The 57,671-nt window shown below is 41.9% G+C and carries 52 protein-coding genes, 2 pseudogenes and 1 riboswitch (1 of these 55 running past the window's edge); of the genes and pseudogenes, 12 read left to right on the top strand and 42 right to left on the bottom strand.

Features of this window, described 5'->3' with window-relative positions; genetic code table 11:
- Together H5114_RS18825 and H5114_RS18820 are read left to right on the top strand one after the other, a co-directional pair.
- Positions 1 to 454 carry the 3' end of a diguanylate cyclase gene (locus tag H5114_RS18825; protein ID WP_182723755.1) on the top strand. 755 nt of this gene lie to the left of the window's left edge, so the window shows 454 of its 1,209 coding nt (coding positions 756–1,209); the start codon falls outside the window, past its left edge; the stop codon is at positions 452 to 454.
- A gap of 45 nt (positions 455 to 499) precedes the next feature.
- A pseudogene (locus tag H5114_RS18820) lies at positions 500 to 700 on the top strand (diguanylate cyclase domain-containing protein); the annotation flags it as partial.
- 58 nt (positions 701 to 758) lie between these two features.
- Here H5114_RS18820 and H5114_RS18815 read toward each other — a convergent pair.
- The 11 genes from H5114_RS18815 to moaA form a co-directional block, all read right to left on the bottom strand.
- Positions 759 to 1,433 carry a TIGR01621 family pseudouridine synthase gene (locus H5114_RS18815; protein WP_182723753.1) on the bottom strand — a complete coding sequence of 225 codons (675 nt, stop codon included), beginning with the start codon at positions 1,431 to 1,433 and terminating at the stop codon, positions 759 to 761.
- Positions 1,434 to 1,469: 36 nt separating this feature from the next.
- On the bottom strand, positions 1,470 to 2,711 hold the full coding sequence (locus H5114_RS18810) for a HAMP domain-containing sensor histidine kinase (protein WP_182698724.1): 1,242 nt from the start codon (positions 2,709 to 2,711) through the stop codon (positions 1,470 to 1,472).
- 67 nt (positions 2,712 to 2,778) lie between these two features.
- Positions 2,779 to 3,456 carry a response regulator transcription factor gene (locus H5114_RS18805; RefSeq protein ID WP_182698745.1) on the bottom strand — a complete coding sequence of 226 codons (678 nt, stop codon included), beginning with the start codon at positions 3,454 to 3,456 and terminating at the stop codon, positions 2,779 to 2,781.
- A gap of 13 nt (positions 3,457 to 3,469) precedes the next feature.
- Positions 3,470 to 3,946, bottom strand: coding sequence for a hypothetical protein (locus H5114_RS18800; protein WP_235781676.1), 477 nt, complete (start codon positions 3,944 to 3,946; stop codon positions 3,470 to 3,472).
- A gap of 490 nt (positions 3,947 to 4,436) precedes the next feature.
- The gene (locus tag H5114_RS18795; RefSeq protein WP_182723752.1) at positions 4,437 to 5,549 is read right to left on the bottom strand and encodes an ABC transporter ATP-binding protein; all 1,113 of its coding nucleotides are present in this window, start codon (positions 5,547 to 5,549) and stop codon (positions 4,437 to 4,439) included.
- Complete coding sequence (gene modB / locus H5114_RS18790; RefSeq protein ID WP_182723751.1) at positions 5,533 to 6,213, bottom strand: molybdate ABC transporter permease subunit; 681 nt, start codon at positions 6,211 to 6,213, stop codon at positions 5,533 to 5,535. The genes H5114_RS18795 and modB overlap by 17 nt, the downstream gene beginning before the upstream one ends.
- Entirely contained in the window at positions 6,213 to 6,995 is a 783-nt protein-coding gene (modA, locus tag H5114_RS18785) for a molybdate ABC transporter substrate-binding protein (protein WP_404948326.1), read from the bottom strand. The genes modB and modA overlap by 1 nt, the downstream gene beginning before the upstream one ends.
- A 108-nt stretch (positions 6,996 to 7,103) precedes the next feature.
- Positions 7,104 to 7,571, bottom strand: a complete 468-nt coding sequence (gene moaE / locus H5114_RS18780) for a molybdopterin synthase catalytic subunit MoaE (RefSeq protein WP_124017745.1) — start codon at positions 7,569 to 7,571, stop codon at positions 7,104 to 7,106.
- A 1-nt stretch (position 7,572) separates the two neighbouring features.
- The gene (moaD, locus tag H5114_RS18775) at positions 7,573 to 7,821 is read right to left on the bottom strand and encodes a molybdopterin synthase sulfur carrier subunit (protein ID WP_124017746.1); all 249 of its coding nucleotides are present in this window, start codon (positions 7,819 to 7,821) and stop codon (positions 7,573 to 7,575) included.
- Positions 7,822 to 7,885: 64 nt separating this feature from the next.
- A complete protein-coding gene (gene moaC, locus H5114_RS18770; protein WP_124017747.1) occupies positions 7,886 to 8,362 on the bottom strand; it encodes a cyclic pyranopterin monophosphate synthase MoaC in 477 nt (158 codons plus the stop codon).
- Positions 8,363 to 8,448: 86 nt separating this feature from the next.
- Complete coding sequence (gene moaA, locus H5114_RS18765) at positions 8,449 to 9,429, bottom strand: GTP 3',8-cyclase MoaA (protein WP_124017748.1); 981 nt, start codon at positions 9,427 to 9,429, stop codon at positions 8,449 to 8,451.
- A riboswitch (molybdenum cofactor riboswitch) is annotated at positions 9,417 to 9,549 on the bottom strand. Its footprint overlaps the gene before it by 13 nt.
- 231 nt (positions 9,550 to 9,780) lie before the next feature.
- Between moaA and H5114_RS18760 the strand changes: the two genes are divergently transcribed.
- Together H5114_RS18760 and H5114_RS18755 are read left to right on the top strand one after the other, a co-directional pair.
- On the top strand, positions 9,781 to 11,430 hold the full coding sequence (locus H5114_RS18760) for an electron transfer flavoprotein-ubiquinone oxidoreductase (RefSeq protein WP_124017749.1): 1,650 nt from the start codon (positions 9,781 to 9,783) through the stop codon (positions 11,428 to 11,430).
- Between the two features lie 216 nt (positions 11,431 to 11,646).
- A complete protein-coding gene (locus tag H5114_RS18755) occupies positions 11,647 to 13,566 on the top strand; it encodes a methyl-accepting chemotaxis protein (RefSeq protein WP_182698719.1) in 1,920 nt (639 codons plus the stop codon).
- Positions 13,567 to 13,659: 93 nt separating this feature from the next.
- On the opposite strand, the gene H5114_RS18750 is transcribed toward H5114_RS18755, so the two are convergent.
- The 6 genes from H5114_RS18750 to H5114_RS18725 form a co-directional block, all read right to left on the bottom strand.
- Positions 13,660 to 14,019, bottom strand: a complete 360-nt coding sequence (locus tag H5114_RS18750) for a DUF4870 domain-containing protein (RefSeq protein ID WP_124017751.1) — start codon at positions 14,017 to 14,019, stop codon at positions 13,660 to 13,662.
- A 41-nt stretch (positions 14,020 to 14,060) separates the two neighbouring features.
- Positions 14,061 to 14,753, bottom strand: coding sequence for an MOSC domain-containing protein (locus tag H5114_RS18745; RefSeq protein WP_124017752.1), 693 nt, complete (start codon positions 14,751 to 14,753; stop codon positions 14,061 to 14,063).
- A 277-nt stretch (positions 14,754 to 15,030) separates the two neighbouring features.
- Positions 15,031 to 15,876, bottom strand: coding sequence for a PfkB family carbohydrate kinase (locus tag H5114_RS18740; protein ID WP_182698718.1), 846 nt, complete (start codon positions 15,874 to 15,876; stop codon positions 15,031 to 15,033).
- 90 nt (positions 15,877 to 15,966) lie between these two features.
- Complete coding sequence (locus H5114_RS18735; RefSeq protein ID WP_124017754.1) at positions 15,967 to 17,304, bottom strand: coproporphyrinogen III oxidase family protein; 1,338 nt, start codon at positions 17,302 to 17,304, stop codon at positions 15,967 to 15,969.
- 355 nt (positions 17,305 to 17,659) lie between these two features.
- The gene (gene yqfB / locus H5114_RS18730; protein ID WP_182723749.1) at positions 17,660 to 17,983 is read right to left on the bottom strand and encodes a N(4)-acetylcytidine aminohydrolase; all 324 of its coding nucleotides are present in this window, start codon (positions 17,981 to 17,983) and stop codon (positions 17,660 to 17,662) included.
- A 58-nt stretch (positions 17,984 to 18,041) separates the two neighbouring features.
- Positions 18,042 to 18,911 (bottom strand): AraC family transcriptional regulator, encoded by an 870-nt coding sequence (locus H5114_RS18725; RefSeq protein WP_124017756.1) that lies wholly within the window; start codon positions 18,909 to 18,911, stop codon positions 18,042 to 18,044.
- Positions 18,912 to 19,164: 253 nt separating this feature from the next.
- Here H5114_RS18725 and H5114_RS18720 point away from each other — a divergent pair, with 253 nt between their 5' ends.
- On the top strand, positions 19,165 to 20,328 hold the full coding sequence (locus H5114_RS18720; protein WP_182723748.1) for an iron-containing alcohol dehydrogenase: 1,164 nt from the start codon (positions 19,165 to 19,167) through the stop codon (positions 20,326 to 20,328).
- A gap of 207 nt (positions 20,329 to 20,535) precedes the next feature.
- Here H5114_RS18720 and H5114_RS18715 read toward each other — a convergent pair whose 3' ends face one another.
- The 18 genes and pseudogenes from H5114_RS18715 to H5114_RS18625 form a co-directional block, all read right to left on the bottom strand.
- Positions 20,536 to 20,868 carry a multidrug efflux SMR transporter gene (locus H5114_RS18715; RefSeq protein ID WP_124017758.1) on the bottom strand — a complete coding sequence of 111 codons (333 nt, stop codon included), beginning with the start codon at positions 20,866 to 20,868 and terminating at the stop codon, positions 20,536 to 20,538.
- A gap of 428 nt (positions 20,869 to 21,296) precedes the next feature.
- A complete protein-coding gene (locus H5114_RS18710) occupies positions 21,297 to 22,166 on the bottom strand; it encodes a DMT family transporter (RefSeq protein WP_182723747.1) in 870 nt (289 codons plus the stop codon).
- 313 nt (positions 22,167 to 22,479) lie between these two features.
- On the bottom strand, positions 22,480 to 23,193 hold the full coding sequence (locus H5114_RS18705; RefSeq protein WP_124017760.1) for a ZIP family metal transporter: 714 nt from the start codon (positions 23,191 to 23,193) through the stop codon (positions 22,480 to 22,482).
- Positions 23,194 to 23,408: 215 nt separating this feature from the next.
- Positions 23,409 to 24,332: a formate/nitrite transporter family protein gene (locus H5114_RS18700; protein WP_124017761.1), complete on the bottom strand. Its 924-nt coding sequence runs from the start codon at positions 24,330 to 24,332 to the stop codon at positions 23,409 to 23,411.
- 328 nt (positions 24,333 to 24,660) lie between these two features.
- Positions 24,661 to 25,458 carry an EcsC family protein gene (locus tag H5114_RS18695; RefSeq protein WP_124017762.1) on the bottom strand — a complete coding sequence of 266 codons (798 nt, stop codon included), beginning with the start codon at positions 25,456 to 25,458 and terminating at the stop codon, positions 24,661 to 24,663.
- 323 nt (positions 25,459 to 25,781) lie between these two features.
- Complete coding sequence (locus H5114_RS18690; protein WP_182698712.1) at positions 25,782 to 26,480, bottom strand: polymorphic toxin-type HINT domain-containing protein; 699 nt, start codon at positions 26,478 to 26,480, stop codon at positions 25,782 to 25,784.
- 95 nt (positions 26,481 to 26,575) lie between these two features.
- The gene (locus H5114_RS18685) at positions 26,576 to 27,508 is read right to left on the bottom strand and encodes a hypothetical protein (protein WP_182723746.1); all 933 of its coding nucleotides are present in this window, start codon (positions 27,506 to 27,508) and stop codon (positions 26,576 to 26,578) included.
- A 119-nt stretch (positions 27,509 to 27,627) separates the two neighbouring features.
- Positions 27,628 to 28,065 (bottom strand): GTP pyrophosphokinase, encoded by a 438-nt coding sequence (locus H5114_RS18680; protein WP_124017765.1) that lies wholly within the window; start codon positions 28,063 to 28,065, stop codon positions 27,628 to 27,630.
- Between the two features lie 223 nt (positions 28,066 to 28,288).
- Positions 28,289 to 28,513 (bottom strand): annotated as a pseudogene (locus H5114_RS20755) (DUF1287 domain-containing protein).
- A 416-nt stretch (positions 28,514 to 28,929) separates the two neighbouring features.
- Positions 28,930 to 29,319 carry a septal ring lytic transglycosylase RlpA family protein gene (locus H5114_RS18665; protein ID WP_124017790.1) on the bottom strand — a complete coding sequence of 130 codons (390 nt, stop codon included), beginning with the start codon at positions 29,317 to 29,319 and terminating at the stop codon, positions 28,930 to 28,932.
- Positions 29,320 to 29,661: 342 nt separating this feature from the next.
- On the bottom strand, positions 29,662 to 30,678 hold the full coding sequence (locus H5114_RS18660) for a formate dehydrogenase subunit gamma (RefSeq protein WP_124017766.1): 1,017 nt from the start codon (positions 30,676 to 30,678) through the stop codon (positions 29,662 to 29,664).
- 48 nt (positions 30,679 to 30,726) lie between these two features.
- Entirely contained in the window at positions 30,727 to 31,323 is a 597-nt protein-coding gene (fdh3B, locus tag H5114_RS18655; protein WP_124017767.1) for a formate dehydrogenase FDH3 subunit beta, read from the bottom strand.
- Between the two features lie 25 nt (positions 31,324 to 31,348).
- Positions 31,349 to 34,198 (bottom strand): formate dehydrogenase subunit alpha, encoded by a 2,850-nt coding sequence (locus H5114_RS18650; protein ID WP_182723771.1) that lies wholly within the window; start codon positions 34,196 to 34,198, stop codon positions 31,349 to 31,351.
- Between the two features lie 16 nt (positions 34,199 to 34,214).
- A complete protein-coding gene (locus H5114_RS18645) occupies positions 34,215 to 34,412 on the bottom strand; it encodes a formate dehydrogenase (RefSeq protein WP_124017768.1) in 198 nt (65 codons plus the stop codon).
- Between the two features lie 50 nt (positions 34,413 to 34,462).
- The gene (locus H5114_RS18640) at positions 34,463 to 35,128 is read right to left on the bottom strand and encodes a molecular chaperone (protein WP_182723744.1); all 666 of its coding nucleotides are present in this window, start codon (positions 35,126 to 35,128) and stop codon (positions 34,463 to 34,465) included.
- 10 nt (positions 35,129 to 35,138) lie between these two features.
- The gene (locus tag H5114_RS18635) at positions 35,139 to 36,818 is read right to left on the bottom strand and encodes a 4Fe-4S binding protein (RefSeq protein ID WP_124017770.1); all 1,680 of its coding nucleotides are present in this window, start codon (positions 36,816 to 36,818) and stop codon (positions 35,139 to 35,141) included.
- 142 nt (positions 36,819 to 36,960) lie between these two features.
- Positions 36,961 to 37,656 carry a DUF3306 domain-containing protein gene (locus H5114_RS18630; protein ID WP_182723743.1) on the bottom strand — a complete coding sequence of 232 codons (696 nt, stop codon included), beginning with the start codon at positions 37,654 to 37,656 and terminating at the stop codon, positions 36,961 to 36,963.
- On the bottom strand, positions 37,653 to 38,120 hold the full coding sequence (locus H5114_RS18625) for a DUF3305 domain-containing protein (RefSeq protein WP_124017772.1): 468 nt from the start codon (positions 38,118 to 38,120) through the stop codon (positions 37,653 to 37,655). Before H5114_RS18625 ends, H5114_RS18630 begins: the two co-directional genes overlap by 4 nt.
- A 341-nt stretch (positions 38,121 to 38,461) precedes the next feature.
- On the opposite strand from H5114_RS18625, the gene H5114_RS18620 reads away from it, so the two are divergent.
- Positions 38,462 to 39,316 carry a formate dehydrogenase accessory sulfurtransferase FdhD gene (locus H5114_RS18620; RefSeq protein WP_182723742.1) on the top strand — a complete coding sequence of 285 codons (855 nt, stop codon included), beginning with the start codon at positions 38,462 to 38,464 and terminating at the stop codon, positions 39,314 to 39,316.
- Here the strand turns inward: H5114_RS18620 and rlmF are convergent.
- Both rlmF and H5114_RS18610 read right to left on the bottom strand, forming a co-directional pair.
- On the bottom strand, positions 39,313 to 40,395 hold the full coding sequence (gene rlmF / locus H5114_RS18615) for a 23S rRNA (adenine(1618)-N(6))-methyltransferase RlmF (protein WP_182723741.1): 1,083 nt from the start codon (positions 40,393 to 40,395) through the stop codon (positions 39,313 to 39,315). The two genes, H5114_RS18620 and rlmF, sit on opposite strands and share 4 nt — an antisense overlap.
- A complete protein-coding gene (locus H5114_RS18610; RefSeq protein WP_124017775.1) occupies positions 40,395 to 40,796 on the bottom strand; it encodes a flagellar basal body-associated protein FliL in 402 nt (133 codons plus the stop codon). Before H5114_RS18610 ends, rlmF begins: the two co-directional genes overlap by 1 nt.
- 128 nt (positions 40,797 to 40,924) lie before the next feature.
- Here H5114_RS18610 and H5114_RS18605 point away from each other — a divergent pair, with 128 nt between their 5' ends.
- Positions 40,925 to 41,512: a chorismate lyase gene (locus H5114_RS18605; protein ID WP_182723740.1), complete on the top strand. Its 588-nt coding sequence runs from the start codon at positions 40,925 to 40,927 to the stop codon at positions 41,510 to 41,512.
- An 81-nt stretch (positions 41,513 to 41,593) separates the two neighbouring features.
- Here the strand turns inward: H5114_RS18605 and H5114_RS18600 are convergent, their stop codons facing one another.
- The 3 genes from H5114_RS18600 to H5114_RS18590 form a co-directional block, all read right to left on the bottom strand.
- The gene (locus H5114_RS18600) at positions 41,594 to 44,437 is read right to left on the bottom strand and encodes an immune inhibitor A domain-containing protein (protein ID WP_182723739.1); all 2,844 of its coding nucleotides are present in this window, start codon (positions 44,435 to 44,437) and stop codon (positions 41,594 to 41,596) included.
- Positions 44,434 to 44,745 carry a hypothetical protein gene (locus H5114_RS18595; protein WP_182723738.1) on the bottom strand — a complete coding sequence of 104 codons (312 nt, stop codon included), beginning with the start codon at positions 44,743 to 44,745 and terminating at the stop codon, positions 44,434 to 44,436. Before H5114_RS18595 ends, H5114_RS18600 begins: the two co-directional genes overlap by 4 nt.
- Before the next feature lie 262 nt (positions 44,746 to 45,007).
- The gene (locus H5114_RS18590) at positions 45,008 to 45,604 is read right to left on the bottom strand and encodes a YhgN family NAAT transporter (RefSeq protein ID WP_182723737.1); all 597 of its coding nucleotides are present in this window, start codon (positions 45,602 to 45,604) and stop codon (positions 45,008 to 45,010) included.
- Between the two features lie 317 nt (positions 45,605 to 45,921).
- Between H5114_RS18590 and H5114_RS18585 the strand changes: the two genes are divergently transcribed.
- From H5114_RS18585 to hemN, 3 genes are all read left to right on the top strand, one after another.
- Positions 45,922 to 47,508: a metal transporter gene (locus H5114_RS18585; RefSeq protein WP_182723736.1), complete on the top strand. Its 1,587-nt coding sequence runs from the start codon at positions 45,922 to 45,924 to the stop codon at positions 47,506 to 47,508.
- Positions 47,509 to 47,552: 44 nt separating this feature from the next.
- Positions 47,553 to 48,302: an NRDE family protein gene (locus tag H5114_RS18580; protein ID WP_182723735.1), complete on the top strand. Its 750-nt coding sequence runs from the start codon at positions 47,553 to 47,555 to the stop codon at positions 48,300 to 48,302.
- 295 nt (positions 48,303 to 48,597) lie between these two features.
- Positions 48,598 to 49,974: an oxygen-independent coproporphyrinogen III oxidase gene (hemN, locus tag H5114_RS18575; protein ID WP_124017782.1), complete on the top strand. Its 1,377-nt coding sequence runs from the start codon at positions 48,598 to 48,600 to the stop codon at positions 49,972 to 49,974.
- 70 nt (positions 49,975 to 50,044) lie between these two features.
- Here the strand turns inward: hemN and add are convergent, their stop codons facing one another.
- Positions 50,045 to 51,043, bottom strand: coding sequence for an adenosine deaminase (add, locus tag H5114_RS18570; protein ID WP_124017783.1), 999 nt, complete (start codon positions 51,041 to 51,043; stop codon positions 50,045 to 50,047).
- A 215-nt stretch (positions 51,044 to 51,258) separates the two neighbouring features.
- Here add and H5114_RS18565 point away from each other — a divergent pair, with 215 nt between their 5' ends.
- A complete protein-coding gene (locus tag H5114_RS18565; protein WP_182723770.1) occupies positions 51,259 to 53,067 on the top strand; it encodes a DUF885 family protein in 1,809 nt (602 codons plus the stop codon).
- Positions 53,068 to 53,127: 60 nt separating this feature from the next.
- On the top strand, positions 53,128 to 54,102 hold the full coding sequence (locus tag H5114_RS18560) for an alpha/beta fold hydrolase (protein ID WP_182723734.1): 975 nt from the start codon (positions 53,128 to 53,130) through the stop codon (positions 54,100 to 54,102).
- Here the strand turns inward: H5114_RS18560 and H5114_RS18555 are convergent.
- Positions 54,068 to 56,551 carry a bifunctional diguanylate cyclase/phosphodiesterase gene (locus H5114_RS18555; RefSeq protein WP_182723733.1) on the bottom strand — a complete coding sequence of 828 codons (2,484 nt, stop codon included), beginning with the start codon at positions 56,549 to 56,551 and terminating at the stop codon, positions 54,068 to 54,070. The genes H5114_RS18560 and H5114_RS18555 overlap by 35 nt on opposite strands.
- Positions 56,552 to 57,671 lie beyond the last annotated feature (1,120 nt).

Raw genomic sequence — 57,671 nt, 5'->3', positions numbered from 1 at the left:
GTTACGAAATGATTTAGCTTATAGCTTAATGGTACTCGACTTAGACCATTTCAAACGTATCAATGATACATATGGACATTTAGCCGGTGATAAAGTGCTCAAACACACAGCTGAAACGTTACAAAACACACTGCGTAAAATCGATTTTATTTGTCGTTATGGTGGTGAGGAGTTTCTCATTATACTGCCGTTAACCAATAAAAAAGAGGCTCAAATTGTGGCCGAAAAGATACAACAAAAAATCAAAGAAAGCGTCATTGTGTGGCAAAAAAAACACATCAGCACCACCCTCAGTATTGGTTATGCGACCTGTAAAACTCACCTCAGTATTGAACAACTATTACAGCTAGCTGATGATGCTATGTATCTCGCAAAAAGTAGGGGGCGTAATACGATTTGTTCGCTTGACTCGATAGAGCAAGCCAGTGAAATAATCTCCACAACCCGGCAATAGTCAGTACGAGCCCTTTTGCAGATTTAGTTCACACTAGCGCAGGCGCATGAAATGGCTTTACGATGTCAGCAAGAACTTGCAGAACAGGGAATTGATACTGGTGAAGAGAGGCTTAGTATAACGGCAAGCATTGGTTGCGCTATTGTCACTCCCAAAAACCCCATTAAGCACATTTTAGCCCAAGCCGACAAAGCCATGTATGATGCAAAAAAAGCCGGCCGCAACTGTATTGCAACAGCAGGTTAGATAAACCTCAACTTGGGTAATAGAAATGCACCGATATTCTTATTAATAGAAAAAACTATCACTTACTTGGCCAAGACAAATCACTCGGCGATTGCCACTGATTACCAATAAGTTGTTGGCATTGAGGCAATAGAAAGTGTACACCGAATGATGGCACATGTTGGAAAACATAAGTCTTATCTAGATAACTAAAATGCAAACTGTACGCATGTAAATAGCATCTATCACTGAGCTCATTACCATAAAGTTGATCGCCTAAAATAGGCACGCCAATACTGGCTAAAGCCACTCGTAATTGATGAGTTTTACCACTGAGCGGTTTGAGCAAGTACAGCCGTATTCCTTGGGCAATGCTCTGACTAAAAAACTGTGTAACTGCGGGGTTATCAGTGGTTCGCAGTAATTTATACATGCTGCGACGCGACTTAGCCATATCGCCAATAATCCAACCTTGCTTCTTTTTAGGCTTACCACAGGCAATGGCTAAATAATATTTTTGTACTTGATGCTGAGTAAACATCTGAGTGAATACATTGGCCGCTTGTGGCGATTTAGCCACAATCAATAAACCAGATGTAGGCGTATCGAGGCGATGAACCGGATAAAGCTTATAACCTAAATCAGCCTCAGCCTGAGCAATCACTCCAGCAGTGCCATCTTGGCTGTGAAAATGGACATTGGCAGACTTACTGATAATAATAAAATCTGTTTGATCACTGAGCAGTTGATACATAAATTATCCAACCAGGATTAAATGCCGAGTGCACTATTATTTAAAGTGAATACTCACCAGCAAACCCGGATTATTATCGTGTAGTGAAATGGTCGCTTTATGGCGCGATAGAATGGCCTTCACCATAGACAAACCTAACCCAGTGCCTTTGTAATGACGACTAGGGTCTAAACGGACTAAGCGATCAAATACTCGCTCTTTATCTTCGTCAATAATACCCGGGCCATTGTCGCTAATTTGAATATGCTTCCCCTGTTGGATAATGCTAATTGTTGCACCGTCTGGGGAATACTTGATCGCGTTATCAACCAGATTAAACAAGGCTTGGAACAGCAAATACTTGTCGCCATTAACCTGAATATCATCTTCTAAGCTGATTTTCAGCACTTGGTCGCGACTCTCGGCAATCACTTCCGCCATTTCGAATAAATCTTGACAGATTTGCTGCAAACTCACTGGCTGTAAATCAAGCATTTGCTGGCCTTCTTCAATGCGAGTTAACGATAACATGGCATCAAATGTTCCCAGGCAGTGGTCTAACTCTTCGAGTAACTCAGCGGTGGCATCGGCAAGTTCAGCGGTAGGTTTTTGCGATAATAGCTCAATCCCGATACGTAAGTGTGACAACGGGGTTCGTAAATCATGGGCAATATTATCGGTTACACCCCGAACCGCACGCAAGTTTTGCTCTAATGTGTCGAGCACCAAATTAAATTGCCGCGCAAGCATATCAAACTCATCTTGGCTTTCACTTACCGGCAAGCGCGTCTCATAGTGTCCAGCTTCAATTTGTTCACTTAAGCGGTTGTATTCGACCAGTCGTCTAAGAATGGCTTTTGAGAAAATATACCCTAATGCCAGTGTCAGTCCTAAGGTAAATGCCACCGCCCAGAAAGCAGCATTAATGAATTTCTCAATTAGTGCCGCTAACTGATCAGTTCGCGTCGCAATAAGGACTGGACCATAACGGGTAATAACTAGGCCACCGGTGAGAATATGCAGCTTATCTGGACCGCCAGTAAAAATAGGGAAATCTCTGGTTTCAGGCAGTTGCGGCATGTTTTCAGGTAAAAAAGTCAGTGCGCCGACCATATCAACGCTGTTGCGCCAGGCAATCAAGGCTGTTTTGGGATCGGCAGCACGAATTTGAGCAGCAAAACTACGGCGATTGACTGTTAAAGCCAACTGCTGATAACGTTGCATTTCTGCAGCAAGATGTTTATCTACCTGATTTTGTTGCTCAATCACTAGCTGTCGATAGAGACTAAGCACCAACATAACAATCAATATTGTTACTAATGTAGAGAAGATCAGCGTGATCCGCCACGCACTACTCTGGTAAGGCTTAATGCCTTTTGCAAAGGCGATATCCAGCCCCTCTTACGGTTTCAATTAGCTCACCATGCCCAAGCTCTTCAAACTTGCGACGTAACTTGGCAATGTGCACATCAATCACGTTAGTACGAGGATCAAAATGGTAATCCCATACTGCTTCAAATAGTAATGTGCGGCTAATGACTTGATTAGGATGCTCCATTAGATATTTAAGTAATTGGAATTCTTTGGGTTGAAGCATTAACTCGCTGTCATCAAGGGTAACTTTACGGGTTAATAACTCCATTTTTAGACTACCCACTTCAATATCAGTGGCAGCAGGTTCAACCACATTACGTTGAGCAAGTTTTTCCGCACGCACTAATAGCTCTGCAAACGCAAATGGCTTAGTCATGTAGTCATCACCACCGGCACGTAAACCTTTTACGCGTTCATCAACATGGCTCAAGGCCGATAGAATAAGTACCGGTGTCTTGTTGCCACTGGTACGCAGAGCTGATAATAACGTTAAGCCATCTAACTTAGGCAACATACGGTCGAGGATCAATAAATCATATTGATTATGTTTGGCTAACGTCAGACCTTCCTGGCCATCCGTCGCACTGTCGACTTGATATTTCTGAGCAGTAAATCCATCAGCTACATACTTTAATGTAGTAGCATCATCTTCAACCAGTAAAATACGCATAGTCATAGAGTCTTTAATCCCATTTGAGCAGAGGTAGAGGACGTAGAGTTTCAATATCGAAAGCAATGGTACTTCTACTATCTTGATTGAGTAATTTTAATTCGAGATAACTAATTGATAAATCGTGGTCCAATTCTGCCTTTGTTAAATATCCTTGCTGATTTTCTATCGCAAGAGTCACTAATTCTGAAAACTTCATATGTTTAGCTTCGAGCATTTTAGCAGCATTAACTTGACCAGTATCATCACTTGCGTAGGCAGACGATTTTTCAGTTAATAATATACCGTCTAAGGCACGATATTCGTATTTATTGATTCGGTGGGTTTCTACGTTAACCATAGAAATTTTATATACCAGCAAGCCTTCCTCGACGTCAACATCAAAGTCACAAATTGTACCTTGATCTTGTTGCTCTAATTGCTCCATGACAGAAATGGGCTTTAAAAAGTTACCATTTATCAATAAGGAATGCATAGATGGGGTGGCCATCACGACACAAGGAAGAAAGCATATTGCTAGCAGCAACCGAACCATCACGAGCCTCTATATAATTGAAAATTTTATTACCTGCCCACTTTACCTAAGAGCAGCCAAAGTCCCAAGAAATCTAAGATTAATAATTGATCATAAATACCATTTTAAATGATGCTGAAGCGCCATTTTATGACATAAAATCAGTATAAAGTATCGAATAGAGTGATCAAACTCGCGCCAATAGTAGGCTATGTTATCTTATTTGGCACTGATGCGTCTCACACGCTAATCGGCGCAGCAAACTGAGCGAAAAAGTTATTTAAAATAAATTAACGATCCAAGTTAAGACAAAGGGCTGTTGAACATTGATGGCTAAATTGGGTTCGAGATAAACAGTTTCTAATACGGCATAAGTTGTGGCACTTAGCCATTGTAAGAAAATACCTTATAACTAAAGGGAAAAATCGTTTAGCCGTCCCCTTCTGGCTGCATTCATCTTAAAAGATCAACTGTCTCTGATATTTAAAATATGAATTTGGTCTGACTTGAGCGCTATGGTCGTTTGCACTCCTGCCGCGATTGATAACTTTTGCACTAAATGAGTTGGTACATCAGCATTAATGATTGATCCTATGCCAACAACTGATGCGATCACCCGAGAGGATTCGCCCATTATCAATACAGATTCGATGAATACCTCTAACTTATTTATGCTCTTGCACAGACGACCACTGCTAATGGCATTAAAGCGAATCCCTTGATTGGGAATAACCCAACGAATAGCTTGACCAATCTCTAATGTGGGGGCGCTATCACAGACGATGAGTTCATCACCCAGTGTAAACTGAGTGATGTTGCGTTCAATATCTTGTGACACAACTTGGCCATCAAAAATATTTCTCAAGCCCATCTGTCTCGCAACCGCCTCATCATTAGGATGAGATAACACCTCAAAGGGCTTGCCTTGTTGCAGCATCCTACCCTGACTAATTAATATCATTTTATCGGCCAGTAACAAGGCCTCGTGAATATCATGGGTTACCATAATTACCGGTATGGATAGTTGTTGCTTCAAACGCGCTAACTCTATGTATAAGCGCTCACGAGTTTCTTTATCTACCGCAGAAAAGGGCTCATCTAATAACAAAATAGCCGGCTCACGTGCCAACGCTCGCGCAAGCGCAACTCGTTGGCGCTGTCCACCCGATAATTGTGCGGGTAAACGATCAGGTAATCCATGCAAATTGACACGTTCCAACCAATCTAGTGCACGTTGCTTTCTTAAGGCTTTGGGCACATGATCAAGCCCAGAAATGACATTATCTAACGCCGATAAATGCGGAAACAAACCAAAATTCTGCGGCATATAACCAATATGTCGTTGCTGTGGTGTGAGTGAAATCGACTGTTGTGCATCAAACCACAACTGTTCACCACAATGAATCTGCCCCTGTTGCGGTAATGTCAAACCAGCAATCATTCTCAGTAGTGTTGTTTTACCACCACCCGATGGGCCAACAACCGCTAAGACCTCACCCGCTTGGCAACTAAAATGCGCTTTCAATGGAATAGGTAGTGTTTGTGAAATATCACAAGTAAGATCAGCGTGGCGAGGCATTATAATGCCCTCCTAAACGCCTCGACATACTGGTAGTGAGTGCTAATGCGCTTACCGCAAACAACAATAAGACTAAAGACATCATCCCTGCCGAATCAAAATCGAATGCCTGCACACTATCATAAATGGCTATTGAGATAGTTTTAGTTTCACCCGCAATGTTACCGCCCAGCATTAACACCACACCAAATTCACCCAGCACATGGGAGAAACACAGTACCAGGGCGGTTAATACACCAGGCCAAATCATGGGTAACTCAACTCGAAAAAAAATCCGTAATCGGCTCATACCGCAACAAGCCGCAGCGTCGCGAATATCAATAGGAATAGTTTCAAACGCACGTTGAATAGGCTGAACAGCAAAGGGAATATTAACAATAATAGAGGCTATGACTAACCCTGAGAAATGAAACACCAGTTGTTGACCTGTTAATTGTTCAACCCACTGGCCAATCATGCTCTGATTGCCTAAACCGACCAATAAGTAATAGCCAATAACAGTCGGGGGCAATACTAATGGTGCCATGATCAGAGCCTCAAGCAATGACTTGCCCTTAAACTGACGGTACGCTAACCATCGCCCAATCACTATGGCCAGCGGAATTAACACTACAACGGTAAAACAACTTAATCTTACCGACAGCCACAGCGCTTGCCAATCCATTAGTCACCCTGCTTAACGACAGGCTTAGGTAAGTTAAATCCAAATTGCGTTAACACTTGCCGCGCCTCATTAGATTGCATGTATTGATAGAATAGCTCGGCCGTTTCAGATGCCTGTGGCATCAATGCCATCCGTTGATTAAGAGGTTGAAATAACACGTCTGGAATAATCACGTAGTTACCGCGCTTAGCAAACTCAGGTGTCAACACCAAGGATAACGGCACTATACCGCCTTGAGTGGAACCACTAATGGTAAATTGGGTCGCTTGTCCGGCATTCTCACCTAAGATCAGCATCGGCTGGAGTGCATCCCATAAACCTTTTGCTTTGAGAACTTCACGGGCACTCACTCCATAAGGTGCATGATCTGGATTGGCAATGGCGAAACGAGATAGCTTTCCATCATCGATTAACTGCCTTAAGCCCACTAGCTCTGGGTCTAAAATCAATGGCGAAGCCTTAGGAGCAGCAAGAGCTAAACGTCCGATGGCATAAACAATGCCCTCGTCTTGAGTGAAGCCCGCTTGATGTAACTTATCAATATAACCTTCATCAGCACTGAGCATCATCTCAAATGGAGCACCATGCTGAATTTGGGTGATAAAATTACCCGATGAACCATAACTAATCCGCAGTTCCAAGCCTGTTTGCTGTTGAAAACGCATCGCGATTTCATCTACTGCAAACTTAATATTAGCCGCTGCAGCAATGGCCGGAGCATCGCTGGCCAAGCTTGCAGAACTGAACCCAATCACACCAACCGTCGCCAGTAACGCCGCCATACCACTTGCGTTAATATACTGTACCAGCCGATAAAAAATTGGAGTAATGCTATTAATGAAAGGCATTGAGAGATTATCCTTACTGTATACCAGTAATACGGAACAATATTACTTTTTCCACATTTGAGCCGCTTGTTGATCGCTATCACGCGCTTCAACCCACTTACTGCCAGTATCGCCCGCTTCCAGTTTCCAAAAAGGGGCTTTGGTTTTTAAGAAGTCGATTAAAAACTCACACGCTGCAAAAGCGGCTTTACGATGGGCACTGGTGACACCGATAAAGACTATTTGCTCACCAAGTGTTAGCGTACCCACTCGATGAATAATGGTCACTTTGTTTAACGGCCACCGCTCACAAGCCTGCTGGCTAATCTGTAATAAAACCGACTCTGTCATTCCAGGATAATGCTCTAGGGTTAGATCGGTTACGGCGCAGCCATCATTAAAGTCACGAACTTTGCCAACAAAATTGACTACTGCACCATCCTGATTATCGCAAGCCAAGAGCGCATACTCATCGGCAACGCTAAAATCTTCAGCATGCACACGGACAATAATTTGATTGCTCTGTTTCATATTACCCCCCTGTGACCGGAGGGAAAAAGGCCACTTCATCACCGTCATTTACAGGCGAATCCCATTGGCTCATGGTTTGATTAATCGCCACCAGCAATTTGTCTGATGCCAACACTTTAGCCCACTTATCATCAGTGGCAGCAAGCGCAGCGCGTAATGCTTCGGCGGTGTCTATATTGTCGGCACTGTGTTCGACTTTAGCGGTATCGAGTAATTCGCGAATTTGCGCAAAAAATAACACTTGGATCATAGTGGTCTCTCAATGCATTTATTCATAAAACATATTGGATGAACGTTAGCTCATATAAGGCAGCTTAAGCTTGAAAATGGCCAGATTTACCGCCGCGTTTTTCAAGCAAACGAACTTGAGAAATAATCATGTCTTTTTGTACTGCCTTACACATATCGTAAATGGTTAAGGCGGCGACAGAAGCAGCCGTTAGCGCTTCCATTTCTACACCGGTTTTACCCGATAGCTTACATAAACTGGTAATGCGCACACGATTGTGCTCAGGCTGAGCTTCAAGCTCAACTTCCACTTTAGTCAGCATTAACGGATGACATAAAGGTATTAAATCAGCAGTTTTTTTAGCCGCTTGAATACCAGCAATACGTGCGGTAGCAAACACATCACCTTTGTGATGGCTGCCATTCATAATCATCGCTAAGGTAGTGGGAGCCATATCAATAAAGGCTTCTGCGCGGGCTTCGCGCTCAGTGACGGCTTTTTCAGTGACATCAACCATATGGGCATTACCATCGGCGTTAATATGGGTAAAACGATTGCTCATGCTGCTACTGCCTTAATAAAAATTCAATGTCTATCGACTGAGCGTCACAAAAATGTCCGCATCAGTCGGTTTAGCTCAATAACCGCTTAACCACCAATAGAGGCAAGATGCTGAGTCACACCGGTAATACCTTGATGTAGATAATGGGTTTCTTTTTTCTGCGCTAATTGACCGTGTAACCGAGTGATTAACTCATCTTGCTGTGAAGTGTCTTGCAATAAATCGCGCAAATCTAGGCCATTTTCAGTAAATAAGCATAAATGTAATTTACCTTTGGCAGATACGCGCAAGCGATTGCAGCTGGCACAGAAGTTTTTAGCATAGGGCATAATTAGCCCAATACGACCTTGGTAGTCGGCATGACTAAAGTTCTGTGCAGGACCATCATCAACGCTCGGTAAATCGTATAACCAGCCTTGCTGCTCAAGTTGTTTTTTGATATCAACGCCAGCTAAATGATGCGCATTAAAGTAGTCGCGACCCAAGCCCGTTTCCATTAACTCAATAAAGCGTAAATCGATAGGTATATGTTTAATCCACTGTAAAAACCGTGGTAAATCTTTATCGTTTAAGCCTTTAAGTAATACGGCGTTGACTTTAACCCGCTCAAAACCCGCTTCCAATGCAGCATCAATACCGCGCATAACAAGATCAAACTTATTTTCGCCGGTAATTTGATAAAACATTTTAGGATCTAAGCTATCAACGGAAACATTAATACGCCGTAAACCAGCTTCATACCATTCTTTAGCATTCTGCTGTAAACGATAACCATTGGTGGTCATTGCTACGGTATTAATATTGGGATTCGCCGCAACAATCCGCACAATATCAGTGAAATCTTTGCGCAGAGTGGGCTCACCACCAGTGATACGAACTTTTTGAGTGCCAACGGCGCCAAAGCCTGCAACAAGATTTTCAATCTCATTGAGGGTTAAAAAGCTCGGTTTGCCATCGGGTTTATACCCATCTGGCAAACAATAGGAACATTTGAAGTTACAAACGTCAGTGACTGACATTCGTAAATAGTGAAACCTTCGACCAAAACTATCTTGTAATTGGGACATGTTAACCTTTCCAAGTGTGGGAGGTGAATGCATTTCTTTACTCACCCCGGTGGCAAAATTACCACGGCTAACTGCCCATATCATTGACTTAGGACACAAAGCTCGGAGAACCGTCAGATCCAATTATAGGCCTAATTGCCTTTTAACAAATACCCCTTTAGTGAATATCTTAATGAAAAAGATTATATCGTTAACTATTTGTGACTCGTCTCACCCTGACAAGATTATGTTTGCTACTGTGACAAAAGTGAATTTTGCGGTAAGGTAACTAAAAAGATAAACGATCGTTTAGTTATCGTTGTAGAAAAACAATAAACCCGCGATGAACGGGAAACTTTGAAAGGTGACAACATGGAACGCGAGTCAATGGAGTTCGACGTAGTAATAGTCGGTGCTGGCCCTGCAGGTTTAGCAACAGCTTGTCGTTTAATGCAAATATCTAAAGATGCCGACAAGGAAATCACCGTTTGCGTGGTAGAAAAAGGCTCTGAGGTTGGCGCACATATTTTATCGGGAGCGGTATTTGAAGCGGATGTATTGGACGAATTATTTAATGATTGGCGTGAATCTGATATCCCGCTAACGACTAAAGTCACTCATGACGAAATTTATCTGCTTAACTCAGAGAATAAATCGCGCTTAATACCAAACAGCTTTGTGCCTAAAACCATGCACAACGATGGTAATTACATTATTAGTGTCGGTAACTTAGCCCGTTGGTTAGCTAATAGAGCTGAAGCACTTGGCGTAGAGATTTTCCCCGGGTTTGCCGCCAGTGAATTACTGTTTAATGAAGACAATAGTGTCAAAGGTATTTTAATTGGTGACATGGGCGTTGGCGAAAATGGTCAACACAAAGACAGCTACATGCCAGGCATGGAATTACATGCTAAATACACCGTTTTTTCAGAAGGTTGTCGGGGTCACTTAGGTAAACAGCTGATCCAAAAATACCATTTAGACAATGGCAAAACACCGCAGCATTATGGCTTAGGGTTTAAAGAAATTTGGAAAATCCCTGCTGAACAACACCAACAAGGTAAAGTCGTTCACACCGGCGGTTGGCCTCTAGTGAATGGTTCATCTGGAGGGGGATTCCTATATCATATGGAAGACAACCAAGTTGCAGTGGGGTTAATTATTGATTTAAATTACCAAAACCCTCACCTCAGCCCATTTGATGAATTTCAACGTTATAAAACTCACCCAGTGATTGCCAAAACATTAACTGGCGGTGAGCGCTTAACTTATGGCGCACGTGCCATTGCTAAAGGTGGTTTAAATTCACTGCCTAAAATGAGCTTCCCTGGTGGGTTAATTATTGGCTGTAATGCAGGCACACTTAACTTTGCTAAAATTAAGGGCACCCATACCGCGATCAAGAGTGGGATCATCGCAGCCAAAGTGTTAGGCGAAGGCTTGATGGCTGGTATCGAAGGTGGTAAAGATCTCGATTGCTTCCAACAACGTTTTGAAGAAAGCTGGCTGCACGATGAACTGTATCAATCACGTAATTTTGGTCCTGCATTACATAAGTTTGGCACCATAGTCGGTGGCGCTTTTAATTACATCGACCAAAATTGGTTTGGTGGTAAATTTCCGCTGACCTTTAGGGATACCACCCCTGATTACGCAACTTTAGGCCTAGCCAGTGATTACAATAAGATTGATTATCCTAAACCTGACGGTAAATTAAGTTTCGATAAGCTGTCTTCAGTATATCTGTCGAATACTTATCACGAAGAAGATCAACTGTGCCATTTACACCTTAAAGACCAAAGTATTCCGATTTCGGTCAACTTAGTTAAATTTGATGAACCCGCGCAACGATACTGCCCTGCAGGCGTATATGAAGTGATTGAAGAAGCCGGCGACAAAAAATTTGTGATAAATGCTCAGAATTGTATTCATTGCAAAACATGTGACATCAAAGATCCGAGCCAAAATATTACCTGGGTCACTCCAGAAGGCGGCGGTGGGCCAAACTACCCAAATATGTAAGCTAACCAATAGTTAAAATATTAGCTCCGCCGAAAAACGCACTTAAATATAGGTGCGTTTTTTTTGTTTTATAGACTATTATTACTCACATAAAATCAGAACAACCTACGCAAAAAGACTATTTTGTTTACTTAATTAACTTAAGAGCAAAATAACTATCAATTTATTGGCATTGTGTCCGATATATCATAGATATACCCCAAGAGGCTGTTGTAGATGAGCACATTTAATACCCTTACCATTAAACAAAAAATATTGCTGACAGTGACAGTTGCTGTACTGCTATCAACAATATTAGTCGGATTACTGAGTCAACGCAGTGCGAAGCAAATCGTCGAGCAGCGTATGCTTAATTCAGAAATGCCAAGCATAGTCATGCAAATCCGCAATGACGTAGACCTGCAAATTAGCAGTTTAATGAATGCCGCGGAGCAACTAGCCAATAGCAGAATGTTGCTTGGCTGGCTCCAAAATGGTCGCCCAGCGGACCAAGAAAGCCTCGTCATCGCACAATTAAATGACCTAAAAAATCAGTACGGCTTAGCTCAAGCGTCTTACGCCGATCGCGAAACCGCAGCTTACTATACACAAGACGGCTTTTTACGGGTATTAACCCCTGAGCAAGACGGTTGGTTTTTTGATTACCGCGACAGTAAACAAGAGCGCATGCTCAATGTTTTTACCGAAGCCAATGGTGAAGTCAAACTGTTTATTAACTATCAGCAGCCAAATGGTCGTGGGCTTGTTGGCTTAGCTAAATCACTAGATGATATGGTTAACTTATTAGATTCATTCAAAATTGAAGACACTGGATTTGTCTTTTTAGTGGATGCTAAAGGTGACGTAAAACTATATCGAGATACCAATAAAGTAGGTAAGGCTAAGCTCAGCACTTTATACCCTAATGCCAATACTAACCAACTGCTAAATAAAAGTGACTTTAACTTAGTTAAAGCAGAAGTTGATGGCCAACACATGTTGATTGCCAGTAGCTATATTGAATCGATGGATTGGTATTTAGTGGCTCAAGTGCCTGAAGCTGAAGTCTTTGCCTTACTACAAGAGTCCGCTTATCAGATCTTAATATGGACCATTCTTATTGCAGTGGTATTTATAGCTATCTCGATTGCGGTTGCAGGTTCCGTCAGCCGCCCTATTGCTCATATTGCCGAGCTATTTCGCAACATTGGTGAAGGCGAAGGCGATTTACGTCAAAGACTACCCGTTAATGGTGATGATGAAATTGCTCAGCTTGCTCGTGGTTTTAATAGCTTTATCAGTAAGATCCAAGATACGGTCCTGGAAGTGGCCAGCACAAGCCAACAACTAGGTTTATCTGCTATTGATGTATCAAATCAGTCACACCAGACGTTAGATGACAGCCAATTACAAAAAGACCGTACGATTATGGTGGTCACCGCAATTAACGAAATGGGCGCTACGGTTAATGAAATTGCAACTAACGCAGCTCAAGCCGCAGTCACGGCCCGCGATGCAGATGCGGAATCAATTGAAGGTCAGAAAGTCGTAACACGGGCACGTGAAACCATTAATCAACTATCTAAAGACGTCAAACAAGTCGGTGACGTGATTGAATCATTAGCGACGCACACTAAATCGATTGGCAGTATTTTAGATGTTATTCGTGCAATTTCAGAGCAAACTAACTTATTGGCACTGAACGCGGCAATTGAAGCGGCTCGAGCCGGTGAAGCAGGACGAGGCTTTGCTGTTGTTGCAGACGAAGTCCGTAACTTAGCTTCTCGTACGGCAGCTTCGACTAACGAAGTACAAACTATGATTGATAAACTTCAATCAGAAACGACGCGAGCAGTCAGTGCTATGGAACAATCGCGCAGCCGATCGCATGAGGGTGTTACAGCTGTTGATGAAGCGAGCCAGTCATTAAGCGGCATTAGTGAACGTATTGCACTGATTAGCGATATGAACATACAAGTTGCAGCCGCGACGGAAGAGCAATCAACTGTGGTTGAAGACATTAATCGTAATGTGACTGAAATCAACGATATTACTCAACGTACCGCAGAAACAGCTCATGCCGCTGCACACGCAAGTGAATCATTGAACCAATTAGCCACTCGACTAGATACCCTAGTTGCTCGTTTTAAAGTGTAAATGCGATAAATCGTTTTAACAAAACGCCACTCATTTGAGTGGCGTTTTTTATGCTCATGGCTGTTGCCGATCACGATATATTTATCATGCTAGTTATTTCAGAAACCGAATAGTCAGTGGATACTGATAAGCTTTGCCATCGCTGGCTTTCACCATTGCGATAATGGTACAAACAATGTCGAGTAATGCTAACGCTGCCAGTAGTAATACGCCCACACCAATAAAAATCAATATCCCAGACACTAAGGCATAAATCATTAAACTTAGTTTGAAATTAATGCAATTCTTTCCGCATTGGTTTACAAACTCAAACTCGTCTCGCTTCATTAACCAGATAATTAACGGCCCAAGAACACTGCCCAGAGGGAAAATATAACCGACAAAACTGGCGGCATGTACTAATAATCCCATATTTTTAGCGTCTTTGGATAATGTGTCTGTTAGTTCGGTCATGTGATATTCCTTATCAAGATTTCTTATAATATTATGGTTAACTAACTGGCATTGCCATACAAGCGCATCGCCCAATCTTCTATACTTTGTTGATCAAGTCGGCGCTGTAATGAGTTAACCCAAGTTTGCGCTAAACCTTCACATTCAAGCAGTATCTGATATTGCGCAGCATCAAATTCTGCTAAAAAATATATCTGCATCGCTTTAGCTACACTGATATCCGTTTTTCTTTCTAACAAAACAATACTGTCATTCGGATTAATATCGCCTTCCGATAGCACTCGGTAAAACCAGCCACACATGCGACTTTCTTGCATTGCTAAAGCAAATTTAGGGTGACCAAATTGCAAGTTGAGTTTAAAACAAGGTGATCGCGGCTGGGTAACTTGTAATGTCACATCGCCAATTTGGACTATATCACCAATATAAACTTGCGCCTCATTAAGGCCGACAGTACTGATATTCTCACCCATTGAAGGTGCATCAAAAAAGGTCGACATTAAATCCCAGCGGCGGTACTGACCATAATGCTCTCGCGGGAAATGATGCAGCACTCTATCTAGCCCGCCATGATGCTTAGGATCAGCCTCGCTATTACCGATAACTCGATCAAATTGCACGGTCAACTGCTTAGCGATATGTTTTTGGTTAATGCAACTGGCAACACCATTATGCATTTGCACTTGATCACCTAAATATAACCCAGAAATACCTTTCACCCATAGCTTACTCATCCAGCGGGTCCTTGCTTAAACATGATTACAGAGTGCCAATATACCCAATTTTCAGACAAAAAAAAGCCTTACTGGGGAAGAGTAAGGCCATAAATATAATGGGAGATAATACTTAAAAACATAGTGAAAAATGATCTTAACCATCCGACACTATAAAAGTTGTTTAGACGGGCTTATCATAAGCGCTAACAATGACACTAAAATGACAATCGAAGACTATTTTAGTCATGTGCATAGACATGTATTCATCCTCAAAGTTAATCATTACTCATAGCCGTTAACTTAAGTACTGTTTTAAGGCCTCGCCAGGAATTGAGCTTTGGGTGGCAACGGCAAATGAGGCCCACAAAGCGCCTTCATGCATCGCATCGGTAATTGACATCTGCTGACATAAACCATGAATAACCCCAGCAGCATAAGCATCGCCGGCCCCAGTGGTGTCAATAACGTCAGCAGTAACCGCGGGCACATGTTGTTCACCGTCGGCACTGTACACCATAGCTCCCTGGTCACCATCGGTGACAATAAAGTACTCCAATGCATCACCCGCAATCGCGTAAGCAAATAGCCATGGGTCTTGATTACAGCGTCCTTGCATGTCGGTAATCGACGCGATGAGTACATGACAAGGACGGTTACGTTCATCTTTCGCCAGTTGAGATATCACTTTGCAGTTAGGATTGGATGCAATAGCATTTGCCGCCCAAACACCAGCACCTTTTGCCGAAGAGTTAATATAAAAGGCATCCCAATGATGCCATTTAGGCGGCACTGGCAGTTCAAAAATAGGTCGCTGAGGGCGAATAATGGTGCGCTCACCATCTGGGGTCATCACCAATAGCATCTCACACGTATTGCCATTAAAACGATGCACTAAGCGACAATCAAGCCCTAAAGTGCTGGCCTTAGCTAAAATCCAATCGCCAATATCATCACTGCCAACCTCACTCACCAATGACACATTGTGCTGGGCCCATACTAAACCTAAGCCAGTGTTCGCGCCGCCACCGCCTAAACGTAACCCACCGTCTTGATAATGAAATCGACCACCGGTTTGTAAGGGTTTATCAAGCATTAGAATGCGATCACAATTAATATTGGCAAGCAAAAGAATATTAGCCATGCAACTCACCTAAAAAAGTGTAGTTAAAAAGAACCTTGAGTATAACAAAAAGGCCGTGATTAACACGGCCTTTGGTGGTTGATCACAGGATCACATATCCGCTTCAGCAAGTGGTTGACGTAATTGGGCGCGCACATTGTCCATACCCGAGTAAAACTCCTTCATCATCAATAATCCGAGCATTTTGCCATTATCGGTCACAATCAGTTTGTCAGGATTAATAGGATCATTTTTCAGTGCCCCCATCGCTTTCATTGATGCCATTTCTTTAAACAAGGCGGTATCTAGATTAACGTTAAAAGTATCGCGAAAATATTGACGCGATAAACGCCCAGAAAACATCCCCAGTAAAAAACGATACTGCATGACTTCTTTTAGCTGATATTTTTTCTGTTGCTCAACAGCCATTCGACCTTCAGCAATACGTTGTTGATATTTTTTTAGCGAAAAAGTATTTACATATAAGGTGTCATTTAAAAAACTAAATGAGCCTGAACCGACACCAAGATATTCATCATAGTCGATCACATACTCATCAAAACCTTCATCATTGGTTTTACCAAACGCCCATGCAGACAATTGAGTATATTGCCCAGTTAAGCGATTTAAAATTTGGCGGTACTGATTAACCATTTCACCATGAGGTGCTGCCAGATCTGCTTTGACACTTTTACGCGTTTGATGGGTGATCATCAATGGATAAGTGGTAATTTGGCGCGGATCGAGTTTAGACGCCATTTCAAGGTCAGACCGAATAATCTCTTCTGTTTGCCCACGAAAGCCAAAAATCAAATCAACGTTAATGATCGGAAATAGCTCTTTAGCTGCCATAATGCGGTCAAAGGTTTGCTGGCCTGAACCAAACTTATCTAATCGATCAGTCATTTTTAAAATGCCGTCGTCAAAGCTTTGTACCCCAATCGACATTCTGTCGACCAAACCTTTTAACTGCTTAAACTCAGGGCTGGCTAAATGTTGTGGATCCGACTCACAAGAGACTTCTTTAATGCCAGGAAACAGATTTTTTGCGTGTTCAATTGTGCGGGCTAATTCATCTTCAAGTACGGTAGTCGTTCCGCCACCAATGTACATAGATTCAAACTCATAGCCTAAATCTTTGGCCATTTGCATTTCTTTGCGCAGCGCCACAAAATATTCGCGCGCTTTGTCTTCACGGAATAAAAATCGGTGAAAAGTACAAAATGAACACAAGGTATGGCAAAACGGAATGTGTGCGTACAACATGTATTTTTTGCCTTCAACGGGCTTAGGCATGCGGTCTGTTGAGATGGTGTCGAGACGCAAATTCTTATCAACATAATATTGCATCACCCGCTCCATAGAACTGATCATCCAATTGGGTACCGTAATATTTGACTGATAAGGTTTAATCAGCTCATGACTGGCTGATTGAATAATTGGAGACATAAAAAATCCTAACTGAATGAGTCACTGAGAGCAAAAACCATTGATAAAAAGCGCTAAATAAAAGACGCACTGTAGATGCAGGAAATCAAAATAACACTTTATAAATTGCTAAAATGCGAACTCGCCAACAAATACATAAACTAACACGCTTATCCTTACCCATTTGTTAAGCAGATCATGTTTTAGACACTGCTGTTAGATCGCCAATGAAACAGTTTATGCCGCAACCAAAACAAACAGATAAAATAAAGGCTAGATCGCGCACTATCGAATAATTGGTTAGGAATAAAATAGAATCTGGATGCTCTTAGTCTTAGTCTTAGTCTTAGTGCAGCATTTAGGGAAATAATAGCGATTAAGCAGCAACCAATTTAAATGAAATCATAAATAATGTTGGCTGATTAGGATAGACCTTCTGAATAAGCAGCTTTAACTCTGCTAATGGCAAGCTTTCTTGGGCGGCATGAAACTCATTAATGTCAGCAAAGGCTAATGGCTCAACCGCCAAAATCATAATGTCACACACTTTAATATGGGTTTCGAGGGTGAACACCTCAACTTGGCTACCAGGTTGGTAATGGCTCTCGCTTATATCGCGGATAGTAATGGTTTTTAGTCCAGATGCGACTAACGGCGTTAAAAATTCAAAAAAGGTAATTTGCGTTGGTGCAGCTGACATAAGGAAACCTTAACAGAAAACACAAGATGGGTTTATAGCACCTTATCGATATAAAATATTATAACCTAGCGCACTCGCCCGGGCTTTGATCAAAGTAGCGTTTAAACTCACGACTAAACTGGGCAGTACTTTCATAACCCACTTGTGTCGATACCTCTTTGACCTTGAGTTTTTGCAGTTGCAGTAATGCTTTTGCCTTATTCAGGCGAATTTTCTTCAAGTATTGTATCGGTGAAGATGCGGTGACTTCTTTAAAGCAACGATGAAATGCAGACGGGCTCATATTAACTAGGCTGGCTAATGTGTCGACTTCGACCGACTCACCATAATGCTTATGAATATAACTGAGGGCTTTTTCAACCCTAGATAAACGTGTGTGGCTTAAGGATAATGCATACAATGGCGCTGCGTTAGGTGAGTCTAACAAACGATATAACAGCTCAAGCACTAACGCCTCACCCATCACTTTAGCCTCAAGCGGTGATTGCAATGCTTGCAATAGTCTAATCACGCTACAATCCATGTCTTCAGTGTTGTCTGCAACAAAAAAACCACTCTGACGCGATTCATTTAAATCTTTGGGGATTTGATTATGCTCGTCCATCAGCCGAATAATATAATTAAGCTGTACTAAGTCGATATCAACCATCAACACTAATACCGGTTCTTCAATACTGGCGAAGGTTTCACACTCTACCGGCAATGGTACCGTCATCACTAATGAACGCTGGCGATCGTAATCGAAGCTTTGATTGTCTAAGTAAACCCGCTTTTTACCTTGGCCAACAATGAGTACACCTTGCGAGTAGCACATTGGTCCACGCGCGCCATACTGCGAGCTACGAAATACATTAACACCCGCTAAATGAGTATGATTAACGCCTTCTTTAGGCGCAAGCGGCGCCATTAATCTTGCTATCTCACTCATACACTTTCCCTCAGAATAAATTATGGTATTGATACTAGCAAAAAAGCAGAAAAAGGTATTTAATTTATCTAAAAACCATCATATTTATATAATAAAGATAGGAATAGGCATGAACACGATAGTTCTGTGTATGTTTATTTTGACTCAAAGGGCTATCATAGCCAGATGATTTATCGTTGCTGTTGTGTATAAAAAACCTATATACACAAGAAGCCAACTCTTTGTTTCAGCGCAAAACCAAAAGGCGTCTATTATGCTTAATTTTGATTATCGTAACCCTACACATGTTGTTTTCGGTAAAGACCGTATCGCAGAGTTAGATCAGCTTGTTCCAGCCAATGCAAGAGTATTAATCACTTATGGCGGTGGCAGCGTTCAGCGTTTTGGCACATTAGATAAAGTTAAAGCTGCATTAGGTGACCGCGTAGTATTTGAGTTCGGCGGCATTGAAGCGAACCCTAAGTACGACACACTCATTAAAGCGGTTGAAGTTGCTCGTAAAGAAAACATCGACTTCTTACTCGCTGTTGGTGGTGGCTCAGTGATGGACGGTACTAAGTTTATCGCTTTAGCGACTCAGTTTGATGGCGACACGGCAAGCTTATTACATCACGGCTTTACACCGGTACCCGTGGCTAACGACAAGGTTATTCCACTGGGAGTTATTGCAACGCTTCCTGCGACGGGTTCTGAAATGAACGCCTTTGCAGTAGTCAGCTATAAAGGTGGTAAATTCCCAGTAAATCATCCATGCGTTTACCCAACGTTTGCCATGCTTGATCCAGAATTGACTTTTAGCTTACCAAAAATCCAAGTGGCAAATGGTGTAGTCGATGCATTTGTACACGTACTTGAGCAATATGCGACCTATCCTGTTGATGCCCGTGTACAAGACCGCATGGCTGAAGGTATTTTACGTACCCTAATCGAAGTTGGTCCTATTACGGTTGAAGAACCAACCAATTATGATGCTCGTGCTAACTTAATGTGGAGTGCAACATCGGCCTTAAACGGCATGATCGGCACTGGCGTTCCTTTAGATTGGTCGACGCACATGATTGGCCATGAGTTAACTGCATTATTCCATATTGACCATGCGCAAACCTTAGCCGTTGTGTTGCCATCATTATGGCGCGTATTGAAAGAGCAAAAGCACGCTAAATTAGTGCAATACGCTGCACGCGTTTGGGATATTACTGAAGGTGATGAAGGCAGCCGTGTAGATCAAGCGATTGATAAAACAGAGGCGTTCTTCAAGCAAGTAGGGTTACCGACACGCTTGCGCGATCATGGTGTCACTCAAGATCAGCTTGGCCTAGTGATAGATGCTTTAGAAGCACACGGTATGACGGCATTATCTGAAAGCGGCAAAGTAGATTTAACTACCAGTCGCAAGATTTTAGACATGGCGTGGTAATAGTACTGATAACCCAAACGATAAGCTCATTGATCGTTTGGGCTTGAGTGACCACTGATACAAAAAAGGGCTTAACAATGACTATCATTGTTAAGCCCTTTTTATTGCCCCGAAACGGACGACGAATGAGCACCATAAGTTGCTAATCAATACCGTTACTTAACAGACCAGGGCTCAATAGCTCATGCCTACTTATTAGTTAACGCGCTAATGCGGAGTCACATTTGAGAATAAATTCATCACAACGACACCGACTAAAATGAACGCCATCCCCACCAGTGCACCTAAATCTAATTTTTGCCCATACATCACCCAAGCGATAAGTGTAATTAATACGATACCCAGTCCAGCCCAAGTAGCGTAAGCAACACCGACAGGAATGCTTTTTAGTGCGAGTGATAAAAAATAAAAAGATAATACGTAGCCGACAACAACTACGATTGAAGGCGCTAATTTTGAAAATCCATCACTGGCTTTTAGCGCTGAAGTGGCTACCACTTCAGTTAAAATGGCCACACTTAAAAATATCCAACTTTTCATGTTTTACATTCTATAAAGACAAAACAGCCGGGAAGTATAAAGCCTAAATAATAAAAAAACAGTCTAGTCTTTTATCTCCTCTTCTGCGCCACAGTAGATTTAACAACCACATAATACGTGGCTAATATCGCCATTTATTAATCGATAACATTACGGTTCTAAGCAGAAAAACATTAAGCTGCTATCTTGATCATTGTGCCTGTGACCTATCGGCGATAAAAACGATGAGCGACAAGATGTGAAAAATATGGCTGGCGACACCTAGAATCCATAGCTGGAATCAATGAGCGAAAAATTATAATTACAGCTTCAAAGTTAACCCTAAACATACAGCCAGCATAAGCTAGCCATTGTGGCTCGTAGCAACTTTAACGACAAGCCAAAGCATAAATATCAATGTATTAAGCAAACAAAAACTATAAACAAAGCTACACGCCCATCTCAATGGCTTTTTTAGGCGTAAAACTACTGCCGATAGAAGCGATAATCACTAAACCGATTGCGGCCCACTGGAGCAAGGTCAATTGCTCACTTAAAATAATAAAACCCGCCAATGCGGCAATTGCAGGCTCTAAACTCATCAACACACTAAAAGCTTGTGTCGGCATATTTCTCAAGGCCACCATTTCCAAAGAATAAGGCAAAGCACTGGATAACACCCCGACTAATAATCCAAGCGGTAACACTTCCCAGCTCAGTAATGCCATGCCTTGGCTAACTGCGCCAATAGGTACCAGAACGACTGCAGCAACAGTCATGCCTAAGGCAACGGTGATGCCACCTGATGCTTGCTTGCCTGTGCGAGTTCCAAACAAAATGTAACCAGCCCAACATGCTCCGGCGCCTAATGCCATTAATGCACCAGTGAGATCAAGCCCTTGTGCGCTAGATAAATCAGGCATTAACAGCAAAATCCCCGCAATAGCACAGGCAACCCAAAACAGATCACTTTTGCGCTTAGAGCCAAATAAAGCGACAGCTAAAGGGCCAGTGAACTCCAGCGCAACAGCTATCCCCAGAGGAATGCGATCAATGGCTAAGTAAAACAGGATATTCATCCCACCTAAACATAGGCCATAAATAATAATGCTCTGCCAATCTCGGCCTTGTGGTAATGCTCGCCATGGGCGAAACACCAACCAAAGTACGGTAGCAGCAAAGCCTAAACGCAAAGCGGTGGTGCCTTCTGGCCCAACCAAAGGGAAAAGTTGCTTGGCTAAAGAAGCGCCGGATTGAATGGTCACCATAGCCAGTAAAACACTACCGACAGCGGTCAGAAGTACACGATTGATTTGCATTTAGAGGATATCCAAAAATAAAAAACGAAGTGCTGGGTCGGCATTCTACCTGAGACAGATAAAACCCTGCAGCAATAATTACCGTCTGTCACACAAGTTATATCATTCAGATACCGAAAAGATAACAACAGAGGTTAATGATATGTGAGGCCGTCGACCGGCTAAGCAAAAATCCACAGAGTTAATTATCTACTCGACATAAAGGCTGGCACAACGATGGTTAAATGTAGATAAGTTAACTGAGCATCATCCTTTTTTGTTGACTCTCTTTGTCGTCTGGAGATTGTCCAATGTTACCTAACGATAGTATTGATTATGCGGTTAACATTAACCCCAGCATACCAAGGCAAAACCCTAATACAGCTCCCATTGGCGGTGCCCAACGTTGTTCTAGTTTTACCTGAGGAGCTAAATCTTGAAATATTGAATAGAGAATACCGCCAGAGGCAAACAGCATGACTGCGGCAATCACTTTTGGCGACTCTGAAAGCCATAAATAGCCAGACATGGCTGCTATGGGACCCAGCAATGCCATAAAACAAAACATAAGAATAATTTTATGGGGCCGAAAAGCAGAAGAGCCATTTAACTCACGATAAGCACTAAATCCTTCTGGCACATTTTGGAGCGCGATTAACCCTGCAAGTAAAAATGCATTACTGCTGCCCGTTGCAAATGCGGCTCCCAGAGCAATGGACTCAGGGATAAAGTCAGCCAGCATTGCAGCAAGCTGGCTAGCAGGCGTCGCTATTTTTTGCAGGTAAATATCAAGGGCCATAAAGCTCAGCCCACCGACCATAAACCAGATACAAGCAGATAATGGCTTAAGATGCGCTATACCCTCTGGTACTAAAACCAAAGCAACGGCAGACAATAGTGCCCCACCGCCAAAAGCCATGACACTGTGCCTAAACTCCTGCTCAAGCCACTCACTGCTGACGTTCTCAAAACGGGCAATTAAGGCCCCTAATGGCATAGCCAAACCAGCAAGCAATGTGGTTGCTAAAACCGTTAGCAGCAAAGACATGATTAAATCCTTAAAAGAGTATTACGCTGCTGTAACCTGCATAACAGGACTAAGCTATGTGAGACGATATGGGTCATCCAACATCGTCATCATTTAAGACAGGTGCTGACTCATTATAAATCAAGCGCCTGATGAAATGGCTCCAGTAAATCATATAAAAACAACCATGTCAGCCATGTTGAGAATAGACAACATCACTTGTTTCAATATGAAATTTACATTTCTTCTCTAACTTGGCCATAAGCTAACATGGCGAACAGCCCTGTACCGCCAATAATATTGCCCAGCAGCATGGGACCGATATGGTGTGATAGCGCAGTGAACATATTCATCTCCCCATTGACAACAAGGCTAAATATTTCATTGGAGCCAGCAATAACATGAGTAAAGCCTCCAGCTGCAATTAACCATGTAAACATAATAATAACCAGCACTTCAGACCCTTTTGCCGAGGGCAACATCCACACCAGTACGGCTATAAAAAAGCCCGCCGGAATGCCGCGCATCAGTGTCTCTGCCGGCGTTAACTCGGCGACATGGCGTGATATCTGGAGAACCGCGCTAAGGATCTCTTCTGTTAAAACGCTACCGTGAACGAAAATAGCCGCGGTAAACAAAGTGCCAACGAAATTAGCGGCCAATACCACAGCCCACAAGCGAGCAGTACACACCAGACGACGCTGTGTTGTGCTGGCTAGCAGCGGCAGTACGACTGTGATGGTGTTTTCAGTAAACAGCTGCAGTCTTGCTAAAATGACGAGTACAAAACCAAAAGTGTATCCAAGGCTTTCAATAAGCGACAAATAAGGGTGATCGGAGCCTAGATTACTTCGGATGATACCTTCAGCCAACACCGATGATGAAATACCGATACCAGCCGCGATACCAGACCACCACAAAGAGAGTAGCGGCCGCTGCAGCTCCTCCTGACCTTCACGCAGAATAATAGAATAGACGGTGAGAGATGAAAGACTGCCATGCTCATCCACAGCTTCACGCTCTGAACCTGTCAACGCTATCTCTACTTTTGTTGACTGCTTCTGCCGCTCTTCACGTTTAACAGCCTTGTTGTTTGGCTGTAGATCGTCGGTTGTTGACGACTTAGTATTATCGGCCTGTTCAGGTACAGGTTGTGTCATATTGCTATCCTTCTCTGACTAAAAATCCAGCTTGATGTTATAGCTAAGTGCATAAAGAATAGATGCTTTATGTCATCTATTCAACAAACACAGCGAGCAGTATAATGGTCTGGCTAGGGTATTACTGGTCGATAATGTACCTGCGAGCTTGTGTTTACAGAACCGCTATTGAATATAAGAGATGAATTAAGCCAGTCCAAACCGAACGGTTTGCATCACTGATAGCAAACGAGTAATTGATTTAGCACACAAAGCCAATTGACGTATCAGCGTAATAAAACTGGCGTATGAAATACGCTTGCTATCAAAATGAATTGCGCATGTGAAGTTATCTATTGCCTTTTTGAGCTAACGATTCATAGGCGATTTTTACACTTTCATGTCCGTATACTCGCTCTAACTTTCGTACAATAAAATGCCCTCTGGCCATGTCTTGAAAATGATCAATAAACAAAGTATTGATCACTGCGCCACCAGCTGCGCCGATAGCGGGTACAGCTTGAGCTGCAGCTTTTTGCGTCACTTGAACGCCAAACTTTTCAGCGATTTTAGTGATTAACTTAACTAAAATAGGCGCGGCCTCATCGGTAAGCCCTTTTTTAAGCATAAATTCAGTGGCTTCAGACACAGATTTAGCTAGCGTAGCGCGTATGGCAAAGTATCCTGATTCACTACTGTCATCCAAATCACTTGCGCCTCCTAATGCAAAGACCTCTAAACAAGCCATCTTGGTTTCCAGCGTAGTAATCAACTCGCCTTCACTTCGAGCAATATCAGCGATAGAGCGCAACATTATTGCTGTCGAAATAGGAAGCTCAACGGCAATTGCAGCTAAGCCAAAAAAACCACCCATACCACCACTCACCGCAACGCCTAATTTATGCCAAACATTAGACGACTGTTCTCCGGGAATATCTTTCATTGTAAATATCGCCGCATCAGACGCTTTAAGTAGCGATTTTTCTGTGACTTTGGCAATATTTTTATTCCAGTTTTCAGGTAGTAACGCTAAACCTTTTTCAATAGGAGTACCTATAAAGCTAGTTATTTTTACCGCTAGCCCAGGGTTTTCTAATAGCGATTTAGCAACCAAAAGCTCTTTTCTGTGTGATTCTGAAATATTCACGTAAATTCCTTAGTAGTGAGACAAGGCAGCTGAACAGTTCTATAATAAACCTAAATCACTGAAACTAATTTGACGTAAAATAGCGTCGGTTGCAAATCAACTTAAAGCTCTTATTCAACAATAAGCCTACAGATTCCTATTACCAAATCCAATATCATCGCTTGCGACAATCATTATCTGTCAGGTTTTCCAGATAAGTGCTGCCGCAAAATTTATTCATTAGTGCAATAAAATCGAGCGATATGAAATATGCAGATAGGCTTAATCTCAAGCTGAACTGGGATTGTTGATTTGGAGTTTCGGGTGGTTAATCCATATGTAACTTAGGATGACTCTTCGACTAGGGGCAAATAATCACGACCGTCTTTAGCTAAATTACTCACACCAACTGTGAGGTCATTTAGTGCACTACCATAGTTATCACGACAGTGAATACAAGGACTCATTGTATTCACAAAGCGGCCTTTTTTAGTATATTTTCTCAAATAGGCATGAGAAATAGTTACATTACTTCGATGTAGCACAATCGCATCACCCAATTTTTGCCTCAAATCACTTACAGCTGCATCTTCAGCGCACATGCTGTCATTGGCACGGCCCCAACCGATAACTTCCTTGTCGGGATCGCGATGTAAATATTTAGCCGCAACCCAAGGCCCACCATGGTAACCGGTTAGCCTACCATCAGGATAGTTAGAGGGTCTATTGGCCAACTCATAGGCCATAAGTTCAAGTTTATCGATTGGCGCCCTATCGCAAAGCGTGTCATGAAAAGCCGGACGAGTAGTGGTGACAAAATAATTATGATTGTGGCTTATTTTTAAATCTTGGCAATGATGTGAATCTTCAACTTTATTGATCTTGTCTATCTCAGCGACAGCATCACTACAAGCAACTATTTTATCACCGATGCTCAGTTCTTCAGCCTTTACCCATACCTCAGTAAGAAGGTAAAAATGATGATCTTCTACAACCAGCATCGAGGTTTTTAGGTCACCAATAGAATAGTTAATCTCTAGCATAACGGCAGTAATATTTCCAAATAGTGGTTAAATCGGCATAAATAAGTATTCTTAACGACTTAGAGAATACTCACTGAACCATTTGTCATTGGTTATTATGGTTTAAGGTACTTTTGACAGATAGATGATGCATCCAAACTTGAATTAAACAAAAAGTCTTTACCCATAATCGAAGTCATTTGTGATTCGACTACCAGCGGGTTACTAATTTTAAATAATTTGCGTTTGTTAAGCTGACTTCGCATTAAGTACTCGCAATGCCATTGATAGAAAAGTTTATCAAACTTGCCATTTTCAATCATTCTCAGTAAACCAACCTTGATTCTATTCGCTAACCTAGGCTTTGTAGGTGATACATAATAATAAGTCGCCAGAGGGATATTAAGCACAATATGTTCATCTACAATTAATTCAGGATAACGCTTTTGAAATAACTCAACCTCTTGATAAGCCTCATTCACTCCACGCCCAAATGTGATAAAACGTCCTTTTGAAAGCATATTGAATAAACTATCGTACTGCGCGCTCTCCACCACATCGAATCCTGCTTGTTTCATAGCAACCCTAGTAGACCACTGACTACCTGAACCGGTTCGCAGCCTCATCAATTGCTCTAGTGAATCAATATTGGCCAACAAGTTTTTATTTTCATTTTTAATAATAAAAACTCTAAACCCTTGAATGCCTTTGCGGATGGGGATAGGGATAGGAATGAGCTTTGTATTCCACTCTTCATTTGATGCTTCGGCCATAACATTAATCGTTTGGCCATCCTGTAATGATTTAAATATCCGATTTCGACTCATCACCAGATTAGTCACCTCAATAGAAGCATCCCCAAAATCGGCATTGGTCTCTTGAATAATTAAATCTAACAGCTCATAAGTATATTGATAGCGTCGATCACTTTCTGAGACTGAGTGATTTATAACGAACTTATCCGCTGCACAAGCATAAGGGAGATAAACTAGGTTACATAGACTTAGAAAAAGTAAATACACACACAAACGCAGTAAATTAAAATCCATATTAACTCTCTCGTTTTTAAAGCCAGTCCTATTTATTTCATCCAAATACTACGGTTAGACAATAGTGAATGTTAGCTTAATTACTCAACAATAGCAGGTGTAACGAAAACTTTTTAATTTTATGACGTTATGGGCGTTAAAGTTTGCAGCGTCTTCCAGGCTGCATGGTATTTCGCCATCCGCTCAAGATCTTTTGCATCAATAACCTTTAAACGTAAAATATTGATATTATCCTCAATATCAGCGATTTTAACTTTGACCGCCAATGGATTAGCGCTAACGCGATTGATAAATTGATGGTAACTTTCATCACCGCTCTTAGATAACAATTGCACTGCGTTTACTACATCTAATGGGATACCCTCTTCTAGGAGATACTCAGCAGTATAATCAGAATCTTCTATAACATCGTGAAGCAAGGCAACAGCCATTTCGTATTCCGTATCCATTTTGGCCATGACCCTAAGTGGATGAAGAATATATGCTTTCCCTGCCTTATCTTGTTTCCCCGAATAAGCTTGTAAAGCGATTGCTAATGATTTCTCGATGATGTTCATAATTTCTCTTTAGGGTTAATCATTTATCCTTAGAAGCACCAGATAATATCTGTTTATCTTTGGTAGCAAATCAACAGTAAATAACGTTGTTTATTTGATAATATTAACGTTGCACAACCAGCCACTAAATGCCGTACGACCGCCACTTTAAATAATAGTCCAAGCCATTACTTAGTGGTTATATTTCGATGGTTCAAATCGATAATGCCTAGCCATGTCATAATCAAAAATCAATTTTAGGCGCAAAACCAATATAATGAACAATCATAGGATTACCGGTTGTAGCGTCAACCTGAGCGATAACCATATCAATATGGGGTAAATTCTCTGGCAATATCCAAGTAACAACATCACTAACAGCATAAGCTGAGTCATGAGTCCTAATGGTTAACTATTTACCATGCCTTTTAAAGAACGTCTGCAAATGAGCAGCACGTCGCTGGTGTATATTTCTATCTGGAGAATTGAGACCCCAAAGTCTTTTAGAAGGATAAAGATAAAAGTGTATGCCTATCTTTGTGCACTAGTTGTTGCAAATCAGTACCAATTCCTTGGTAGACTCGAATAATCATATTTGTGCATACACAGATATTTTAGCTACATCACCATTGAGATAATGGTATTGAGATATAAGAACCGTCATACAAAATCTGCTGGGGTGTTCTATTAAGCAAACTCGAGACAATATCGTGATGAAAGTCTACTGCATGAATTACTGGACTAAAAAATAACACGCAAAACAGTACTGACTGTCCCACTAACCATCCTTAGAATATAACATTTACCTGCTAAACCCTGAAAACCTATGCTACTAAGCCAGACCAAACATATTTACACTCACGTATACAGCAAGCTTTGTACCCGCTAACGGATCACTTCGATTTTAACGTCAAGAAGACCTGTAGATACATTGCCTATACTGCTAAAAGCCGACTTAGAAAGATCAATGATGCGTCCTTTAACAAACGGACCACGATCATTGATTTTGACGGTAACACTTTTACCATTATTAATATTGGTGACTTTTACATTTGAACCGAATGGTAAATCTTTATGGGCTGCTGTTTTTTGATTGTGGCGATAAAGATCCCCGCTAGCCGTTTTCTTATTTTGGTATCTATCTGCATAATGTGAGGCTTGGCCAGACTCAGTAAAACCGATCCAATTGCCACCAACATCAGCCGGCATCGAAGAACAGCCTGCCAACATAATGGAAAACGTTAAAAACTGAAATTTTCGTGAAATAGCGACCATGGTTTGTCTTTTTAGTGTGTTCACATAACGAGCCGGCTAAATTACTCGTTTTCTTGTAATTTAATAATGTCAGAAACACTAACTGACTTTGAATAATGATTCAAATGAAACCGTTATTTTGATTACCGTCTGTTGATCTCTCAAGGTTGTTTTGGCAAAGAATCGTTGGCCCATAACCATAACCATAACAGTGAGTGATAAAACTGAGACTTTTTGGTGGCGTTATGCCGTTAAAAAGCCGATAACGCAGTTAAAATGGTCAATAAAAAACACCTTGTCAGTGACCTAACAAGGTGTTTTATATCTGCAATCAACTAGTGTACTAACACCAGAGTGCCAGGGTTACTCTTTGTATTTTAAAGTACCATCGGCTTTGATTTCGTCATACCACACATTATGATGTTGTGAAGCCCAGTTTTCGTCACAATAGCCCGATAACATGCACTCCATTCCGCCCTCACTGAGTACGGTTCCCATCCAAATATGCACTATGGTAAATGCGATTAAGATCGTCGCACTAAGACCATGTATCAACAAAGCGAGCATCGACAGTTCACGCGGCAAATCCAGTGTCGGAAACACTAACATAATACCGCTTAGACTGATGCTTAGACCAAAAATAGCTAAGGTCCAAAACCACATTTTTTCACCCGCATTGGCAAAACCACTGTCTGGGTGTTTGCCTTTAAACGGACCAAAGTTAATGTAGCCGCCAACCACTAAAAACCATTTCAAATCATACATCTTGAAAAATTGTAGTGGCATCCATTTGATGATACATGCTAGCCAAGACACCATAAAAATGGGGCTAGACCAATCATGGGCAAATTTACTGAAGGCTATAACCCCTGCCCATATACCGTCTCCGACATATGGGGCTAAGAGATGTCGCCCAAGCATAATAATCACACCTGTTAGCATCATGGTTAGGCAAGATACTGCCATAATCCAATGTAACCAACGATCGGCTGTGCTCCAACGAAGTACCATTTTGCCTGAAAAGCCCTTACTTAATCTTGATGGACCATTGACTAAGTAAAACACTAAAAAGGCCCCAAAAACCCCCACTATGGCTAAGCCAAGTGCTGGTTTTAGGTAAGTATTTCGCAATATTTTGCCTTCATTACCCGATACATTAATCAGAACATCAGCATCAAGGCCTTTGTCTGTACTGTATCCGGGTTCGCCAGCTTTTACTGCGCGCCAGAGATCTGCATCACTGGTTTTAGACTTTGCTTGTTGCTGACTTGATTGTTCATCGGCGGCATAAACCGTCGATGTAACCAACCCCAATCCCATACACAGAACCAACAGAGCAAACATCCTGCGCAGTGATTTGTTTAACGTTAAAGTTAACATTGTCACTCCTTATATGACTGCGAAAATTATCGCAGCCATTGCTCTGGGTTAAACCATTTCACCTGTTTTAGGATTGTAGCCCCAAATCACATTTGGATTACCGCGTGCAGCCATACGTTGACGATAAATATCAGACACTATGCCTGCATCACCGGCCAACAGAGCTTTGGTTGAACAAAGCTCAGCACACATTGGTAATTTGCCTTCAGCAATACGGTTTGAGCCATATTTGAGACGCTCGGCTTCTGAATGATCTTCTTCTGGGCCACCAGCACAGAAAGTACACTTATCCATTTTACCGCGACTACCAAATGCAGTCTTTTTAGGGAACTGCGGCGCGCCAAATGGGCAAGCATAAAAGCAATAGCCACAACCGATACAAGTATCTTTGTTGTGGAGCACAATGCCGTCTTCGGTACGGTAGAAACAGTCGGCCGGACAAACAGCCATACATGGTGCATCGGTACAATGCATACATGCTACTGAGATTGACGCTTCTCCTGGTTCACCATCATTAAGCGTTACCACGCGGCGACGCTGAATACCCCACTCTAAAGCAGAGTCGTTTTCGTTTTTACATGCTGTGACGCAACCGTTACACTCGATGCAGCGTTTGGTGTCACACAGAAATTTCATGACTGCCATAATGGCTTATCTCCTCATCAAGTGTTTAGGCTTTGCTTATCTGACACAAGCTAGACTTGGTCTCTTGCATTTGCGTTACGACATCATAACCATAGGTCATTACGGTATTGGCAGATTCACCAATCACATAAGGCACTGTGCCTTCTGGGTAGTTTTTGACCAAACTCTTGCCTTCAAATACACCAGCAAAATGGTATGGCATAAAACATTCACCCGCAATAACACGCGGTGTCACCATAGCCTTAACAGTAATTTTGGCACCTTCTGGGCTATGAACAAACACGTCATCACCATCACGTAAACCGCGATCAGCAGCATCTGCTGGGTTGATCTCGATAAACATTTCTTGCTGCAGTTCTGCAAGCCATGGGTTTGAACGGGTTTCTTCACCACCACCTTCGTACTCAACCAAACGACCAGTAGTTAATGCCATTGGGAAATCAGTAGCAAAATCCTTGTCTTGAATCGTTTTATAAAGTGTTGGTAGACGCGCTACCATCCGATCTTCATAGGTTGGGTATTTAGCCACTAAGTCACGACGAGGCGTGTATAACGGTTCGCGATGTAATGGAATATCATCAGGGAAGTTCCATACGATACAACGCGCTTTAGCGTTACCGTAAGGGATACAACCATGCTTGATTGCCACACGTTGAATACCGCCAGAGATATCAGTTTTCCAGTTTTTACCTTCAGCTTTAACTTTTTCGTCTGCTGTTAGGTCATCCCACCAGCCAAGCTGTTTTAGCATGTCGGCAGTAAACTCTGGGTAACCATCTTGAATTTCAGAACCTTTTGAGAAAGAACCTTCCGCAAGAATATTATTGCCGTTATGTTCAACACCATAACGAGCACGGAAGTTACCACCACCGTCTTTAACTTCACGTCCGGTGCGATACAAGATTTGAGTACCTGGATGTTTCTGCTCTGGTGTACCCCAACATGGCCAAGGTAAACCATAGGTTTCGCCTTTAGCTGGGCCGCCGGGTGCTTCCAGCGAGTTAACGTCAAAGGTGCCCCAATTTTCTTGGTGCATTTTCAAACGTTCAGGGCTTTGGCCTGTATAACCAATAGTCCACATACCTGTATTAAATTCACGGGTGATGTCTTCTATTAATGGCTCATCACCATTGACCTTGATGTGCTTACAGAATTGGTCCTCTACGCCCCATTTTTTAGCCAATTTATACATGATTGTATGATCAGGTAATGACTCAAATAATGGTTCAATAACTTGCGAACGCCACTGTAAAGAACGGTTAGAAGCCGAAACCGAACCATAGGTTTCAAACTGAGTTGCCGCAGGCAATAAATACACTCCATCTTGGCGCTCGTGCATTACTGCAGCCATAGTTGGAAATGGATCGACGACCACAATGGTATCCATTTTGTTTAGCGCTTCACGCACTTCACGACCACGGGTTTCAGTGTTAACTGACTGCCCCCAAAAGAACCCCAGACGAATATTATCTTTTTGAGCAATCTTGGTTTTGTCTTCTAACACACCATCGTGCCAACGCGAACAAGGAATACCCGCTGATGTTTGAGGTGATTGACCTAAATATTCACCTTGGTCAAAACGCTCGGTGATCCACTTAGGTTCCAGATCCCACACATTGGCCCAATGATCCCATGCACCAGAGGTTAAACCGTAATAACCTGGTAAGTTATCAAATAACAAACCAAAGTCAGTCGCACCCTGTACGTTATCGTGACCACGGAAAATGTTCGTTCCGCCGCCTTCGATACCCATGTTGCCAAGGGCAAGCTGCAAAATACAATATGCGCGAGTGTTAGCATTACCAATATGATGCTGAGTACCACCCATACACCACACGATAGTGCCTGGCTTAGTTTCTGCCATCATTTTCGCAACACGGTACATTTGAGCTTTTGGCACACCAGCAATATGTTCAACTTCTTCTGGAGTGTATTTTTTCACTTCTTCTTGAATACGTTCCATGCCGTATACACGTTGAGAAATGAACGAATCATCTTGCCAGCCATTTTCGAAAATGTGCCATAACAAACCATAAATAAATGGAATGTCGGTACCTGGACGAATATGGACATACTCATCAGACTTAGCTGCTGTTCGGGTAAAGCGTGGATCAACAACGATGATTTTGGCACCGCGTTCTTTACCAATCAAAATGTGTTGCATCGCCACAGGGTGAGCTTCACATGGGTTAGAACCAATAAACATCATGCATTTTGAATTGCGGATGTCGTTAAACGAGTTAGTTTGCGCACCGTAGCCCCAAGTGTTTGCAACACCGGCTACCGTGGTAGAGTGACAAATACGAGCTGAGTGATCGACATTGTTAGTGCCCCACATCGCTGCTAATTTGCGATACATATAAGATTGTTCATTGGAAAATTTAGCACTACCCATAAAGTAAACGGAATCAGGACCAGACTCTTGACGAATCGACTCCATTTTGTCGCCCACTTCATTAATAGCTAGTTCCCATGATAGACGTTTCCACTTACCGCCTTCTAACTTCATCGGATACTTTAAGCGTTTTTCACCATGACCATGCTCGCGCAATGCAGCGCCTTTGGCACAATGACCTCCTTGGTTAAATGGATGGTCGAACGCAGGCTCTTGCCCAGTCCATACCCCATTTTGAACTTCAGCATAAACACCACAACCTACTGAACAATGAGAACAAATTGTCCGTTTTATCTCGGTTGGAGCATCATGTGGGACATCTTTAGCTTCTGCTTTACGCATCATACCTGCGCCAAGCATTGAAGCCGCTGCAATACCACCCGTCGCCAAACTGGCAGACTTGAGGAATTGACGTCGGTTAAGACCTAGGCCTGGCTTTTCAGCTTTGGTGGCCGTGTCTGTTTTGCGGGTTAATCGCATCACACACTCTCCTTTGTTATTTGCTTAACGATGCATAATAATTACGAATATGCTCTGTTTCGCGATAGTTAGTGCCCGTAGGCTCTTCTGCAGACGGTTTAGTGACTTGGGCAAGTGCAGGTGCACTAACACTAGCCACAGCACCTGCCGCTGTGCCGAGCGCTAATGCTTTTAGCATTTGGCGGCGACCCATGTCGGAAGCTTGCTTTTTCATATTGTCTCCTTGTTGATAAAAAGATGAGGCAAAATAAGCCATCACCCGGTTTAGTTAATTTGTACAACGTCTTGTTCAAGCGGATCTAAGTCAGCACTACCTGGACAATTCACCGGAATATTTAAACTCAGTTGTTCAAATTCATTGGCCTCAGCGGTAAAAAACGCTTTAGCTAATTGCGCAACGCTTTGGTAAAAATGGGCACTAGGCGTGTTGGCTAAGTTGTCACAAAAACGCATAATCCAACTACCGATATGACGTTGATAAAACGCTAATTGGCGATAACCTGGTGCTTCTAAAATTAAGCAGCCCATGACTTCACATAATGCCGCAACATGATCTTCTGGCTCTTTAACGTTTTCTTCACGTTCAAAGCCAAGTTGCATCAGGTCGCCGCGCAATGCAGCTAAGGGTTTATCCATTAACGAGCCGGTCATAAACCAACTACCGTATGGCATAATTTCGCCACTGCCTACACCCAAGAAAATAGCAAAGTATTCATCTTCTAAGGTGTTGGTATCACTGTTTGCTGCAGCGAGTTTTAACGCATTCCATGCTTGACTCATGGTATTGCCATCCTCGGCCTCTACCTCTAAATCGGCTAAGAACGCTAATAATTCAGCACTAGGTTGGCGGCGTAACAACGCTGCCAGTAACTGATATATATCGGCTCTTAACTGATCATTCTCACTTACTTGTCTTCCTGCTTCGGTCATAAGAGATCTCTTATTGCAATTGCTTTTCTGGATCGTCAAGGATGTCTTCAAACATGTCTTTTACTCGGCAGTCGCCACACATTTTCAAACGCTCAATATTGGCGCTAAACGCACTATGGGCGCCGACCATTTCTACCATTTTGTGTATCATTGATTGAGTTGCAAATTCACTACCACATCGAATACATTCAAATGCAGGTTCTTCTTTTAATACTTGAACGTGTTGTCTTGCTGACTGATTAAAATTAATTTGTGGTATTAAGCTAATCACGTTTTCGGGACAAGCGGCTTCACATAACCCACATTGCACACAATCTTGCTCAACAAACTTCAGTGCCGGAGCATCACCGCCATCCTTCAAAGCTTGGGTTGGGCATGTTGAGACACATGACAAACATAAGGTGCACTTGTCGCTGTTGATACTCACCATACCGTATGGAATATTCGCCATAACGAGCACATCATCAACGGCTGCGGCTTGACTATTGAGGTGGTCAATCGCTTGAAATATGATGCTGCGTTTTACATTAGTATTAGGTTCTGCTGCCGTTAACATCATCGGCATAATCACAGGCCAAGTTAAGCTGACCGCGAGTGCATCATCTAGCTGACTTAGATCTGACGGAGTAATTAAGCGGATCCGTTGAGGCTGGCCCATTTGGTCGAGAATACGATTAGCTAATGCAGACTCACCTTTGAGCATTTGCAGTAATGTCGGTGCTGTTGCTGGTGTTTGTAAGATTAAAATTTCGCGGGCACCATTGGCTAATGCCGCTAACCAATGATCTATGCTCGCTACGGTTATTTCTTCCATTGCGACGGGTAACACATCACCGCTTAATTGCTCCGAAATCAATTCAGCGCCAGCTTCATTATCATGAAACAAGATAACCGGGGCAGTTTGGGCTTCTTCACGATAGCGGCTGATAAGCTTTTCAAGGTAAGTATGCAACGATGCTGGGGTCGGTAAATCATAGCTCAGTGCACCTGTTGGGCATGTATTGGTACAGCTGCCGGCTCCATGACAAAGGTAAGGATCAATTTCAATCTTATGCGCTATACTGCTAATTGCATCTGCAGGACAAAAATTTAAACAACGATTACAACCGTTTAGACCATGTTTGTCATGGGCACAAATATCACTATTAACCCGAACATAACGTGGTTTATCAAACTCTCCTATTAACTCTGGAATATTGGCAATAGCATCAGCGAGTAATGCAGAGTCTTGGCCAACATAAAAGTAACCTGGAGGAAGCATTTCTAGATTAATACAGGGACTGTGGCTTAAATCGAGCACGATATCAAAATGCGCTTGACGAATAGCAACCACACTTAAATCTGTAATCCCAGTATCACCTTCAACTTTGACCTGAAACTGGCCTAGAAAACCTTTAACACTGGTCAATTTATTGTAGTAACTTTCGACATCAGCCGCCGCATTCATCACGGCTTCAAGATGGACTTCATCTTGGCTAGTGATCGCTTCATTGGCTAAAATTACTCGACTTGCCATAGTAGACAATTTGTCCGCCGCTAAACGTGCCAGATCTTCAGGCCCAATAATGAGCACATGCCCCTGGGTAGTATAACTAACGGTAGGCGGTATTAAATTTTGCAAAATCTGCGTCTTCGCCATCACCTGTTGTCGTGCTTGTTTCAGCTGTGGCTGGTTTTTTCTGATACTCATTGCGTTCCCAATTCTCGGTTTTTATACCTCATTAACAGTGATAGCTCAGTTCACTGTTCACGCTTATTGCTGATCGTATAACTAGTTGTAAATCTTTACATAACGGCTTTCATCTAGGTCACATCATCCGTGACTGCTGTTATTACGCTTTCGCCTCATCACTGGCGACAGCTTGCTTTATCAGGTCATCATTGTGACAAAGCGGTTGTTCTTGTGGCGATATCGCCGCGGTTTGTGGTTCATCCTCTGGCTTATCTGCATCCGTTGAAGCAATAGACTCCTCTTCGGAAATCACTCTGGTTTGCTCAGAAAGTTCGGTTTTTGCCAAATCGGTTGGGGCTAAATCCGTTGGGGCAAGTTCTGTTGCAGATAAATCAGTCGATACGGCCTCTGGATCTAATTCAAGTTCTGGCGGTTCTTTTTTAATGACATAACGAAACACTTTACTGGCTAACTCAGCGGATACATCTGCTGACAATAGCGGTTGATTGGTATAATCCAGCGCATATTCGATAAGCCCATCAATGTGACCATATTGTGGCTGTTTCCATAAGGCTCTTAACGCTGCGGCTTTAGTGGTTGGATCAACACTTTTAGCCATAAAACGAGCAAAACTACCGCCGACTTCAATGGTACTGGGATCGGGTAACGGTTCAGACTCTGCCACCTCATCAGCATCTATCACGTTATTATCTTGGTCGACTTCCGCTGTTAGTATGTTGAAGTCATCAGGCTTTTCTCGCGCATGTTGCAATAATTCTTCTTGCTCAGCCTCTTCAGCAACCCGTTGACGTCTAATCTCCCAACGGTTAAGAAGACCTTTTGTGTTATCGCTCATTGGATTTTCCCGGAGTGATTTGCACTTGGACCTTCATTTTTACGACGATTAACATGCTTGCGTCGATGAGCACTGATCTCAACCTCGCCATGACGAGTGATAAATGCTTCTATCCAGCACGCAATTGCACTGGGCATAGGAATATTAAGCACGGGTGTATCAGATTCAAGGCAACCTGCACTGACATGTTGGTCGGCAGAAATCATTGCTGGTACCCAGGTACCGTCAATCAGTTCATCACAAACGATATAGAGCGTTGAATTATCCATATCGAGATTAATACGATAACTACCTCGTTGATCTTTATATAATTCAAGTGGTATTAAGACAGAGTTTTCAGGCTGCGGTTGTGTTGCAGGAACCATTTGGTCAAGTTCCCAGCGAACCGATGCCCAGCGCCCTACTTGGATTGGCACCTTTTTGAGTGAAACATACATCGGCCAAATCGTGTCGGTGTGTTGCATGGTAATGCTTACCTCTGACATGAAAGTGTGTATTGAAATACACTTGATTTGATTATTTATTAAAGTAAAAGCAAAAATAGTGCCAACTAAAAAGTAAATTAACTTTGAACTAGATCCCTAAATCCTTCATAAGGATAGGACAATATGTCCATAGTGTCATTTTAGATGGGACATAAATACACGGCAAAAATATTGAATTTGTAAAGATTTGCGCTAGATCACGCTTAGGCAAGTCGTTTTCAGTTTCGGGAATAATAATTGCTATGCTTTCTAATGTTGAAGCAAGTAAATGCTGCCACTCAGTCCATCAATTAAAGACCCATTAAGAGGCTATCTCACTTATGACTCAATCTGTTTCAGCCACATCTTTAGCGCGCGATGCGATAAAGTTTGTTAAAACCAATACTCAAGTACCACTGACCATTGCAGTGAAAGCGGTTAACGAACAAGGCGTAGTCGTCGATAAATTTGTTGCCTGTGAACGCCCATTAACTGTCTATTTAAATTGGCGTCCGATTGTGACCTTGATGACATTAGGCGCAAAACCTGAGTCATTAACTCTTGGTTATTTAAAAAACCAAGGGTTTATTAGCGATTTAAGTTTATTAGAGTCAGTTATTGTTGATTGGGATGTCAGTTCTGCTGCGGTGATCACCAAAGAAGTATCCGAAGATATTGAGCAGAAACTAGCCGAAAAGACAGTTACGTCCGGTTGTGGTCAAGGCACTGTTTACGGAGGATTTTTACAAGGATTAGATGACATAAGTTTACCGACTCCATCGCTGACACAATCGACTATTTATCATCTGCTCAGCAATATTAGTGCTTACAATGAAACCTATAAAAATGCAGGTGCAGTTCATGGATGTGGAATATGCCAAGATGAGAAAATTTTAGCCTTCGTTGAAGATGTAGGACGCCATAATGCCGTCGATACTTTAGCAGGCGATATGTGGTTGGATCAGCAATTAGGACACGATAAGATTTTCTATACTACCGGTAGGTTAACATCAGAAATGGTGATCAAAGTCGCCAAGATGGGCATACCAGTATTACTGTCGCGCAGTGGCGTGACTCAAATGGGTTTAGACTTGGCTAAGCAAATGGGCATCACCTTAATTGCTCGCGCCAAAGGCAGACATTTTTTGGTGTATCACGGCTGTGAGACCATCACATTTGATGCCATCAAAGATTAACGCCGTAATGTAGACCATTGTTGACGTAACGCTGGGGTTAAAAAACTCCACGCTAAAATGCGTGTGGCTTTATTACCTTGTGTCATCTCAATGGTTTTTACCTCAACGGCGTTTACCTGTTTGAGTAATTGATAACAAGGTTTAAGGTTTTCTGACTTTGACACTAATGAGGTAAACCATAGCACTTGGCTGGCATAGTCGCGGCTTTGTTTAATCATGTTGGTCAAAAATTTCTGTTCACCACCATCACACCATAACTCGGCTTTTTGACCGCCAAAATTAAGCGTAGGCTTGACTTGGCTCACGGCGAGTTGACTTGATTGTTGGCCATGCTTTTTCTGCTGGCTTTTAGCTAAATTGGTGACTTTACGTAATGTACCTGCCGATGCTTCAGCCAAGGAGCTATGAAACGGCGGGTTACACAAGCTGACATCAAACCGTTCATCTGCGCTAATGATACCCTTAAAGATATGCTCGGGTTGTTGCTGTAACCTTAACTGTAAATAAGTTGAAATTTGCGGATTTTGTTGGGCGATCTGGTCCACATTGTCGATAGAAACAGGGTCAATATCCGATGCGACAAATTGCCAACCGTAGCTTTGAATCCCTAATAATGGGTAAATACCATTGGCGCCCGTTCCAATATCTAAGCAATGAATACTCGCCCCTTTAATCACCTTGCCATTAACGGCTAATAAATCAGCAATGTAATGCAAATAATCAACACGACCAGGCACTGGCGGACAGAGATACCCATTAGGAATATCCCAACCTCGGATATTGTACTCACTCAATAATAAAGCGGCATTGAGACATTTTACCGCGTGAGGGTCGGCAAAATCGATAGAGGCGTTACCGTAAGGATTTGGACGAACAAAAGCGGCCAACGCAGGCACTGCGATTATCAGTGCGTCAAAATCATACCCCTGTTTATGGGCATTACGCGAATGTAACGCTTTTGACAGCACAGGTTTACTGGACACTGCTGAGGCGGAATGTCTTTTCACATCAGGCTTGTTTAGCGAGCGCTTAGTCATATCAGGATTTGCTCGCTGCAACTGCGTTATTGAACGAGCCATTAATCATATAAATATTTAGTAAAGAGTAAGTTAACCACAATAGGACGACCGACTTCTTGTTCCATTAAGCGGTTAATCATCTCATAGCATTCACGGCGAATTTCCTCACGTCCAGATAAGGATTTAACCTTTTCTTCCGATTGATTACCTAAAATCTCAACGATGGCCGAGCGAAGCAAAGGATCGTGATGCTCTAAGCTCATTAAATCATTAGGATCTTTTACCATCAATTCAACACTAATTTTAACAAAACCTAACTTTTTACGATTAGAAATATAGTTAGTAACAATATCAGGCTCAAAGCCATAATATGCATAATCTTCAACAGCAGGCTCATCTGCAGCATGGACATTAAATGCCAAACAACACAGCATAACTAACGTTGAAACCAATTTTTTCATAGTGAGATAAACTCCGTCGATGTGGAACGTTACTTAAATTAAGCTATATTGCTCACTCCCTTAGGAGTGTTTGCTCATCTTTGACATGATAGACTACTGCCGTTGACATATATTGTAACGAGTTTTAAATGAATGTGACCAGTACTAGCTTTCCTTATGGTGAATCAATTCATTGGTTTTCGCCACAAAAAATCGACTCATTGCCCCACAGCCAACTTAAAGACTGGTTATTAGCGACCGGAAGTTTAACCAAACGTCTTAAGACACACTGTAAACTCTTCGAAGTAAGAGTGTTAGGCGAGCATTTACTTCAGCCTCTAGCAGATGAATTTCCCACTCAAACAGATCCAGTTTGGATCCGAGAAGTATTATTGTGTCTTGATGGCATCCCATGGGTATTTGCCCGCACGCTGATCCCACAAATCATTCTCGACTCACAACACAAGAATAATGGTCATCTACCTAATGATTTCACCCGTCTTGGCACTCGTCCACTAGGTGAATTATTATTTAATAGCCCAGACATTACTCCCGGCAATATTGAAGTAGCCCAGTTTGAAACCTGCGGGCGTTTAGCTGCATTAGCCACCAGCTTAAATCAAAAAGTTAACAGTAGCTTATGGGGCCGTCGTCGCTATTTTAATCTGTATGGTTCACAACTGATTGTCAGCGAGATTTTTCTGCCTGCGGCGGTCGAATACATCAATCAAAGTTGAACAAGATTAACTCAGCCTCACTCGGCGATCTGGTATCGTTAATCTAAAAACGCCCTTGAGGGCGTTTTTAGAGGGTGATGATTAAACCCGCTTACGTAAGAAGCCAAACAAGCTCAGCATCAATATAGTTAGCCATCCCAAACTGCCACCGCTGCTGCCATTGTCAGTTGTCGTTGTAGACGTAGTAGCTGTAATTATTGGCGACGACACCGTTATAACTTGATTAGCCGTCACTTCATTACCAATAGAATCTGTGGTCACTAATGTAATGGTATAAGTCCCTGCTGTACTATAAGTATGGCTTGGATTTTCAACCGTGCTGCTACTGCTATCACCAAAATCCCACAAATAAGTCAAATTACCAAAACCTTGCTTAGACATATTAGTCAGCGCTACTGTTAGATCGGTTTGATTCAAGGTAAATGCAGCTAAAGGCTGAATCACCACTCTTATCGTGTCAGTTGCGGTGACAGTATTACCTGCCGCGTCAGTTACCAGCACACTGACAATATAGTCTCCCGATGCTGAATATGTGTAGCTTGGTGCAGTATCGCTACTAGTGGCATTGTTTTCCCCAAACGACCATGCATAGCTGTAATCACTGCCACCGCTGACAATCACATTAAAGCTAACATCGGCACCTGAAGCTTGCACTTTCATCTCGGCAACTAAGGATACTGGAGGCAACTCGCTGCTATCAGATAAGGCAAACTCAACGGTTGCAGTGCTGCTGTCGCTGGCTTGTTCAGTGATTTGCATGGTCAATCCAAGCTCTGGCAATATCATACCGGCTTGTTGTTTTAACGGCGCACTGTAATCGCGATTGTCGTCAAACAGAGACTCAGCGGCTAGGTGGCTGTCACCAACATAAGGACTTTGTGGGTACAAGCTAAATGCTGCGTCACGAATTTGCACATCAGTCCGCTGAGCACCAATCAAATTTTGGTCTGCATCGACGACACCAATTAAGCTTTTACCTGAGTGGTCTGAAACATTATTATCATTTTGGTTAAAATTTTCTAACCACAATAATACTCCCGGTTCATAATTGTCATAAACCAGTCCGGCATCTACACCTTGATGACTGCGTAATTGCACTATGTAACGTCTCGCTTTACCAGGAAGACTATCTTCAATACGGCTAAAACCAGACAATGTCGCCATACCATCAGCCTCAGCGCCATCAATATAAAACGCTGAACCTTGGTTAATTAACTGAATATCATCAATAGCCATACCATAATCGCCAACAGCTTCATCGGTTTTATAGACCACACTGATCTGCACATCTCGGCCGGCATAAGCACTCAAATCAAAGTTCATGTTAACCCAAGCATCTAAACCCGCTGCAGTACTAATGTTGCTCGATTTTCCGCTAATAAAGTTTTTTACTGCTGGATAAACGGCATTAGTTGAACTGGTGTAGTTACCTTCTATTGCTACGCTATCAACCAGAACTTGTACATAATCATAATCATCTTCAATATCCCAGTGAGCTTGAAATGATAATGCTAACGGCGTATCTAATGGTAATGACACATTGAACGACATGGCATTATTCATCATGTCACCTTGACCTGAATAATACTGATACTTACCTGTTAATGGCGCTTTAAAAGCGATATTTTCAGCAGGCAGCGCAATCGATAACTGGTTGATGGCATCACTATTTACTGCATGATTTAGCTTTACCGCAGTGCCACTACTGGTTAAATTAGCCAATGAAATATGCTGTTCATTAACCCACTTACCTTTGTACTTTTGTTGTAAAAAAGATTTTGCATAAGGGCTAAAGCCACTCGGTTGAGCCCCAGCAATACTGCCAGTCCAACTACCACCAGACATTAATGACCAAGCTCCTACAGGTGAACCATCGCCACTGTTAGTGGTGTCATACTCATCAGGCAAGCCTAAATCATGACCAAACTCGTGAGTACATACACCTGCGGCAGCATCGATAGGTTGTACTGTGTAGCCAAATACCTTTAAACCACCTCGCCCAGGAATAACATAGCCATTGGTGTTGGAATCCACATAAAATCTGTGCGACCAAATAGCATCATCAGCTAACACCCCACCACCAGCTTCTTCACCGATACTAGAATGAAACAACATTACATGGTCGATAATTCCGTCAGCTTCATCATAATTACCGTCGCCATCGATATCAAAAGGGTCTTCAATGTCATAACTCTCTAGCTCAGCATCGGTCATCCCAACGACAGCTTTCGTGACCGCCTCTTTGACGAGCTCAGGTACTGCATTATCGTCATCATTGCTATTATTACCGCCATAGTATGCGGCGTCGTGATCTGCTGTGACCCAATCTCTTACCTCTCCGGTAAAGTTGAAACTGTTACCCGATACCGCCTGAAAATACTGATAAGCCGATTGTAAAGTTTGGTTACTTGGACCTGCAAAACCGTTTTGTGAAAATAACAGTTGTTGATAATGTGCTGCTGGGTAGCTGCTGTAATACATGTCGCTATCGCCAGCCTTTAATTGGTTGGCATCATGAGGTAAATCTGGAAAGTCTACCAACACAGCTAACACCTTTACCGTTTTGGTAATATCTTGATCGGCTAACACTTTGTTATTTGCAGCAGTATATTGCGCACTTTTAGTGTTTTTTTGTGCTGCACGTTTAACCCGCAATTGTTCAGCTTTCACTTCAATCGCTGCAGGTTTGAATGTGGTGTGACGGCCACGGCTCACAAATTCGTCCACTGCCGCTTGTTTTTCAACATCACTGGCATCGGCTGCCACTTCACCACGTTTAATTAACCAGTACAGCACTTGCTGTTCATTAATCAATCCACCATCTGCTGGGGTGCCTGTTTGCGGAGCCGCAAGTGCTGCCATACTGCTACATGCCAGTAATAACGTTGAAACAATTAACCCTTGATATTTGGTCAACTTACTCATTTTAACTTCCCTGTATTAAGTGTTGGTTTGTGACATTTTTCAAATGCTTTTTGACGTTTGGTGATGTAATCAGCAACCATTTTATCGACTTGTACTTGGTCCATATCGGCGGTGATTAGTCCTTTCGCGCGCAAGTTTTCAATTAATTTAGTCCTATCACGTAAAGGCGGCATTGCACTTGGACCACAGTCTTTAATTAATGGTTTAGTTACGGCTGCTTGCTCGTCTACGTTTGATGCCACCGATGGATTTTGACAACCTTGCAAGGTCATAAAAGCCAGTCCCAGCATGACGATAATGTATTTCATAATTCACCCCAAACAATAATCACATGACATTAACAGCTGCAACCTATGGGTTACAATTAAATTAGACATTCTTTAATGTAAATGTTCCCGTTCGCTTAAAAATTAATATAAACGATGATTTATTCTGCTTCTAAAACAAAAAAGCCGACCCTATTAGGTCGGCTTTAACGCTCTACGAATAACCAGTACTAGGTAGACAGATTGATTTTTTAATCTTTCGAACGAAGTGTATAGTCTGTAAAACCTATCGAGAAATAATGGCTTAATTCGTGGCGAAATTAATATAATTCGATATCCCATCAAGTAACATTTGTACCGAGATCATCACTAAAACCATCCCCATTAACCGCTCTACTGCGATTAAGCCTTTCTCACCAAGTATGCGAGTAAACAACTTGTAAAACATTAAAATAACCGCACTCATTCCCCATGCTGAGACCAGTGCTATGGTCCAATCAATCATACGACTACTATCTGTGTGCGCCAGTAATATTAATGCCGCCAAAATAGATGGTCCTGCCATTAATGGGATTGCCATAGGGACAATAAAAGGCTCTTCCCCGGCGGCTAATCCAGCAACACCGCCTGGCGATGGGAAAATCATTTTAATCGCGATTAAGAACAAGATAATGCCGCCCGCAATACTCACGGATTCAGAACGTAAGTTGAGAAAGTTAAGGATAGCTTCGCCAGCATACAAAAAAGACAACATAATAATAAGCGCAAACAATAGCTCACGGATTAAGACTTTACGACGTTTTTTGGGGTCAATATGACGTAATATGGAAGCAAATATAGGTAAATTACCTAGCGGATCCATAATCAAGAACAACATGACAGCTGCAGAAAAAATATCCATGGACAACAATCTTTTAATTAAAAAACATAGGCTACATTGTATACCTAACAGCACAATATTTGCGATGCAAACCACTACTTTATTGCTAATCGTAAGGTGATCGTCGTAAATGATTGCAACAAATACCCCCGAATAAATAGTCGCACCACTACTACCAAAGTTATGATCTAAAAAACTTTTTCAACCTCATGCCCAAAAACGCGATCAAAATTAGCCCCCCTCTTTAGGTAAATTTTTCAGCTTAATAGATTCACACGCTACAATACTGGTTTAAAATGATATACTGCGTTGTTTTTTTCGATTGATTTCTGGATAACATGCTCTATCTAATTGCTAGTTGTGTTGCACTGCTGTTTGGGCCACTTTTTTATCGCTTCTTCGCATCAGGTAGCGGGTTGCAAAAAGGCTTAGATGGGTTCATTTTTGTCTCTCTTGGCGGATTAGTGCTCATCCATATTTTGCCTGAGCTATTGGAGCATGGTGGGTTCATCACGCTATTGTTTGTCATGCTCGGCGTTTGGGGACCAACAGCCAGTGAAAAGCTGTTTCATCGCTATTCAGATATCACCCATAACATCACTCTCACATTAGGTATTGCCGGGCTCCTGTTACACACAGTGACCGACGGTGGAGCCATGGTCTTGGCGCAACAGGATGGCAATTCAACACTGCTGGCCTTAGGCGTGATCATGCATCGCTTACCTGTTGGTGTCGCCATTTGGTGGTTACTCAAACCACAAGTGGGGAATCGATGGGCCAGTGCTGTATTAGCGGCAATGATGATATTAACCAGCGTCGGCTACTTTGCAGGTGAACACCTATTAGCCCAGTTGAGCCTTGAAAATACCGTTTATTTGCAAGCCTTTGTTACCGGCTCAATTTTACATGTGGTATTACATCAACCTCATGGTCATCAACAAGAAGACAAGCAGGGCAAATATCAATACCAAGCCGGTATTGGCAGTTTATTAGGCTTAGGATTATTAGCGCTACTGCTATTGATGGATACTGGCGGCCATGAACATGCTCATCAAAATCATGGTTCAGAGCAATTTATGAGTTGGTTACTGACCATTTCACCGATTTTATTAGGCAGCTATTTTATTGCTACGGCTCGATTTGCATCTGGTTTACGCCCCTCTCATCCGTCCTTGGGACTACGTTGGTTACAGCGATTAGCGGGGCCGGAAGCATTATTAATTACCATCTTATTATTAGGGCCTTGGTTTGCGCTTTATCAAGCTCTGGGATTATTCGCGATAGGGGCACTCATGACCCTAACTCAAGTCGAGATAACCGACCCACATCCAACAGCATCAGAGTCACCATGGCGTTTTGGTTTTGGTCAATTAGTCGACCGAAGTGCGCCTTGGATAATTCTTAGTTTAGTACTAGCAAATCTGATTGGTCATCCATCTGTACCACTAGCAAACCCTGCATTGCAGGTATTTATTTTATTGTTAGTCTTTTTACCAATGCGTTTTTGTAATTTAGGCACGGTAATTTTGGCTTTATCTCTGGCTTACAGTGGTTGGAGCCAAATTGCGGTAGCCTTTACTTTATTGGCCGCACCAGTAATTAGTATTGGTCAATTGAAGTTAATGAATTGGAAACAAGGGCTGATGTTAGGCGGAATTTTACTGCTAGGATTAATGGCAGCAGACCAATTCACATTGAGTTCAACATTAACATTACACTTACCAGAGTCTGCAAACATTGTTGGTTTAGTGGCCATAGTTTTATTGTTTGGTGCCAGTTTACTTAGGCTCGGGCCGCGCAAATTTTTAAGCCGTTTGATGATTAACCTCAAATCAGTGTCACATTCACATGATCACGGCCATCCATCAGACATTAAAGCGCCACATCATCATGACTCAGCATCGACACATAAACATCATCATTAATCTATTTAGTCGCTAATGATGACAATATATTTAAGGGGGCCGCTATGTGTATTTTATTTATTGCCGTTGAGGCGCATCCCGACTACCCCTTAATTATTTGTGCAAACCGTGACGAATTTCATCACAGAGCAACTGAACCAGCGTATCGCTGGCCAACTCATCCTGCCATTATTGCTGGGCAAGACAAGCAAGCTGGCGGCACTTGGTTAGGCATTAATGAGCAAGGCCAATTTGCAGGAATAACCAATATTCGCTCCATTGAACTGCAAAATGGCGTTCGCAGTCGTGGAGAATTAGTGGTTGATGCGCTAACAAAACAGCACGTTAATAGTCAATGGCTAGCTGAACACTCGGTTAATTATAATCCGTTTAATTTAGTCTTCGAACACCACAACCAACTCCTCTGCTTTAACAGTAAAACATCAACTACCACTATACTCGAGCCTGGATTTCATGCGGTAAGTAACGGCGCATTGGATGATATATGGCCTAAAATGGCTAAAGGCCAGCAACAGCTGCAAACCTATATCAAGCAAATGCAGACACCTTGCATAGACCAATTACTCGCTATCATGCGAGATACCTCACAACCAAAGGATCAAGATTTACCTCAAACTGGTATTAGCCTTGAATGGGAACGTCTATTGTCTGCTATTTTTATCCAGCATGAAGAATACGGTACTCGCTCAACCAGCATAGTGTTGAAACATAAAAGCGGAAATGTACAACTTACTGAAGTGAGATATGATGGTAAAGCGCGTAATTTAGGTACTCAGCACTTTAGTATTAACTAACCGCAACAGGGCTAATAGATGAAACCTGTTGGCTAAAATCATCACCTTTGACCTCACCGATATCCCAATCTAAGGTTAACTTCACCCTTAAGACTGACTTACTGCTCAATACCTCTCACATTGGCTATCGCAAACTGTGACCCACCCCGCATTACCACTAAGATTCAATATAAGACTTAGCTCAAGTGCCTTTATTCCACTAGGCAACATTCATTTTTACAACCTAGATCAAGGTTATTTGATCATGAACATTGCATAATTCGCCTGTTGCTAATTTACCACCGGAGGACACGCCTTGAAGCAGCCCACTCAGATTAGTTGGGATCAGTCGATGATCGAAAAATACAATTACAGCGGTCCCCGTTATACTTCTTACCCGACCGCACTAGAGTTTGACGATGCCTTTACTGAGCAGAATTTACTGACATCCATTCAAAACAGTAAATCAGACAAACTGTCGCTTTACGTACATATCCCTTTTTGCGCTAAGCTTTGCTATTACTGTGGTTGTAATAAAATTATTACTCGCCACGCACACAAAGCCGATCAATACATTGAATATCTGGCCACTGAAATTATTAAACGTGCACCATTATTCAAAAATTACACCGTAACCCAAATGCATTGGGGTGGCGGTACACCTACATTTTTAAACCCTGAACAAATTCTAAAACTGACCGCACTGATTAAAGAACACTTTAATTTTGCAGATGTGGGTGAATACTCTATTGAAGTCGACCCTAGAGAAATCGAGCTGAGCATGCTTGATACCTTAAAAGAAGCTGGGTTTAACCGAGTGTCTATTGGTGTACAAGATTTTAATAAAGCAGTACAGGTTGCCGTTAACCGTGAGCAAGACGAACAATTTATTTTCGACTTAATGGCTAGAGCAAAAGAACTCGGGTTTGTGTCAACTAACGTTGACTTAATTTATGGATTACCGCTACAAACTCCCGAAACGTTTGCTAAAACGATAGCCCGAATTATTGAGCTTTCTCCCGATCGTCTATCTGTCTTTAACTATGCACACTTGCCATCGCGTTTTGCGGCGCAGCGTAAAATTAAAGAAGTCGATATGCCATCGCCACAACAGAAATTAGATATGCTGCATCAAACGATTGAATCGTTAACCGCAGCAGGTTATCAATTTATTGGTATGGATCATTTTGCCAAGCCCAATGATGAGTTAGCAAAATTACAAAATGCCGGTAAATTACATCGTAATTTCCAAGGTTATACCACCCAAGAAGAATGTGACTTACTTGGTTTAGGAGTGTCATCTATTAGCCAAATTGGCGATTGTTATGCCCAAAACCAAAAAGACATTCGTCCATATTACGAAGCGATTGATGCTAATGGTCATGCTTTGTGGAAAGGGTGTAGTTTAAATCACGATGACGAAATTCGCCGTGCGGTAATTAAACAAATTATCTGCCATTTTGATTTAGACATGGCCAAAATTGAACAAAAATTTGCGATAAACTTTGAAGAATATTTTGTGGAAGATCTCAAACTATTACAAACTTTTATCGATGATAAGCTCGTCAATATTACTGACAGAAAGCTCACAGTAAGCCCGACCGGTCGGCTACTTATTCGTAATATTTGCATGTGCTTTGATGTCTATTATCGCCAAAAAGCCCGTCAACAGCAGTTTTCAAGAGTAATTTAACTCACTGTTTATACAAAGTAGAATACAAAAATAGCCAGCATTTGCTGGCTATTTTATTCATACTCGCTATTTACTTAGCTTTTTTAGCGTATAACGCTTTGCGGTCACTGTCAGACATAAAGGCCATTTCAACACCATTACGTTGCAATGTCGCCAGTTGACTATCACTGAAACCCATTTCAGATTTAACCACACGATATTCATGCGCGATATCAATAGCGCTCACACCTGGGTCATCGGTATTAAGACCAATCAATACACCTGCGTCCATAAATTTACGCAGTGGATGAACATCATAATCTTTAACGGTAGACGTATGTAAGTTGCTGGTTGGGCATGACTCAATTCCAATACGATGCTTAGCCAAATACTCCATCAACTTAGGATCATGAATCGCATTCACGCCATGGCCAATTCGTGTCGCACCCAGAACGTTAATGGCTTGCCACATACTTTCAGCACCCGCGGCTTCGCCAGCATGAGCAGTAATGTGTAATCCTGCATCTCTAACACGCTTAAAGTGCTCAGTAAATAAGTCGCCAGGAAAACCAAGTTCATCTCCGGCTAGGTCCATCGCGACAATGCTGTCACGATGAGCAAGTATGCCTTCAAGCTCTAAGCGACATTTTTCTTGTCCAAATGAACGCGACATAATACCGATCAGGTTAATCTGAATATCACGCTCTTTTACACCGGCACGTACGCCATCGATAACGGCTTCAACGACACCTTCAATGGGCAAATTATGATTCATCGCCATGTAATATGGACTAAAACGCAACTCAGCGTAATCTAAACCTTGTGATGCTGCATCAATAACATTCTCATAGGCAACACGTTTCACAGCATCCAGATCAGCTAATACAGCCACCATCCAATCGAGTTTCTTCAGAAAATCCACTAGATTGTTTTCTTTACCTTGGATTTGCACAAATGGCGCAAGCTCTTCAAGCGAATTAGCGGGTAGCTGAATACCGTGTTGATGGCCTAATTCCCAAATGGTTTTTACATTAACATTGCCGTCTAAATGTCGATGCAAATCAACCAGCGGAATGGTTTTATCTATCATAATTAACCCCTATAAACTTACCCTGCCGTTAGTTTAGTTTTGTCGGTCAGAGAATAGCACTAAGTTTAACATGTATTGATATAAATTCTGATGACCAATATTTTTATATGGAATCTATGACAGCAAAAAAACATACTTACTTGTGATGTGTTTTTTATGCTTAAATCGGGCATACTCTAATGCTGACAAACAGATTAAAACATCAAGGACTATCGATGCGCTTACTGATCCTACCGGTACTGATAATGTTAAGTTTATCGGCTTGTAATAGCTATACGCCGACGACTCAAGTTAATGAATCAATCGTAGGCCAACAGACACTGATAGCGCCAGATTTGCAAGTGATTATAGACCAGAGTTGGGCTCTTAATTTAGCCTATTCTCCAGAGTTAGCCGCCAGTTTAGGTGATGCGACAGCAGCAGGAAAGCTTGACGATTTATCTGCAGAAACCTTAGCAAAAAAAAACCAACAGACTGTCGAAATTCTCAATACACTCAAACAACTTGATCGAACACAGTTATCAAAATCTGATGTCATCAATGCCAAAATCTTGCAAGACCAGCTACAAAATGACGTCGATATGTATCATTTTCATGACCACTATTTACCTATTACGGCAGAAAGTGGTTTCCATGCTTACATCGCATCGATTGCTAAAGCGCGTTTCAGTAGTGTTGAGGATTATCAGCATTATTTAGCCAAACTTAAACAACTACCGCGCTATTTTGCTCAGCAAACATACTGGCTCAAACAAGGCTTAGCCAGTGGCATCACCCCAGCAAAAATCACCTTAAATGGTTTTGAAGACAGCATTAGCGCGTTTATTGTGCCTGTTGAGGCCAGTGGTTACTTTACGCCGTTTACCCACTATCCAGAGTATTTTAGCGCAGTAGAAAAGCAAGCGTTAACCAAACAAGGTCGGGAAACTGTTGAGCAAATTGTACTGCCACTTTATCAGCAGTTTTATGATTTTATGACTCAAGAATATATTCCCAATGCACGGGTAGATATTGCCGCCTCCGCCTTACCGGATGGTAAAGCTTTTTATCAAAACAGAGTGGAATATTACACTACACTGCCTATGACAGCAGATGAAGTCCATCAACTTGGATTGCAAGAAGTCGCGCGAATAAGAGCAGAAATGGAGCAAGTCATTAAAGATGTTGGCTTTCAGGGCAGTTTTGCTGAATTTTTAGCATTCTTACGCACCGACCCACAGTTCTATCCCAAAACGGCAGATGAGCTACTTAAAGAAGCAGCGTTTATTGCCAAAAAAGCCGATGCCATATTGCCTAAGTATTTTGGAAAATTACCCCGCACCCCTTATGGTATTGTGCCAGTGCCCGCAGAAATAGCACCTAAATATACTACTGGGCGCTACTCTGGCTCAAACCGTGACGACGAGCCCGGCTATTATTGGGTCAATACTTATGCCTTGGATAAACGACCACTTTACGAGCTAGAAGCATTAACGTTACATGAAGCCGTTCCAGGGCATCATTTGCAAATTTCACTCAATAAAGAGCTCACTGACTTACCCAATTTTAGACGTTACAGTTACATCTCTGCATTTGGTGAAGGTTGGGGTTTATACTCAGAATATTTAGGTGTTGAAGCAGGGTTTTATCGAGACCCTTATAGCAACTTTGGCCGTTTAACCTATGAAATGTGGCGGGCAGCGCGACTAGTCGTTGATACAGGCATGCACGCTAAAGGTTGGAGTCGCCAGCAGGCGATCGACTTTATGGCCAGTAATACAGCCCTTTCAATGCACAACGTCACCACGGAAATCGATCGCTATATTTCTTGGCCGGGCCAAGCGCTATCATACAAAATTGGTGAATTAACCATAAAACGCTTGCGCGCCAAAGCTGAGAAAGCATTAGGAAAGGATTTTGATATCAGAAAGTTCCATGATGCTATTTTAGAAAATGGCTCCATCCCAATGACGGTACTAGAGCAAATGGTTGATGAGTTTATCACTCGCCAGCAGGCGAAGATAGAAGAGACAAGCAAGGTATAAATTAAACAACACTCAGAAATTAAATATTATTTTAGATTCAAACATACTGGCTTAATCACAATGCATTACATGAAATTTTCATCAGAATTAAAACTCGATACCAGCGAACAGCGACACTTTTGGCAGCAAGTACAGCAATCGAGTTTCTGTACTCCTGATAATATAAACATTGCCTATGCAATGATCGAACACCCCAATAAGCAACGCGCTATCGTGATCAGCAATGGCAGAGTTGAATCTTATTTAAAGTATCAAGAATTGATGTTTGATTTGTATCAACAAGGATTCAGCGTTTACGCTTTAGATCATCGAGGCCAAGGCTTATCAGATAGACTCACCCATAATCCATTTCAGGGTTATGTAGAAAACTTTAGCGATTACACTGCTGACTTGGCTCAATTTATCGAGCAAATAGTTAGTCCACAACAGCATGATGAGTTATTTTGTATCGCCCACTCAATGGGCTGTACCATCGCAAGTGATTACCTTAATCAATACCCACAAACATTTGCAGCAGCGGTATTTTCAGCACCAATGTTTGGTATACGGCTACCGTTTGCGAAATCACTTGTCCATTGGTTAGCTCAAAAACTTGATAACAATCGCCTTGAAGCAGGTAAAGTGCACAGTACATTTGTGCTTGGTGGTACTCATTACAAACCCGATAGCTTTAAGCGAAATCTTCTCACTCATAGCCAATATCGCTACCAGCACTATCGCAACGTGTTTGAGGAAAATCCTCAGGTGCAATTGGGCTCGCCCACGAATCATTGGTTACTTGAAGCAATGAATGCGGCGCAGAGCACGATTAGCCATGCTAAAAACAGCGAAACCCCGATATTAATCTTGCAAGCTGAGAAAGATAGGATTGTATGTAACGAGTCACAAAATCAAACACTCAGTAATCATTGTCACAAAGTCGTCATTGAAGGCGCGTATCACGAGGTGTTTATTGAAAGTGATAAAATGCGTAATATTGCGCTTTCTTATGCTATCGATTTTATGGCACAACACTCAAAGATAGCTGAGTCTTAATCAATTGAATGATGTCGTCATTATCTAATGGCCTACTAATAATATAACCTTGGAACCAAGTACATTTTGCGTGTGTTAATAAATTAAGTTGCTGCTTATTCTCCACCTGTTTAGCCACAACTGGGAAATTTAATTTAGCTGCAAACTCAATAATAGCATTAACAATATTGAAGGTTTCAGGGTTAAATTCAATGTCTTCAAGGTAAACGGCTGCTAGTTTCACTTGTGAAAAGCGAATACCTTGCAGCAAATAAACAGCACAAGATCCGCTGCCAAAATTATCCATCGCAATATTGATACCAAATCGTTGTAACTCAGCAATTTTGTTTTTAGCGACACTCGCATTTACCACAAACACATCTGCCGCTAATTCAAATTGAAGTAACGATGGAGATATTTGTGCCGCGTTAATTCGATTCATTATCACATTAGCAAAGTGATCTTGATGAAAATGGCGTGAAGATATATTTAACGACATTATGGGAATAGTTGCATTAGCTTGTTGAAGTGTTTTAATCATTTCACAAACTTGATCTAGCGCCCACAACTCTAACTCAAAGATACAGTCAGACAACTCAGCAGATGTAATAAACTTGCGTGGGCTAATGTAGCCATACTGCGGATGATACCAACGCATCAAGACTTCTACACTATTGAGCTGTCCAGCCTGATCGACAACGGGTTGATAGACTAAAGACATTTGCTGATTATGAATCGCAAGTTTCAATTCGTTTTGTAATTTAAATGGTTGAACCTGATGCTGAACAGATTCAGATTGATAAATAGCACAACCATTAGAACGACTCTCTTTTGCTTGTTCTAAAGCGCTGTCGACACGTGCCAGTAATACTTGCGGCTCTAAAGACTCAATACCATCAAAAACAACTAATCCAATCCGAGCGGTAATGGATAAATTTTGATCTGAAATAGTAAAACTACGCCCAATCAACTGTCTAACTTCGCTTGCCAATGCTAGCGCACGCTTATTTGCTTGATCGATATCATTACCAAAGTTTTTGACTAAAAAGACAAATTCATCAGCGCCAAGGCGTGCAACTTGGCCAACACTGGAAAAAGTAGCTGATAACCTTGCCGCTATCTGCATTAATAATCGGTCACCAAGCTGGCGTCCCAAGCCATCATTAATTAATTTAAAATTATCTAAATTAATCATCAACAGTGCAGAGAACTGGCCAGTTTCACGACTGAAAACTTGTAGGTCGAACAGTTGATCAGCTAATAGGTCACGATTAATGATATCCGTAAGGCCGCTATGACTTTGTTTTTCATTGGTAATTGATTGATTTTTAACATCATCAGAAACATCTGTTATCGTACCAATAATACGCAGTGGTCGACCGAGTTCATCCCACTCAACAATTTTCCCACGATCAAGAATCCAAATATAACGGCCATCTTTATGGCGCAAACGGTAAACACTCTCATAATATTCATGTTGATTCTGAATGTAATTCTGTAGTGTATTTAAAACTTGTGCTTTATCATCGCGATGTAAACGAGATTCCCACACAGAATAATCATTATCGAGCTCATAAGGCTGATAGCCTATGATATCTTTCCAACGATCAGAAACAAACACATCACCAGTAGAAATACACCAATCCCAAATACCATTACGTGCCCCCTCAACAGCAAATAGCCAGCGTTGCTCAGCATCATTAAGACGCTTCTTACTTCGAGATAGTCGCCCATTAACTTGATTTAGATAATCTCGTAAGTTAACCAACTCAGTTGATGCACACACAATATCAGTATTAAAATCAGGTGAATCAAGGTTTTTGGCGGCTTGGCTTAATTGACTCAATGGCCGAATAAGCAAATAGTGCAACATCACGCAAAATAACGACAGTAACAAAGCGCCTATGCCCCATATCTCCATAAAACGCTTTAAGAGACTATCAACAGCTTCAGCTAATATATTAGCAATGTCATATTCTAAGTAAATCAGTTCAACGGAGTTTGAATAACTGTAACGTGAATTCGCATTAACAGGGTAGTAGGCTTGGATAGATAGACGATCAAAGTTAACCTTTAAATAAGATTTATTATTGCTGACAACACTTCTGTGCAAATCAGCAGAATAACCTTCTAACACATTGGTAGCATTACTTTCTCGCCAAATAATATGGTTCGCAAATTGAATCTTACTATCTGAATCAAGGATCACATAGACCATCATATTCTGATCGGTTGAAACTAACGCAACCTCTTGCTCTATCCGTTCAGGATCTTGCATCAATATTGAAGATTCAACCACATGACGCATTCTGAATAAGTCTTTCTGTATTTGCTCTGATTGTCTTAATGCCAACTGATCATTTAGCTCAGCATGCTCATAAAAATACTCTCCAGATACTAAGCCGAAGTAGAGGGTGAAAACACACACAGGGACAATTATAGACAGAGAAATTTTTGGCAAACGAGGCAAAATAAACCCACCCAATTAAATATATGAAGATACGCTAACGGTTATCTTATCAACAAGTAAAGCAATAGTTATGAAGACGAATAACATATACAAAATAAAAAACTATTGATTTATTAGGAGCTTTAAATCGATCTACATACTCTACCTTGTTTCTGCTGTAAGTGTAATTTTATTTACCTAGATAAAACATGCACCATGACAATAAACACTCAGGATATTATTGGTGTAACGTACTCTAAAATAAATCAAACGAAACAACTTATTGCATAACGCTAAGCTTTATCTAATCAAACTGCAAAACAATGAGATGACTAGATTAACCATCTAACAGCCAAATGTGAACAAGTAGACAATAAGTTATTTAGGTTAACTAAGGTTCAATGTTAGTCAGTTAGAGCAAAAGCCTGATACATCAGTTTGTAGCGTACAGCCATCATCTCTCATCTGAGCATATCGATCATACGGCAATAATGTTTTACTTAATGTGCACAGGTAAACATCAGATAACTCAAAGTATTTTAACTATAGACGTAAAATTACGGACACTCGCATGGGCATATCAACAACACAGGCCAATGGTTTAGGTCCAAGAACTACTTTAAATCTCAAATTACAGACGTAAAAAAACCCGCTACATAATAGCGGGCTGTTTCACGACTCTTTCAAGTCAAATAGGCGCCTAGAAATAACTCACTTTCGCATGGGCATACTGGCCACACTGACTAATTGCTTAGGTTTAAAGCACAAAACAAAAAGGCCACTCGAGTAGAGTGGCCTTGCTGTAGCATTTAGCGCCTGGAAATGACCGACTCTCGCATGGGCATATCATCCACACGGGTCAATGGTTTAGGTCCAAGAACGGCTTTCAGCCACAAATTGCAGACGTAAAAAAGCCCGCTACATAATAGCGGGCTGTTTCACGACTCTTTCAAGTCAATTAGGTGCCTGGAAATAACTCACTCTCGCATGGGCATACTGGCCACACTGACTAATTGCTTAGGTTTAAGGCACAAAACAAAAAGGCCACCCTATTAAGGTGGCCTTGCTGTTTTATTTGGCGCCTGGAAATGACCTACTCTCGCATGGGGAGACCCCACACTACCATCGGCGATACTGTGTT

Source organism: Shewanella sp. SR43-8 (assembly GCF_014163775.1).
Taxonomy (GTDB): Bacteria; Pseudomonadota; Gammaproteobacteria; order Enterobacterales; family Shewanellaceae; genus Shewanella; species Shewanella vesiculosa.
This window is presented reverse-complemented; position numbering and strand designations above follow the sequence as displayed.

Coding starts and splice junctions, on each gene's coding strand:
- rlmF (WP_182723741.1), bottom strand. CDS start 40,395: ATGGCTCGTTCAATAACGCAGTTGCAGCGAGCAAATCCTGATATGACT.
- H5114_RS18760 (WP_124017749.1), top strand. CDS start 9,781: ATGGAACGCGAGTCAATGGAGTTCGACGTAGTAATAGTCGGTGCTGGC.
- H5114_RS18645 (WP_124017768.1), bottom strand. CDS start 34,412: ATGAAAAAGCAAGCTTCCGACATGGGTCGCCGCCAAATGCTAAAAGCA.
- H5114_RS18720 (WP_182723748.1), top strand. CDS start 19,165: ATGCTTAATTTTGATTATCGTAACCCTACACATGTTGTTTTCGGTAAA.
- H5114_RS18680 (WP_124017765.1), bottom strand. CDS start 28,065: ATGAACATCATCGAGAAATCATTAGCAATCGCTTTACAAGCTTATTCG.
- modB (WP_182723751.1), bottom strand. CDS start 6,213: ATGGATTGGCAAGCGCTGTGGCTGTCGGTAAGATTAAGTTGTTTTACC.
- add (WP_124017783.1), bottom strand. CDS start 51,043: ATGATAGATAAAACCATTCCGCTGGTTGATTTGCATCGACATTTAGAC.
- yqfB (WP_182723749.1), bottom strand. CDS start 17,983: ATGTCAGCTGCACCAACGCAAATTACCTTTTTTGAATTTTTAACGCCG.
- moaD (WP_124017746.1), bottom strand. CDS start 7,821: ATGATCCAAGTGTTATTTTTTGCGCAAATTCGCGAATTACTCGATACC.
- moaE (WP_124017745.1), bottom strand. CDS start 7,571: ATGAAACAGAGCAATCAAATTATTGTCCGTGTGCATGCTGAAGATTTT.
- H5114_RS18605 (WP_182723740.1), top strand. CDS start 40,925: ATGAATGTGACCAGTACTAGCTTTCCTTATGGTGAATCAATTCATTGG.
- modA (WP_404948326.1), bottom strand. CDS start 6,995: ATGGCGGCGTTACTGGCGACGGTTGGTGTGATTGGGTTCAGTTCTGCA.
- H5114_RS18690 (WP_182698712.1), bottom strand. CDS start 26,480: ATGCTAGAGATTAACTATTCTATTGGTGACCTAAAAACCTCGATGCTG.
- H5114_RS18750 (WP_124017751.1), bottom strand. CDS start 14,019: ATGACCGAACTAACAGACACATTATCCAAAGACGCTAAAAATATGGGA.
- H5114_RS18805 (WP_182698745.1), bottom strand. CDS start 3,456: ATGCGTATTTTACTGGTTGAAGATGATGCTACTACATTAAAGTATGTA.
- H5114_RS18640 (WP_182723744.1), bottom strand. CDS start 35,128: ATGACCGAAGCAGGAAGACAAGTAAGTGAGAATGATCAGTTAAGAGCC.
- H5114_RS18700 (WP_124017761.1), bottom strand. CDS start 24,332: ATGACACAACCTGTACCTGAACAGGCCGATAATACTAAGTCGTCAACA.
- H5114_RS18620 (WP_182723742.1), top strand. CDS start 38,462: ATGACTCAATCTGTTTCAGCCACATCTTTAGCGCGCGATGCGATAAAG.
- H5114_RS18585 (WP_182723736.1), top strand. CDS start 45,922: ATGCTCTATCTAATTGCTAGTTGTGTTGCACTGCTGTTTGGGCCACTT.
- H5114_RS18795 (WP_182723752.1), bottom strand. CDS start 5,549: ATGCCTCGCCACGCTGATCTTACTTGTGATATTTCACAAACACTACCT.
- H5114_RS18685 (WP_182723746.1), bottom strand. CDS start 27,508: ATGGATTTTAATTTACTGCGTTTGTGTGTGTATTTACTTTTTCTAAGT.
- H5114_RS18810 (WP_182698724.1), bottom strand. CDS start 2,711: ATGTTGGTGCTTAGTCTCTATCGACAGCTAGTGATTGAGCAACAAAAT.
- H5114_RS18725 (WP_124017756.1), bottom strand. CDS start 18,911: ATGAGTGAGATAGCAAGATTAATGGCGCCGCTTGCGCCTAAAGAAGGC.
- H5114_RS18580 (WP_182723735.1), top strand. CDS start 47,553: ATGTGTATTTTATTTATTGCCGTTGAGGCGCATCCCGACTACCCCTTA.
- H5114_RS18650 (WP_182723771.1), bottom strand. CDS start 34,198: ATGCGATTAACCCGCAAAACAGACACGGCCACCAAAGCTGAAAAGCCA.
- H5114_RS18590 (WP_182723737.1), bottom strand. CDS start 45,604: ATGGATATTTTTTCTGCAGCTGTCATGTTGTTCTTGATTATGGATCCG.
- H5114_RS18635 (WP_124017770.1), bottom strand. CDS start 36,818: ATGAGTATCAGAAAAAACCAGCCACAGCTGAAACAAGCACGACAACAG.
- H5114_RS18565 (WP_182723770.1), top strand. CDS start 51,259: ATGCGCTTACTGATCCTACCGGTACTGATAATGTTAAGTTTATCGGCT.
- H5114_RS18735 (WP_124017754.1), bottom strand. CDS start 17,304: ATGTCTCCAATTATTCAATCAGCCAGTCATGAGCTGATTAAACCTTAT.
- H5114_RS18800 (WP_235781676.1), bottom strand. CDS start 3,946: ATGGCCACCCCATCTATGCATTCCTTATTGATAAATGGTAACTTTTTA.
- H5114_RS18625 (WP_124017772.1), bottom strand. CDS start 38,120: ATGCAACACACCGACACGATTTGGCCGATGTATGTTTCACTCAAAAAG.
- H5114_RS18665 (WP_124017790.1), bottom strand. CDS start 29,319: ATGGTCGCTATTTCACGAAAATTTCAGTTTTTAACGTTTTCCATTATG.
- H5114_RS18595 (WP_182723738.1), bottom strand. CDS start 44,745: ATGAAATACATTATCGTCATGCTGGGACTGGCTTTTATGACCTTGCAA.
- H5114_RS18560 (WP_182723734.1), top strand. CDS start 53,128: ATGCATTACATGAAATTTTCATCAGAATTAAAACTCGATACCAGCGAA.
- H5114_RS18715 (WP_124017758.1), bottom strand. CDS start 20,868: ATGAAAAGTTGGATATTTTTAAGTGTGGCCATTTTAACTGAAGTGGTA.
- H5114_RS18740 (WP_182698718.1), bottom strand. CDS start 15,876: ATGGCTAATATTCTTTTGCTTGCCAATATTAATTGTGATCGCATTCTA.
- H5114_RS18600 (WP_182723739.1), bottom strand. CDS start 44,437: ATGAGTAAGTTGACCAAATATCAAGGGTTAATTGTTTCAACGTTATTA.
- H5114_RS18815 (WP_182723753.1), bottom strand. CDS start 1,433: ATGTATCAACTGCTCAGTGATCAAACAGATTTTATTATTATCAGTAAG.
- H5114_RS18745 (WP_124017752.1), bottom strand. CDS start 14,753: ATGAGTAAGCTATGGGTGAAAGGTATTTCTGGGTTATATTTAGGTGAT.
- moaA (WP_124017748.1), bottom strand. CDS start 9,429: ATGTCCCAATTACAAGATAGTTTTGGTCGAAGGTTTCACTATTTACGA.
- H5114_RS18660 (WP_124017766.1), bottom strand. CDS start 30,678: ATGTTAACTTTAACGTTAAACAAATCACTGCGCAGGATGTTTGCTCTG.
- H5114_RS18710 (WP_182723747.1), bottom strand. CDS start 22,166: ATGCAAATCAATCGTGTACTTCTGACCGCTGTCGGTAGTGTTTTACTG.
- H5114_RS18630 (WP_182723743.1), bottom strand. CDS start 37,656: ATGAGCGATAACACAAAAGGTCTTCTTAACCGTTGGGAGATTAGACGT.
- H5114_RS18755 (WP_182698719.1), top strand. CDS start 11,647: ATGAGCACATTTAATACCCTTACCATTAAACAAAAAATATTGCTGACA.
- H5114_RS18705 (WP_124017760.1), bottom strand. CDS start 23,193: ATGTCTTTGCTGCTAACGGTTTTAGCAACCACATTGCTTGCTGGTTTG.
- H5114_RS18610 (WP_124017775.1), bottom strand. CDS start 40,796: ATGAAAAAATTGGTTTCAACGTTAGTTATGCTGTGTTGTTTGGCATTT.
- fdh3B (WP_124017767.1), bottom strand. CDS start 31,323: ATGGCAGTCATGAAATTTCTGTGTGACACCAAACGCTGCATCGAGTGT.
- moaC (WP_124017747.1), bottom strand. CDS start 8,362: ATGAGCAATCGTTTTACCCATATTAACGCCGATGGTAATGCCCATATG.